General features: G+C 62.3%; 57 protein-coding genes and 1 pseudogene (1 of these 58 running past the window's edge). 23 read left to right on the forward strand and 35 right to left on the reverse strand.

Annotated elements, in window-relative coordinates; genetic code table 11:
* Positions 1-314: 314 nt before the first annotated feature.
* The 4 genes from Q1V57_RS00940 to Q1V57_RS00955 form a co-directional block, all read right to left on the reverse strand.
* Positions 315-1,607, reverse strand: a complete 1,293-nt coding sequence (locus Q1V57_RS00940; protein ID WP_300526946.1) for a dicarboxylate/amino acid:cation symporter — start codon at positions 1,605-1,607, stop codon at positions 315-317.
* Positions 1,608-1,681: 74 nt separating this feature from the next.
* Positions 1,682-1,888, reverse strand: a complete 207-nt coding sequence (locus Q1V57_RS00945) for a hypothetical protein (protein ID WP_300526947.1) — start codon at positions 1,886-1,888, stop codon at positions 1,682-1,684.
* A gap of 199 nt (positions 1,889-2,087) precedes the next feature.
* Positions 2,088-2,609, reverse strand: a complete 522-nt coding sequence (locus Q1V57_RS00950; protein WP_300526948.1) for a carboxymuconolactone decarboxylase family protein — start codon at positions 2,607-2,609, stop codon at positions 2,088-2,090.
* A gap of 144 nt (positions 2,610-2,753) precedes the next feature.
* Positions 2,754-3,299, reverse strand: coding sequence for a peroxiredoxin (locus tag Q1V57_RS00955; RefSeq protein ID WP_300526950.1), 546 nt, complete (start codon positions 3,297-3,299; stop codon positions 2,754-2,756).
* A gap of 126 nt (positions 3,300-3,425) precedes the next feature.
* Here Q1V57_RS00955 and Q1V57_RS00960 point away from each other — a divergent pair, with 126 nt between their 5' ends.
* The gene (locus Q1V57_RS00960) at positions 3,426-4,334 is read left to right on the forward strand and encodes a hydrogen peroxide-inducible genes activator (protein WP_300526951.1); all 909 of its coding nucleotides are present in this window, start codon (positions 3,426-3,428) and stop codon (positions 4,332-4,334) included.
* Here the strand turns inward: Q1V57_RS00960 and Q1V57_RS00965 are convergent.
* From Q1V57_RS00965 to Q1V57_RS00980, 5 genes and pseudogenes are all read right to left on the reverse strand, one after another.
* Positions 4,318-4,671, reverse strand: a complete 354-nt coding sequence (locus Q1V57_RS00965; protein WP_300526952.1) for a hypothetical protein — start codon at positions 4,669-4,671, stop codon at positions 4,318-4,320. The genes Q1V57_RS00960 and Q1V57_RS00965 overlap by 17 nt on opposite strands.
* A gap of 28 nt (positions 4,672-4,699) precedes the next feature.
* The gene (locus Q1V57_RS00970; RefSeq protein WP_366145046.1) at positions 4,700-6,136 is read right to left on the reverse strand and encodes an ATP-binding protein; all 1,437 of its coding nucleotides are present in this window, start codon (positions 6,134-6,136) and stop codon (positions 4,700-4,702) included.
* A gap of 230 nt (positions 6,137-6,366) precedes the next feature.
* Positions 6,367-6,768: pseudogene (locus tag Q1V57_RS15870) on the reverse strand (GAF domain-containing protein); the annotation flags it as partial.
* 91 nt (positions 6,769-6,859) lie between these two features.
* On the reverse strand, positions 6,860-7,210 hold the full coding sequence (gene arsC / locus Q1V57_RS00975) for an arsenate reductase (glutaredoxin) (RefSeq protein ID WP_300526953.1): 351 nt from the start codon (positions 7,208-7,210) through the stop codon (positions 6,860-6,862).
* An 86-nt stretch (positions 7,211-7,296) separates the two neighbouring features.
* Entirely contained in the window at positions 7,297-8,145 is an 849-nt protein-coding gene (locus Q1V57_RS00980) for a CoA ester lyase (RefSeq protein WP_300526954.1), read from the reverse strand.
* A 35-nt stretch (positions 8,146-8,180) separates the two neighbouring features.
* Here Q1V57_RS00980 and Q1V57_RS00985 point away from each other — a divergent pair, with 35 nt between their 5' ends.
* Both Q1V57_RS00985 and Q1V57_RS00990 read left to right on the forward strand, forming a co-directional pair.
* Positions 8,181-9,047, forward strand: coding sequence for a PfkB family carbohydrate kinase (locus Q1V57_RS00985; RefSeq protein WP_300526956.1), 867 nt, complete (start codon positions 8,181-8,183; stop codon positions 9,045-9,047).
* A gap of 39 nt (positions 9,048-9,086) precedes the next feature.
* Entirely contained in the window at positions 9,087-10,226 is a 1,140-nt protein-coding gene (locus Q1V57_RS00990; RefSeq protein WP_300526957.1) for a serine hydrolase domain-containing protein, read from the forward strand.
* Here Q1V57_RS00990 and Q1V57_RS00995 read toward each other — a convergent pair.
* The 6 genes from Q1V57_RS00995 to Q1V57_RS01020 all read right to left on the reverse strand — a co-directional run bounded on the left by Q1V57_RS00995 (position 10,223) and on the right by Q1V57_RS01020 (position 14,659).
* A complete protein-coding gene (locus Q1V57_RS00995) occupies positions 10,223-10,654 on the reverse strand; it encodes a hypothetical protein (RefSeq protein WP_300526958.1) in 432 nt (143 codons plus the stop codon). The two genes, Q1V57_RS00990 and Q1V57_RS00995, sit on opposite strands and share 4 nt — an antisense overlap.
* Positions 10,655-10,732: 78 nt before the next feature.
* A complete protein-coding gene (locus Q1V57_RS01000) occupies positions 10,733-11,695 on the reverse strand; it encodes an alpha/beta hydrolase (RefSeq protein ID WP_300526959.1) in 963 nt (320 codons plus the stop codon).
* A 55-nt stretch (positions 11,696-11,750) separates the two neighbouring features.
* The gene (gene rarD, locus Q1V57_RS01005; RefSeq protein ID WP_300526961.1) at positions 11,751-12,656 is read right to left on the reverse strand and encodes an EamA family transporter RarD; all 906 of its coding nucleotides are present in this window, start codon (positions 12,654-12,656) and stop codon (positions 11,751-11,753) included.
* Positions 12,657-12,679: 23 nt separating this feature from the next.
* Positions 12,680-13,699, reverse strand: coding sequence for an aspartate-semialdehyde dehydrogenase (locus tag Q1V57_RS01010; RefSeq protein WP_300526962.1), 1,020 nt, complete (start codon positions 13,697-13,699; stop codon positions 12,680-12,682).
* Positions 13,700-13,775: 76 nt separating this feature from the next.
* Positions 13,776-14,084, reverse strand: a complete 309-nt coding sequence (locus Q1V57_RS01015) for a hypothetical protein (RefSeq protein ID WP_300526964.1) — start codon at positions 14,082-14,084, stop codon at positions 13,776-13,778.
* Positions 14,081-14,659 (reverse strand): hypothetical protein, encoded by a 579-nt coding sequence (locus Q1V57_RS01020; RefSeq protein WP_300526965.1) that lies wholly within the window; start codon positions 14,657-14,659, stop codon positions 14,081-14,083. The genes Q1V57_RS01015 and Q1V57_RS01020 overlap by 4 nt, the downstream gene beginning before the upstream one ends.
* Before the next feature lie 278 nt (positions 14,660-14,937).
* On the opposite strand from Q1V57_RS01020, the gene Q1V57_RS01025 reads away from it, so the two are divergent.
* Complete coding sequence (locus Q1V57_RS01025) at positions 14,938-15,150, forward strand: cold-shock protein (RefSeq protein ID WP_300526966.1); 213 nt, start codon at positions 14,938-14,940, stop codon at positions 15,148-15,150.
* A 68-nt stretch (positions 15,151-15,218) separates the two neighbouring features.
* Here the strand turns inward: Q1V57_RS01025 and Q1V57_RS01030 are convergent, their stop codons facing one another.
* Positions 15,219-16,217 carry a glycerophosphodiester phosphodiesterase family protein gene (locus Q1V57_RS01030; protein WP_300526967.1) on the reverse strand — a complete coding sequence of 333 codons (999 nt, stop codon included), beginning with the start codon at positions 16,215-16,217 and terminating at the stop codon, positions 15,219-15,221.
* Between the two features lie 69 nt (positions 16,218-16,286).
* Entirely contained in the window at positions 16,287-16,544 is a 258-nt protein-coding gene (locus Q1V57_RS01035; protein WP_300526968.1) for a hypothetical protein, read from the reverse strand.
* 75 nt (positions 16,545-16,619) lie between these two features.
* On the opposite strand from Q1V57_RS01035, the gene Q1V57_RS01040 reads away from it, so the two are divergent.
* Positions 16,620-18,467 carry a sodium:proton antiporter gene (locus Q1V57_RS01040; protein WP_300526969.1) on the forward strand — a complete coding sequence of 616 codons (1,848 nt, stop codon included), beginning with the start codon at positions 16,620-16,622 and terminating at the stop codon, positions 18,465-18,467.
* Here Q1V57_RS01040 and Q1V57_RS01045 read toward each other — a convergent pair.
* Positions 18,464-18,652 (reverse strand): hypothetical protein, encoded by a 189-nt coding sequence (locus Q1V57_RS01045; RefSeq protein ID WP_300526970.1) that lies wholly within the window; start codon positions 18,650-18,652, stop codon positions 18,464-18,466. The genes Q1V57_RS01040 and Q1V57_RS01045 overlap by 4 nt on opposite strands.
* A gap of 129 nt (positions 18,653-18,781) precedes the next feature.
* On the opposite strand from Q1V57_RS01045, the gene Q1V57_RS01050 reads away from it, so the two are divergent.
* A complete protein-coding gene (locus Q1V57_RS01050) occupies positions 18,782-20,764 on the forward strand; it encodes a PBP1A family penicillin-binding protein (RefSeq protein WP_300526971.1) in 1,983 nt (660 codons plus the stop codon).
* Between the two features lie 84 nt (positions 20,765-20,848).
* On the forward strand, positions 20,849-22,462 hold the full coding sequence (locus Q1V57_RS01055; RefSeq protein ID WP_300526972.1) for a hypothetical protein: 1,614 nt from the start codon (positions 20,849-20,851) through the stop codon (positions 22,460-22,462).
* Here the strand turns inward: Q1V57_RS01055 and phaZ are convergent.
* Both phaZ and Q1V57_RS01065 read right to left on the reverse strand, forming a co-directional pair.
* On the reverse strand, positions 22,459-23,727 hold the full coding sequence (gene phaZ / locus Q1V57_RS01060; RefSeq protein ID WP_300526973.1) for a polyhydroxyalkanoate depolymerase: 1,269 nt from the start codon (positions 23,725-23,727) through the stop codon (positions 22,459-22,461). The two genes, Q1V57_RS01055 and phaZ, sit on opposite strands and share 4 nt — an antisense overlap.
* Positions 23,728-23,765: 38 nt before the next feature.
* Positions 23,766-24,455, reverse strand: a complete 690-nt coding sequence (locus Q1V57_RS01065; RefSeq protein WP_300526974.1) for an SCO family protein — start codon at positions 24,453-24,455, stop codon at positions 23,766-23,768.
* Between the two features lie 135 nt (positions 24,456-24,590).
* On the opposite strand from Q1V57_RS01065, the gene Q1V57_RS01070 reads away from it, so the two are divergent.
* Both Q1V57_RS01070 and Q1V57_RS01075 read left to right on the forward strand, forming a co-directional pair.
* The gene (locus tag Q1V57_RS01070) at positions 24,591-25,922 is read left to right on the forward strand and encodes an ActS/PrrB/RegB family redox-sensitive histidine kinase (RefSeq protein WP_300526975.1); all 1,332 of its coding nucleotides are present in this window, start codon (positions 24,591-24,593) and stop codon (positions 25,920-25,922) included.
* A gap of 113 nt (positions 25,923-26,035) precedes the next feature.
* A complete protein-coding gene (locus tag Q1V57_RS01075) occupies positions 26,036-26,545 on the forward strand; it encodes an ActR/PrrA/RegA family redox response regulator transcription factor (RefSeq protein ID WP_366145047.1) in 510 nt (169 codons plus the stop codon).
* On the opposite strand, the gene Q1V57_RS01080 is transcribed toward Q1V57_RS01075, so the two are convergent.
* Together Q1V57_RS01080 and acnA are read right to left on the reverse strand one after the other, a co-directional pair.
* Positions 26,542-27,279, reverse strand: a complete 738-nt coding sequence (locus tag Q1V57_RS01080; RefSeq protein ID WP_300526977.1) for a thioredoxin family protein — start codon at positions 27,277-27,279, stop codon at positions 26,542-26,544. The genes Q1V57_RS01075 and Q1V57_RS01080 overlap by 4 nt on opposite strands.
* Before the next feature lie 84 nt (positions 27,280-27,363).
* Positions 27,364-30,039, reverse strand: coding sequence for an aconitate hydratase AcnA (gene acnA, locus Q1V57_RS01085; RefSeq protein WP_300526978.1), 2,676 nt, complete (start codon positions 30,037-30,039; stop codon positions 27,364-27,366).
* Positions 30,040-30,188: 149 nt separating this feature from the next.
* On the opposite strand from acnA, the gene ccmA reads away from it, so the two are divergent.
* Positions 30,189-30,845, forward strand: a complete 657-nt coding sequence (gene ccmA, locus Q1V57_RS01090) for a heme ABC exporter ATP-binding protein CcmA (RefSeq protein WP_300526979.1) — start codon at positions 30,189-30,191, stop codon at positions 30,843-30,845.
* Complete coding sequence (locus Q1V57_RS01095; protein WP_300526980.1) at positions 30,842-31,513, forward strand: heme exporter protein CcmB; 672 nt, start codon at positions 30,842-30,844, stop codon at positions 31,511-31,513. Before ccmA ends, Q1V57_RS01095 begins: the two co-directional genes overlap by 4 nt.
* On the opposite strand, the gene Q1V57_RS01100 is transcribed toward Q1V57_RS01095, so the two are convergent.
* Entirely contained in the window at positions 31,514-32,575 is a 1,062-nt protein-coding gene (locus Q1V57_RS01100) for a DUF5694 domain-containing protein (RefSeq protein WP_300526981.1), read from the reverse strand. It lies immediately after the preceding gene.
* 110 nt (positions 32,576-32,685) lie between these two features.
* Here Q1V57_RS01100 and Q1V57_RS01105 point away from each other — a divergent pair, with 110 nt between their 5' ends.
* Genes Q1V57_RS01105 through Q1V57_RS01115 form a run of 3 tightly spaced genes read left to right on the forward strand, consistent with a single transcriptional unit; the run spans position 32,686 to position 34,081 of the window.
* Entirely contained in the window at positions 32,686-33,414 is a 729-nt protein-coding gene (locus Q1V57_RS01105; protein WP_300526982.1) for a heme ABC transporter permease, read from the forward strand.
* Positions 33,414-33,569 carry a heme exporter protein CcmD gene (gene ccmD / locus Q1V57_RS01110; protein WP_300526983.1) on the forward strand — a complete coding sequence of 52 codons (156 nt, stop codon included), beginning with the start codon at positions 33,414-33,416 and terminating at the stop codon, positions 33,567-33,569. Before Q1V57_RS01105 ends, ccmD begins: the two co-directional genes overlap by 1 nt.
* Positions 33,569-34,081, forward strand: coding sequence for a hypothetical protein (locus Q1V57_RS01115; protein WP_300526985.1), 513 nt, complete (start codon positions 33,569-33,571; stop codon positions 34,079-34,081). The genes ccmD and Q1V57_RS01115 overlap by 1 nt, the downstream gene beginning before the upstream one ends.
* Here the strand turns inward: Q1V57_RS01115 and Q1V57_RS01120 are convergent.
* The 6 genes from Q1V57_RS01120 to mtaB all read right to left on the reverse strand — a co-directional run bounded on the left by Q1V57_RS01120 (position 34,078) and on the right by mtaB (position 38,689).
* Positions 34,078-34,305 (reverse strand): hypothetical protein, encoded by a 228-nt coding sequence (locus tag Q1V57_RS01120; protein ID WP_300526986.1) that lies wholly within the window; start codon positions 34,303-34,305, stop codon positions 34,078-34,080. The genes Q1V57_RS01115 and Q1V57_RS01120 overlap by 4 nt on opposite strands.
* Positions 34,306-34,914 carry a MarR family transcriptional regulator gene (locus tag Q1V57_RS01125; RefSeq protein ID WP_300526987.1) on the reverse strand — a complete coding sequence of 203 codons (609 nt, stop codon included), beginning with the start codon at positions 34,912-34,914 and terminating at the stop codon, positions 34,306-34,308. It abuts the gene before it with no gap.
* A gap of 89 nt (positions 34,915-35,003) precedes the next feature.
* Positions 35,004-35,645: a septation protein IspZ gene (locus Q1V57_RS01130; RefSeq protein WP_300526988.1), complete on the reverse strand. Its 642-nt coding sequence runs from the start codon at positions 35,643-35,645 to the stop codon at positions 35,004-35,006.
* 12 nt (positions 35,646-35,657) lie between these two features.
* Positions 35,658-36,512 carry a DMT family transporter gene (locus Q1V57_RS01135; RefSeq protein WP_300526989.1) on the reverse strand — a complete coding sequence of 285 codons (855 nt, stop codon included), beginning with the start codon at positions 36,510-36,512 and terminating at the stop codon, positions 35,658-35,660.
* A gap of 3 nt (positions 36,513-36,515) precedes the next feature.
* On the reverse strand, positions 36,516-37,445 hold the full coding sequence (gene ftsY / locus Q1V57_RS01140) for a signal recognition particle-docking protein FtsY (RefSeq protein ID WP_300526990.1): 930 nt from the start codon (positions 37,443-37,445) through the stop codon (positions 36,516-36,518).
* The gene (mtaB, locus tag Q1V57_RS01145) at positions 37,442-38,689 is read right to left on the reverse strand and encodes a tRNA (N(6)-L-threonylcarbamoyladenosine(37)-C(2))-methylthiotransferase MtaB (RefSeq protein WP_366145048.1); all 1,248 of its coding nucleotides are present in this window, start codon (positions 38,687-38,689) and stop codon (positions 37,442-37,444) included. The genes ftsY and mtaB overlap by 4 nt, the downstream gene beginning before the upstream one ends.
* A 339-nt stretch (positions 38,690-39,028) precedes the next feature.
* On the opposite strand from mtaB, the gene Q1V57_RS01150 reads away from it, so the two are divergent.
* Entirely contained in the window at positions 39,029-41,347 is a 2,319-nt protein-coding gene (locus Q1V57_RS01150; RefSeq protein WP_366145049.1) for a TonB-dependent receptor, read from the forward strand.
* A 76-nt stretch (positions 41,348-41,423) separates the two neighbouring features.
* On the opposite strand, the gene Q1V57_RS01155 is transcribed toward Q1V57_RS01150, so the two are convergent.
* The 4 genes from Q1V57_RS01155 to Q1V57_RS01170 form a co-directional block, all read right to left on the reverse strand.
* Entirely contained in the window at positions 41,424-43,274 is a 1,851-nt protein-coding gene (locus Q1V57_RS01155; RefSeq protein WP_300526993.1) for a DUF885 family protein, read from the reverse strand.
* A gap of 77 nt (positions 43,275-43,351) precedes the next feature.
* Positions 43,352-45,052 carry a hypothetical protein gene (locus Q1V57_RS01160; protein WP_300526995.1) on the reverse strand — a complete coding sequence of 567 codons (1,701 nt, stop codon included), beginning with the start codon at positions 45,050-45,052 and terminating at the stop codon, positions 43,352-43,354.
* Between the two features lie 82 nt (positions 45,053-45,134).
* Entirely contained in the window at positions 45,135-46,013 is an 879-nt protein-coding gene (locus Q1V57_RS01165; protein ID WP_300526997.1) for an SDR family oxidoreductase, read from the reverse strand.
* Positions 46,014-46,076: 63 nt separating this feature from the next.
* A complete protein-coding gene (locus Q1V57_RS01170; protein WP_300526998.1) occupies positions 46,077-46,940 on the reverse strand; it encodes an SDR family oxidoreductase in 864 nt (287 codons plus the stop codon).
* A 238-nt stretch (positions 46,941-47,178) separates the two neighbouring features.
* On the opposite strand from Q1V57_RS01170, the gene sdhC reads away from it, so the two are divergent.
* The 4 genes from sdhC to Q1V57_RS01190 are packed head-to-tail and all read left to right on the forward strand — an operon-like array spanning position 47,179 to position 50,542.
* Positions 47,179-47,571, forward strand: coding sequence for a succinate dehydrogenase, cytochrome b556 subunit (gene sdhC / locus Q1V57_RS01175; RefSeq protein WP_300526999.1), 393 nt, complete (start codon positions 47,179-47,181; stop codon positions 47,569-47,571).
* Positions 47,572-47,573: 2 nt separating this feature from the next.
* The gene (gene sdhD, locus Q1V57_RS01180; RefSeq protein WP_300527001.1) at positions 47,574-47,951 is read left to right on the forward strand and encodes a succinate dehydrogenase, hydrophobic membrane anchor protein; all 378 of its coding nucleotides are present in this window, start codon (positions 47,574-47,576) and stop codon (positions 47,949-47,951) included.
* 12 nt (positions 47,952-47,963) lie between these two features.
* Positions 47,964-49,751 (forward strand): succinate dehydrogenase flavoprotein subunit, encoded by a 1,788-nt coding sequence (sdhA, locus tag Q1V57_RS01185; protein ID WP_300527003.1) that lies wholly within the window; start codon positions 47,964-47,966, stop codon positions 49,749-49,751.
* Positions 49,752-49,762: 11 nt separating this feature from the next.
* Positions 49,763-50,542: a succinate dehydrogenase iron-sulfur subunit gene (locus Q1V57_RS01190; protein WP_300527004.1), complete on the forward strand. Its 780-nt coding sequence runs from the start codon at positions 49,763-49,765 to the stop codon at positions 50,540-50,542.
* 97 nt (positions 50,543-50,639) lie between these two features.
* On the opposite strand, the gene Q1V57_RS01195 is transcribed toward Q1V57_RS01190, so the two are convergent.
* The gene (locus Q1V57_RS01195; RefSeq protein WP_300527005.1) at positions 50,640-51,491 is read right to left on the reverse strand and encodes a 1-acyl-sn-glycerol-3-phosphate acyltransferase; all 852 of its coding nucleotides are present in this window, start codon (positions 51,489-51,491) and stop codon (positions 50,640-50,642) included.
* A gap of 146 nt (positions 51,492-51,637) precedes the next feature.
* Here Q1V57_RS01195 and Q1V57_RS01200 point away from each other — a divergent pair, with 146 nt between their 5' ends.
* The 4 genes from Q1V57_RS01200 (at position 51,638) to Q1V57_RS01215 (ending at position 53,922) form a co-directional block, all read left to right on the forward strand.
* Positions 51,638-52,312 (forward strand): hypothetical protein, encoded by a 675-nt coding sequence (locus Q1V57_RS01200; protein ID WP_300527007.1) that lies wholly within the window; start codon positions 51,638-51,640, stop codon positions 52,310-52,312.
* 100 nt (positions 52,313-52,412) lie between these two features.
* Positions 52,413-52,760: a helix-turn-helix transcriptional regulator gene (locus tag Q1V57_RS01205; protein ID WP_300527008.1), complete on the forward strand. Its 348-nt coding sequence runs from the start codon at positions 52,413-52,415 to the stop codon at positions 52,758-52,760.
* Positions 52,757-53,254: an arsenate reductase ArsC gene (locus tag Q1V57_RS01210; RefSeq protein ID WP_300527010.1), complete on the forward strand. Its 498-nt coding sequence runs from the start codon at positions 52,757-52,759 to the stop codon at positions 53,252-53,254. Before Q1V57_RS01205 ends, Q1V57_RS01210 begins: the two co-directional genes overlap by 4 nt.
* A 20-nt stretch (positions 53,255-53,274) precedes the next feature.
* Positions 53,275-53,922, forward strand: coding sequence for an aquaporin (locus tag Q1V57_RS01215; protein ID WP_300527020.1), 648 nt, complete (start codon positions 53,275-53,277; stop codon positions 53,920-53,922).
* A 220-nt stretch (positions 53,923-54,142) separates the two neighbouring features.
* On the opposite strand, the gene Q1V57_RS01220 is transcribed toward Q1V57_RS01215, so the two are convergent.
* A protein-coding gene (locus Q1V57_RS01220) for an autotransporter domain-containing protein (protein WP_300527021.1) crosses the window boundary here: on the reverse strand, positions 54,143-54,746 show its final stretch. The gene runs 2,999 nt beyond the window's last position; the window shows 604 of its 3,603 coding nt (coding positions 3,000-3,603); its start codon lies beyond the right edge, outside the window; its stop codon occupies positions 54,143-54,145.

Below are 54,746 nucleotides of genomic sequence, written 5' to 3' on the forward strand. Positions count from 1 at the left end.
CCAGTCCTGATCGCCCAGGCAATAAGGGCGACCAGGACCAATGAGGGTGCAAGGACGATAAGGCGGATAGTCGGGGGCATACCGCCACTCCTTGCTCGGAACATGACGGTATACGGGGCGGGTTTTCGGCTGGATCACCGGCGCTGCATAATTTTAGTCTGCCGGTCTCAGTGCGGGTCTTGAAAGCACTCACGAAGGGCGAGGCAATCCGAAAGCAATGCGGCGAGCCGGGTGATCCCTCGGCTCGCCGCACAATCAGATATGAAACAGGCTGTAGCCGGCCTTGGCCGCGTCGCCCGTCGGGATGTCGGCCGTCAGATAACCGCCGGCGTCTTGAAAGTTTCCTCGTCCAGCTCGCCTTCCCACTTCGCCACCGCGGTCGCGACAGCGGCGTCACCGGTCACATTCACAGCCGTGCGGGCCATATCCATGATGCGGTCGACCGGGAGGATCAGGCCGAGAATAAGCGCTTGATGCTCTACTGAAACGCCGAAGGTGTTCAGAACCGTAGCGAGCAGGAAGAGCGAGGCTGATGGGATTCCGGCAGCGCCGATCGAGACTGCTGCGGCGGTGACTGCGATCAGAATGTAGTTCGCGAGCGTCAGCTCATAGCCGAAGGCCTGGGCGGTAAACAGTGCCAGGATTCCCAAGTAGAGCGCGGTGCCATCCATATTGATGGTTGCACCGAGCGGCAACACGGAGCCAGCGACAGGCTTCTTGATGCCGAGGTTGTCCGTGGCGTTGGTGATCGTCACCGGCAGCGTCGCGGAAGAAGACGCTGTGGAATATGCGACGGCCTGTGCGTCAAGGATGCCGCGGAAAAAGCGAATGAGCGGCAGATTGAGCACAAAGCGAACCAGGAAACCGTACGTTATGACCATGTGAATGATCAGACCCAAATAGACAGCGCCGATCAGGGTCAGGATAGCTTGAAGTGTTTCGAGTCCCTGCGTGGCGACCGTATGCGACACGAGCGCAAACACCCCGAAAGGCGCGATTTCCATAACCCAGTGAGTGATCTTGAGGAAAACCGACGATCCGGATTCGAAGAAAGCGCCGAAGGACGCCCCTTCGGAGCGAGTTGCCAGAACCGCTGCGCCGATCAGCAGGGCAACAAGAATGATCGCAAGAACATCACCGTCTGCCAGGGCAGCGACGATATTATCCGGAACTATGTTCAGGAATGTTCCGAGTGCGGTGAGGATGGCATCGAAAATGCCCCCCGATGCGTCTGGCACGGGGGCGGGGTCGGTGGTCCCAAAATCAATACCTTCGCCTGGCCGCATAATCGTGCCGACAATCAGCCCAATGATGTTGGCGAAGAATGTCGTCGCTAGATAAAGAATAAGCGTTTTGGCGCCCAGCGAGCCGAGGCGAGCCGGGTCACCCATAGCGATCACGCCAGAAACGAGCGTGAACATGATCAGAGGTACGATCAGCATCCGGATGAGGTCAATGAACAGCGCGCCAACAGGCCGGACCCAGGTCTCTAGCCAGACCGCGCCTGCTTCACCCATTGTGTTGGAAATCAGCAGGCCGAAGACGACCCCTAGGATCAGGGCAACAAGCACTCGCTGCCACAGCTTAATCTTGAACCACCAGCTCATGGAAATCCCCTCTCACGCGGCTTGCGCGCGTCAATCACATTCGGGGTGGCACACTAGTGGGTAGGACCGGAGGGTCAATCTTTGCGGCGCAACTGGCCGGCCAGGCGGGAGCTGAGGCCCCAGGCTGACATCACTAGGCCGACAATGCCGGCGATGCGCAGGAGGATCTGACTGTCGGCGCCCGCCATGAATTCCGCCCATGCCAGCAGCAGCGCTGCAACCAGGGCGGGACTGGCCAGGCGGATCCAGCTGACATCGTCATAGCCTTGGGCGCTGCGCACGGTGTCATTCGAAAACCAACCAAATGCAGAATGCGTTGATCGGCCTTCAAGCTTGGCGCGCCGCGGTAGCGGGTCGAGGGTTCTGTCCAAAAGTGACATGCCCTCATTGTACGGAATAATTATGACATCGCAAGGCGCCCGTTAACTGCCGTTAACGAACGCCTTTATGACAATTTCATGAACCCGTGTATTACCGGGTTTATGCTTCTGCGCGCATGACTGCGGCGACGGCATTGACTACGGCGCCGATACGGACGGCGGCCTGAACCTGGGTCGCGGTGACACCATGCTTGCGCAATTCAGCCTCGTGGGCGTCCATGCACATGCCGCAACCATTGATAGCCGAGACGGCCATGGACCACAGTTCGAAGTCGGCTTTCTCGACACCCGGAGCGCCGATGACGTTCATCCGCAGCTTCGCCGGCAGGGTCGAATATTCCTTGTTCGTCACCAGGTGCGCGAAACGGTAATAGACATTGTTCATGCCCATGATTGCGGACGCGGCCTGGGCCGCCTTGAGCGCTTCCGGGCTCAGCACGGCTTCAGCCTGGGCCTTGATCGCTGCAAGGGTCGTCGGCTCGCCGACAGCGTGGGCGGATGCGAGGAATGTGCCCCACTTTTTCTGATCGTCCAGCTCGGTCTCCCGGGCCAGGGAGGACAGGTTCAGCTTCAGGTCCTTGGCGTATTCAGGAAGCTGGTTCTTCAAATCGTCGAAGCTCATGGCATCGTCCTTTCGCAAGTAACTCGCAATCGCAATAAAGTCAGCCGATAAACCCCGGAACCGTTCCAGCGGGGGTGGCCGTAGGGTTCCGGGGTTTTACGGGACGCTCCGAAGGGGGGAGTGGAGCGCCCATTCTCGGAGCTCTTAGAGCGTGTCGCCGCCAACCGGGCGGTTGCACGGGCACAGCTCGTCCGTCTGCAGCGCATCGAGAACGCGCAGCGTGTCTTCCGGGTTGCGGCCGACATTCAGGTTGGTGACATAGACGTGCTGGATGACATTGTGCGGGTCGACGATGAAGGTCGCGCGGTAGGCAACGCCTTCCTCGGAGCGGATGCCGAGGCTGTCGATCAGGGAGCCGGTGGTGTCAGCGAACTGCCACATGCCGAGCTTGTCCAGGTCCGGATGCTCGCGGCGCCAGGCCAGCTTACAGAATTCATTGTCCGAGGAGCCGCCCATGACGACTGCATCACGATCGGCAAACTCTTCGGCCAGGTTAGCGAAGGCGACGATCTCGGTCGGGCAGACGAAGGTGAAGTCCTTCGGATAGAAGAAGATGACTTTCCACTTGCCTTCAAAGCTGTCCTGGTTGACCGGCTCAAAGGCCGACTCGCCGTTTTCTTCATGAGCGTTGAAGCCCGGCTTTACGCCAACAATTTCAAATTCAGGCAGTTTTTCGCCAATACCCAGCATGACATTCTCCGTTAGAAAAAAGCGGCCCGGAACGGACCGCAATTACGCGATGGCGGCGATATGCTGGGATGTGCGTAATTAATCAAATGGATTGTTTTTTTGATCTCCATAGGTCATGTCTATACCATGATCGCTCTCCCCACTCTGCGCCAATTGCAATTCCTCCTCGCCCTGACCGAGCACGGTAGTTTCAGCCGCGCCGCGCAGGCGGTTCACGTGACCCAGCCGACGCTGAGCGCAGCCATCAAGGAACTCGAGACGATACTGGGGACGACCCTGGTCGAGCGCGGTGCGCGCGGTGCGGTACTGACACCGGCCGGTACAGCTGTGGTCGAGCGGGCCCGGCGTGTCATGGCAGAAGCCGAGGACCTCGTGGTCGCTGCACAGGCCGCCGGCGAGCCGCTGTCCGGCTCGTTCAAGCTGGGTGTGATCCCGACTATTGCGCCCTTCTTGTTACCGCGGGTTCTGCCGCGGCTGCGTGAGCACTATGGCCGTCTCGAACTCTTCCTGCGTGAGGATTTGACCGCCCGGCTCTATGAAGCCTTGCGCGAGCGCCGTCTGGATGCCGCACTGATCGCCCTGCCCTATGACGCGCCGATGATTGAAAGCGTGTCCCTCGGCTCAGACGAGTTCTTGTTTGCCTGCGCGCCTGAACACCCGCTGGCTGACCAGGACAAGCTGGGGGCGGAGGATTTGCGCGGTGAAAGCCTGATGCTGCTCGAGGACGGTCACTGCCTGCGCGATCATGCGCTGTCGGCGTGCTCGGCTGGCGAGGCGCGGTCCGATTTCGCCGCGACCAGCCTGCATACTCTGGTGCAGATGGTGAAGTCCGGTCTCGGTGCGACCTTGTTGCCGAAAATGGCAGTTGATGCCGGCCTGGTCGATCAGATGGGCCTGGTGGTGAAGTCGTTCAATCCGCCGGTCGCCGGCCGCGAGATCGGGATTGCCTGGCGCAAAGGGTCTGCGCGTTCGGAGGAGGCGCGTCAGATCGGTGAGGAAATCCGCAAGCTGCTGACCGTCAGCGAACGGGGCTGACGGCGTCGAGGATCGGACCGAGGGTTTCCGGGTCGAGCAGTTTGAGCTTGTCGATGGGTCCCTGGATGTCGAACGGGTAGTCATCGAACTCGAGGCCGGGGTCATAGGCCGTCATCAGCACCACCCGCCCATTGAAGCCGGCCTCGGTCAGCTGCGGCAGGGTTTCAGAATAGTCGTTATAGGGCGGAATCCGCCGATCCAGAAAAACCAATGGATATTTGGCCGGGCCGGCTTCGATGAAGTCGCGCATGGTGGCGTGGCCAACGAATTCACAGCCGGATGAAACCTCGCTGCCAATCTCCGACAAAAGCACGACTTCGATCGGATCATCGTCCACAACGGCTATCAGTGTTTGGGCCAATAGATCAGACCTGTTCGACTTGGTTGAGTCGCGACTTTAGCCCTTCAATCAAATCGCTCAAGTTCACCGGCTTGGAAAAATGTCCGTCCACTCCGAGCGCGTCGAGACGCAGCCGTGTGGCCTCTGTGGCGTCTGCTGTGACCGCGAAGATCGGCACATTCCGGTCCGCTTTTCTCGACGCGCGGATGGTGCGCACCACTTCATCGCCAGACAGGACAGGCATTTGCAGGTCAACAAGGATGGCGTCGATCCCGCCCGCGCGCCAGATATCCAGCGCCAGTGCACCGTTTTCTGCGGTGACCGCCTTGAAGCCATCGAGCTCCAGCGCTTCGACCAGCAGGTCTCTGTTGTGGGCAATGTCCTCGACGACCAAAATGGTATTGGCCTGCTTGTCGCCTCTTGGGCGCAGGCTGACCAGATCGGCCGGCTTTGCCGGTTTTTTGGGGCGGCAGAAGCTCAGCGGGAGCTCAAACCAGAAGCAGGACCCCTCACCCTGGGTGCTGTCAAACCCGATCTCGCCATCATACAGGTTGATGATTTCCCGTGAGATCGCCAGGCCCAACCCGGCCCCGCCATGCTGCCGCGTGTTTGATGTATCGGCCTGGGTGAAGCGTTCGAACAATATCGCCCGCTTGTCGGCGGGAATGCCGATACCTGTATCGATGACCTCGAAGCGAAGCCGGTTGCTGGACCCTGCCAAGGCGCGGATCGTCACCGAGCCTTGATCGGTGAATTTGACGGCATTTCCGGCGAGATTGACCAGGACTTGCCGAATGCGCTTCTCATCGCCGGACGCGGTCCGGTCGACGGCCTTGTCGATATCGACATGTACAGCCAGACCCTTGGCTTGGGCCTGAGCCCGGATCGTGTCTGTTGCTGCATGCACCAGGTCGCTGATTTTGAACGGCTTGCGCTCCAGATCGACACGGCCCGACTCGATCCGTGATATGTCCAGCACGTCGTCGATCAGGCTGAGCAAGACCTCGCCGGACGAGAGAATGGTCTGGGTGTAGAACTCTTGCCGGTTGGACAGGTCGGACTTGCGCAGCAATTGCGCCATGCCCAGCACCCCATTGAGCGGGGTGCGGATTTCATGGCTGATATTGGCCAGGAATTGAGATTTTGCGGCATTCGCGGCTTCCGCCGCCCCGCGTTCCTCCTGCAATTGCTCGCGGAGCTGAATGTCCTCCGTGATGTCCCAGTTGCAGCCGATCATTTTCACCGGCTGGCCGTCGACCTCCATGACCCGGGCGGCGCCGCGCAGCCAGCGAATTTCGCCGTCCGGCCGGAGGATCCGGAACTCGGCGAAAAAGGGTTTGCGCTCATCCAGGGCTTCCTGGAACGCGGCATTGGAGGCGTCGACATCGTCGGGATGCAGCGTCGCTTCCCAGTCGGCATAGCTGAGGATTTTCCGTCCGGCGGCAGACCGAAGAGCTGGTATTGCCGCTCATCCCAGAACACGATGTCGTTGAGAAGGTCATAGTCCCAAACACCGATCTTCGAGGCCTCAAGGGCGATATCCAGGCGCTTTGATGCGACCTCCAGCTCGTGTCGCAGCGCGTCTTCCCGGCCCTTTGCCCGTTCAACGGCATAGGCGCTTGAAACCAAGCGCGGCTCGACGGTCTGAAAGACTTCGAGAACAGCCTCCGGGTCGCTAGGAGCATCCGACCAAAGTGCTGCAATCAGGCCAAAACATTTGCCATCGGCATGATTGAGGGGCATGCCGACATAGGAGTTGAGGTTGAACTCCCCCAGATCCGGATCGTCAGGGAAAGCCTGCTGCAATCCGCCGATTCGCAGGAATGGGCGATTGCCTTCGAATACTTCTGCGCAAGGAGTGCCGCGGAGCGGGTAGTTATAGGATGTCGCCTGGCCGCTGGAGTCATAGACCGCGTAGGCTTCCACCGGGGCGTCATGGCCGCGGATGCGGCTCACCAGAACCATGTTCGCGCCGGTGATTTCACCGACTGCGGTCACGAACTCCTGCAAATAGACCGATTCCGGCGTGGCAACGAGACGCAATGCGATGTCGCGAAGATAACGCTTGGCGACTCTACTCAGCGACCTGTCCATCGCTCTGCCTCCACAGCCGATTCGACTTGAAGCATAGCGAAATCAGAAGGCGGTAACGATGAATATTTAAACCGCAAGGTGCGGCGAAGTGTCAGAAGAGCTCAAGGACCTGTTCCGGCGGGCGGCCAATCATGGCCTTGTCACCGTGAATAACGACGGGACGCTCAATCAGGCGGGGATATTGCGTCATGGCATTGAGCAAGGCGTCTTCATCCTCAACCGCCTTCAGCCCCAGCTCACGATAATCGGCTTCGTTCTTGCGCAACCATTCATGCGCCGACGTGTAGCCCAGCTTGGCCATGACCTCGCGCAACTCGCCGATATTCGGCATGTCGGTCATGTATTCGCGAACTTCCAGTTCACCGCCGCGCGCTTCCAGCAAAGCCAAAGTCTGGCGCGATTTCGAGCAGCGCGGATTGTGCCAAATAATCGTTTTCGTCATTGTTTTTCCTTCGATCGGCGAGATGAAACCCGATTTCGGGGGCGCAAATCAAGCTTGCGCCTGCGTTTGGTGCGCCTAATCAAGCCTCAGGAATCATTGTCACTGCCATGCGCCAGCAGGGCCCGGGCGGCCTCGAGATGCAGGCGCTCGATCATGTCCCCGTCGAGCGAGATCACGCCCTTCCCGGCGTTTTCCGGTGCGGCGAAGGCGGCAACAATGCGAGCAGCCTGTTCAAGCTCGGCCGAGGTCGGACCAAAATAGAGATGCGACAGGTCGACCTGGTTCGGATGGATCAGGGATTTGCCGTCAAAGCCCAGACGGTGCCCCTGTTCGGCTTCAGCGCGAAAACCCTTCGGGTCCAGAAAATGATTATAGACCCCGTCGAGTGCATAAAGCCCGTTTGCGCGCGCTGCGCAGACAATCTGGACCAGGTGCGGCAGGAGTGCCTGCCGCTCTGCGTCGGTGAGGCAGCGCAGCTCCTTGGACAAGTCATTGGTGCCGGCGATCAGTCCGGCGAGGCCGGTGCCTGTCGCCGAAGCGATGCCGGCCAGATTCAGCAGGGCACGCGGGGTTTCGATCATGGCCCAGATCGGAATTGAAACGCCGTGTGAGTTGAGTGCCTGACGGGCTGAGTGCAAATTGCCGACCTGGTCGACCTTCGGCAGGATAATGGCATCGGCCCGGCAGGCGGCGCGAACATCGTCGGCCCCCCACGGCGTATCGAGATCGTTGATCCGCACGGCACGGATTGCCCCGGATGGCGCCCAGGTGGTCAATGCCTTGTCGACGGCCTCGCGCGCTTCGCTCTTTTCCTCCGGCCCGACGGCATCTTCTAGATCAAGGATCAGCATGTCGGCGCCCAGCCCCGCGGCCTTCTGGATGGCGCGTGGCTTGGAGGCCGGAACGAACAGGGCAGAGCGGATCAGGCGTTTCATGGGGGACTTTCCGGGATTGAGCGAAGCGCTATAGCATGAATTCCATGCCGATGGCGCTTCTGCTTTCCAGTCATGTCGCCGGATCCATGGTCGGTGGCGGCGTGGCCCAACGCGTGCTTAATGCCGCGAAGATCGACACCATGCTGGTGCCGACGGTTCTGTTCGGCCGCCATCCCGGCTGGGGAGACCCCGGCGGCGGGACGGTCGAGGGCGATGTTTTCCAGGGTGTTCTGTCCGGTATTGCCGATCAGGGCCTGTTGAGCCTGACCGATATTGTCCTGACCGGGTATTTCGCTGATGTCGGCCAGGTTTTCGACACTGCGGCGGTTATCGATGCGGTCCGCAAGGCCCCGCGCCAGCATGGCGGGGTTCAGGCCTTCACGCGTGAGCCCCTGACCATTGTCGACCCGATCATGGGCGATGCGCCCGGCGGACTTTATGTTCCGCCAGCCATTGCAGCGGCGATCAAGGATCAATTACTGCCCCGGGCCGACCTGATAACGCCCAATGCATTCGAACTTGGAGAGTTGACCGGTCGCAATCTCTCCGATCTGGCGTCCATGGTGCGGGCCGCTCATTCGCTGGAGCGACCGGTACTGGTCAGCTCGCTGCCGCGCCATGGCGAGATCGGGGTGATGTATGTCGACGCCGAAGAGGGCTGGCTGGTCACTCACCCGCGTTCGCCGAAAGCGCCAAACGGGACCGGTGACTTGCTGACGGCGAGTTTCGCTGCCCGGATACTGGCCGGAGATCCGCCAAAAGCCGCGCTTGAGCAGGCCACTGCCGCTACCGTCAGCGTTGTCATGCGCGCCAATGAATGGAATGCTCCGGAATTGCCCTTGGTCGCTGCGACCGATGTTCTGGCCGCCCCGCTTATCGAACTTGAAGCGCAGGCGTTGTGACCGCTTGAAGCTGCCTGCGGAACAGGCTAGCCCAGAGCCATGAGTACCGACACGCTTCCCGATATCCATGGAACGGTCGCGCCCGGCTTCGAGCATGTGCGTGATGTGTTTGCCAGCAATTGGCGCGAATTTGACGAAATCGGCGCCGGATTTGCCCTGCGCGTCGATGGCGAACGCGTCATCGACATCCACGCCGGCTGGGCCGACCGCAAGAAAACGCGGCCCTGGACAGCGGAAACCCTGATCCCGGTCTATTCTTCCGGCAAGGCGATCGCGGCGCTGGTCATCGCCAAGCTCGTCGATCGCGGCCTGCTGGATTACGAGGCGCCGGTCGCGGATTACTGGCCGGAATTTGCAGCAGGCGGGAAGTCCCGCGTCACAGTCGCCCAGGCGCTCTCGCACCAGGCCGGCCTGTCGGGCATAGCCGATGAAATGGATGCCGGAGACTGGTTCGACGCTGCCCTGATTGAGGACCGGCTGGCACGCCAGGTCCCGCTTTGGCCGCTGGGTGAGGGATCTGGGTATCATCCGGTGACCTTCGGCTTTATCGCTGATGCGCTGGCGCGCCGGACCGATGGCCGTTCCATCGGGGCCATCCTGCGTGAGGATATCTGTGGTCCCAAGGGGATCGATTTCCATGTTGGTCTGCCCGAGGAAGAGCATGCGCGTACAGCCGAGCATGCCATGCCGAAACAATTGCCCGATCTGGGTGAAATGAATCGCGCCACCGAGCTGGCTTTTCTCAAACCCTGGTCCTCGCCGGGCCGCCGCGGTGCCGCGGAATGGCGCAAGGCCGAATTCCCCGCTGCCAATGCCCATGCAACGGCGGGCGCCCTGGCCCGATTGATGTCGGTTTATGCTCTCGACGGCACGCTTGACGGTAAGCGTTTCCTGTCAGAAGCCACGCTGGATGCCTTGATGCGTGAACGGGTTAGCGGACCGGACCGGGTTCTGCCCTTCGACCTGTCCTTGGGCGCCGGTGTGATGCGCAATTCGCATGCCCGTTTATTCGGTCCGACGCCGGAAACCGTCGGCCACTCCGGCTGGGGCGGGTCGTGCACCTTTGCTGATCCGGTGAACCGTATGTCCGGTGCTTATGTGATGAACCGGCAGCAGCATTACCTGGCGGCGGATCCCCGCGCCGTGCGTTTGATCGAGGCAGCCTATAGCTGCCTCTAATCCACGCCTTCAGGATGTGCCTGTTTAGCCGGCAGGGGTTCTGTCAGCCAGGCCAGAGCCTTTTCGCGTGACGACATCACCCGAGTTTCAACCATCCAGTCTTTCGGATTGAGCGCGCTCCACAGGCTGGCAACAAAAAGGGCCAGTGCTGCATGGCAGACGATCGCCGTGCGCGGGTGTGCGCTGACGCGATGCGCCCGGTTCCAGGCCTTGAAAGTATCGCCATAGGCGATCAGCTCGGTTGGCAGGATGGATGTCAGGGCGGTGTCGAAGCCAAAGCTGGCGAGTAATTGCGTATCAGACCGCCAGCGCGGGTCGTTCGGCAGCTCGCTCATTGAATGGTACAATCCAGCGACCGTAATCCGTCCCGCCGTGGTCAGCTCCACCACATTGGCGTCGGGAAGGAAAGTCCACTGATACTGTGCCATACTCACCCCCGGCCGCCCCGAAAAAGCTGAGGCAGTTCTATAGCGTAATGCAACTATGCGTCAGGGCAAGTAAATAACTTAACGTGCAGGGAAGCGTCGTGTCAGCCATTCCAGCATGATGACATTGAGCATGTCGGGTTGCTCCCACATGGTCCAGTGCCCGCAGCCTTCGAGCGTATTGAATTCGACATCGCGGCACAGGGCCGGCATCCAGGCGGCCAGCTTGGGCGGCAGCATGAAATCGGCATCCGCCGACACCATCAGGCAGGGCATGGCCAGGCGGTGATCGACGCCGCCCATTCGTTCCCAATTGCTATCGAAGTTGCGGTACAGGTTGATACCGCCGGCGAAGCCGGATTTTCGATAGGCCTCGGCATAGACTTTCCGGTCCTCCGGCCCGACCACGATGCGGTCCTCGCTGCGGCCGGTGAACTCGCCGAACAGTTTCGGAATATGGGTGATACCGGGATAAAGACCCTCCAGCTCGTCGGCGGTTGGCGGCCGCCCGAACATGAAGGCGAAGAAGTCGTCTTCGCGTCCGGTGAACACGCCCTCGGCATAGCCTTCTTCCTGGAAGCGCAGGATGTAGTGGTCGGGGCCGCCCATCTCCATGAAGGCGGCGGTAGGCGGTTCCGAGCCGCGCGGCAGGTGCGGGGTGTTGACGCCGATCACGCCGGCGACGCGCTCCTTGGCCAGCATGGCGGCGTGCCAGACGATAATGCCGCCCCAGTCATGGCCGACAAACACTGCCGTTTCGTGGCCCAGCGCGTCCAGCAAGCCGGTCAGGTCAGCCACCAGCGTGTCCATGGTGTAGCTGGCGACATCGGTCGGGCAATCCGAGGCGCCGAAACCGCGCAAGTCCGGCACGATCACCCGATAGCCCGCATTGGCCAGCGGTTCGATCTGGTTCTTCCAGGAATAGGCGATCTCCGGCCAGCCATGGGCCAGCAGCAGTGGTTGACCATTCTCCGGTCCGGCAAGATGCACAGACAGGGTCACACCATTGGTCTTGATGCGCGTCGGAGCGGGAAAATCGGTCATAGGGCCTCCATTGGGCTGCGCAGTTGAGCCTTGTTGGCGGTCGCGCGCAAGCGGGTTACTCGCCGCCTGCCGGCCCCGGGCGGAGCTGCCGGCGCACCTGGCTCCAGGTGAACGCCGCGACGCCGGACCAGATCAGCGCAAACGTGATCATGTGTACGGTCGTGAAGGGTTCGCCGCCGATCACGCCGATGATGAATTGCAGGGTCGGCGCCGTGAATTGCATCACGCCCATGGTCGACAGGCGCAGGCCGCGCGCACCAATAATGTAGAACAGCAATGGCACGATGGTGACACCACCGCCGAGAAAGAGCAGGGCAGCCTCCTGCCAGCCATCAAAGAAATGCCCGCCGCCCTGCGCATGCAGCCAGATCAGCCCTATCATGGCGAAGGGCAGGATGAAGACGGTCTCCCAGAACAGGCCGATACGGCCATCAACCGCGACCGTCTTGCGCAGATAGCCATAGGCGGTAAAGGTGCTGGCGAGAAAAAGCGACAGCCAGGGCACCGTGCCCCCGGCAATGATCAGGGTCAGAACTCCCAGAGTCGCCAGGGCAATGGCTGCGATCCGCCAGCGCCCCAAGGGTTCTCTCAGGATCACGACACCCACCGCCACGCTCATCAGCGGGTTGATGTAATAGCCCAGGGAGGCCTGCAGAACCTGCTCATTGGTGACGGCGTAGATGAAGCCCCACCAATTGCACGAGATCAGGGCTGCTGTGAGGATCAGCGTGTAGAGCGCTTTGCGATTGCGGAAGACCTCGAACATCTCCCGCTGCTTGCTGGCGAAAAACAACACGCCGGCCAGGAGCGGCACGGCCCAGATCACCCGGTGCATGACGATTTCCAGCGCTGATGCGAAATCGACGAGCTGGAAGAAGAGCGGTGAAATACCCCAGAGCAGGTAAGCGGACAGGCCCGCCGCCATGGCGGGCCGGATATCCGTTTGTGGTGCTCCGCTCATCCCCGGGATTGCACTCTCAAAGCCTAGGCTTTGAGGTGACCCCGGTTGAGCAGCAGCTCGGCAATCTGCACGGCGTTGAGGGCGGCGCCTTTGCGCAGATTGTCTGCCACCACCCAGAGCGCCAGGCCGTTTTCGACGGTCGGGTCTTCCCGGACACGAGAGACGAAGGTGGCGAATTCGCCGACGCTTTCGACCGGCGTGACATAGCCCTCATCATCCTGCTTATCGACGACCAGCAGGCCCGGGCTGGACCGCAATAGATCGCGGGCCTCATCAGCGCTGAGCTCGTTGTCCAGTTCAAGGTGGGCGGCGATGGAGTGGCCGACAAACACCGGTACGCGCACGCAGGTGGCGAAAAGCTTGATCGATGGGTCGAGGATTTTCTTGGTCTCGACCACCATTTTCCACTCTTCCTTGGTGGCGCCGTCTTCCATGAACACATCAATATGCGGGATGACGTTGAAGGCGATCTGCTTGGTGAAAGCGTCCGGGTCGACGCTGTCATTGACGTAGATGCCCTTGGTCTGCGTCCACAACTCGTCCATCGCTGCCTGGCCGGCGCCCGACACAGACTGGTAAGTGGCACAGGACACGCGCTTGATCCCGGCCCGGTCGTGGATCGGCTTGAGAGCGACCATGAGCTGGATGGTTGAGCAATTCGGGTTGGCGATGATCTTCTTGGCGGCAAAACCGTCGACCGCATCCGGATTGACCTCGGGTACGATCAGCGGGACGTCCGGGTCGGTCCGCCAGGCCGAGGAATTGTCGATGACAATGGCGCCGGCTGCAGCGATTTTCGGAGCCCAGCTCTTGGAGACATCGCCGCCTGCTGACATCAGGACGAGATCGACTTGAGAAAAGTCAAACGTTTCAGCGTCTTTGCATGTCAGGGCCTTCTCGCCATAGGACACTTCAACGCCCATGGATTTACGGCTGGCGAGGGCGAAGACCTCTTCGGCCGGAAACAGGCGTTCGGCGAGAATTTCCAGGATTTCCTTACCCACAGCGCCGGTGGCGCCGAAAACGGCGACTTTCAGTGACATAGATGTGTCCTTCCTTCACGCGGCGATGAGCCGCCGCGTGTTTCACCCCGGAGATAGCGACTTAAGGGCGCTGGGGCTAGCTCCCGCCCTGCATCTTTCGCCAGGCTCGCCAGGCAATCAGTCCGACCAGCAGGAGGGCGATGAGTTCCAGTGCATTGGATCCGAAAATCAGCGGCCGGGTCAGTCGTTCCATCACCCCCCAGGAGCCGCCGAAGGATGTATCGCCCTGGCGATGAAAACCGATATAGACCGCCACGAACACGATCAGCGCCGCACCGAAACCGGCAAGGCGGATCATGGCGGCGGGGTCGAGCCCGCGCCGGTCCTGGTCGCGCTGTTTTTCGCGGGCCCGCAAGGTGCGTTCGAGCAGACGGCGGCGTCTCATGGCGTGTCCCCGGTCTCGCCGGCATCGCCCCCGAAGGCGTCCAGCGCGCGATCTGCGTCGCTTTCCTGCAGGCTGCACTGGGCGACGGGTGTGCGGAAGGAGGTCGTTGCGGAGTTATTCCAGCAGGCGCCATTGATCGCGCAGTAGCAGATGTCGATTTGCAGATCGCGGATCAGCGTCGCCATGCCCGGGCCAATGCCTTCGCCTTCAAAGCGGAAAGCGTTGACGATGTCGCCGACCGACATCACCGATTGGGTCAGCGAGGTGGTGGAGGAGGAGGACATCAGCTCCCGCGTACCGCTCAACTCCATCAGCTCCAAAGGCTCGATTTCGCCATGCTCGGGATGGGACAGGCGGAATTCATGGATGAAAGCCGGCCCCATGCCCTTATTGGCCACATCCAGAGCCATCAAATCTTCCCTCAGAGAGATGGTCAGATCGACATAGGGCCACACACTGGCATCGAACTGCCGGTCAGAGGACCGCATCTCCATGAAGGCAAAGAACATGGCGAGGGCAGACATGCCCAGCGCGGCGGCAGAAAGAAGATACTGATTTCGATCGTGACGCGTCATATTGAGATCCGGTCAATGCGAATGGGCAGCTCTCGTAGCAATATATAATAGTTTCATTTGCCAGTGCGCGAAAAACCTGCGCATATCGCCGGAACGGGCGGCCCTTTGGCCGGACGGAATACTGATTGCCTGCCCCGGGCTGCGCGTGTGCTGTTTGCGCTCCGGTTTGAATGACTTCAGCCTTCCCCGACTTCCACGTCCGTACTGCCCCGCCGGGACGCCGGTGGGTATCGCATATTTCGCCCGGACGCGGCGCACATCAGGGAAGGTATCCCACCATGGCCAACGGTACGGTCAAATTCTTCAACCAGAGCAAAGGCTTTGGCTTTATTACCCCGGACGAGGGCGGCGCTGACGTCTTCGTGCACATCACTGCAGTCCAGGCTTCCGGTCTTCCGGGTCTTGATGACGGCCAGAAAGTCACCTTCGAAACCGAGCCCGATCGTCGTGGCAAGGGCCCGAAGGCCGTCAATCTCCAGCTCGCTGACTAAGCGATAAGCTGATTGACCGACAAGGCGCGCTGCAGGCAACTGCGGCGCGCTTTTTCTTTGCCGGAAGACTAATCGCCGGCCAACGCGTCGCGAACGTCGACGGCAGTGGCCGGGAAATCGGTGAACACACCGTCGGCGCCAAGCCGGTAAATCCATTCCAGTTCCGTCGCCGCATCCACGCCGGGTGCAACCGGTTGGTCATCCCGGAAGGTCCAGGGATGCACACTCAGCCCGAGCGCATGGGCCTCGGCGATAAAGCCGGTATCGCTGCCGTCGGGACCCATCACCAAGGATTTGGCCGGACCGACGCCATCGGCGAAGGCGGCCATGTCGGCGAGAGAAACGGTCGGGACCAGCGGGCCAGCGCTGGGGTCGAGTTCAGCCATCGGAAAAACCAGCATCAGGAGTGGGGTGTCGACCTCCTCGTTGAGGCGGGCCAGGAAACCCGGCTCAAAGCATTGGATACTGGTCGCAGCGCCAACCCCGTCCAGTCCGCGTTGGCGCAGAATGCGCACCAATTCCGGACCGGGATCGAGCCCGATCGAGACGAAATGCCCCGGGGATTTGACCTCCGGCTCGGTTGCCACTCCGGCCTGCGCGGCAAGGTCCAGAACCTCTTCAAACGTCGGGATCAGGAATTGGTCGTTGAAGTCCTGGGGCCGGTCCGCCCGCGGTTGCCGGGCCCGCAGGGTCCGCAGTTCGGCGAGGGTGAAGTCCTCAACCCACCAGTCATCGCGATCGCCCTGCACGCGGCGGCGATCTGCAAATTCCGGCCTGTCGGAGATATTGGTCGTGGTCGAGAGGTAGCGATCGTGCCGGGCGACCAGGACCCCATCTGCCGTCATGACCAGGTCGGGCTCGATAATGTCGGCGCCCTGCTCGATCGCCAGGCTGTAGGCCTCCAGCGTATGCTCTGGAAGGTCGCCGCTGGCTCCGCGATGGGCGATCACCAGTGTGGGATTGCCGGACAGCGTGTTCCACTGAAAAGGCTCAGCTTGTTCAACGGGTTGTGTGCAGGCCGTCAGGATGATTGCGGCTAGTCCGATGCCGATGAGCCGGTGATGCATGCGGTTCCCCTCGCTGATCCGGCGGCAATCTAGACCGTGCCGGTTGTCAGCGGGAGAGGGAAAATGTGATCAGGCGAAAAACCCGGACAAACCGGCGATAAGTGCCTCTCCGGCGCCACCGAAAAGTCCGCCCATCCAGGCCCCGCTTGCACCAGCCGCGCTCAGACCGAGAGCCGTGATCATGCGGTGACGCATCACCCAGCTCGTGACCGAACGCGCGGTGTTGAACACGGCCGGCGCGCCGAACATGCTGACGCTGCCGCCGATAACGAGTGCAGTCGCCAATGACACCAATGCGGTTTGTACTTCATGCGGAAGTGTGTCCATCTTAGCCTCCCCACGCCGCGCCGTTTCCTGCGCCGCGGCTTTGTCCAAACTGAAAAGACGCGGCGACACTAATTCATGCAGGCTGACCTTACCCTGACCATCGCGGTCATCGCCGGTTCAGGCATCGCCGCGCAATGGCTCGCCTGGCGTCTGCGTTGGCCTTCCATCGTCCTGATGATGGGGGCGGGGCTGTTGCTCGGCCCCTATGCCAGCCTCGTTCTGGGGCAGCCGCTGCTCGATCCCGCTGCCAGTTTTGGTGAGTATCTGCGCCCGATGATCGCCCTGGCCGTCGCGGTGATCCTGTTCGAGGGCGGTATCACACTGAATTTTCGCGAGTTGCGGGATGTTTCGGCTCCGGTCCGTCGGATGGTCTTCCTGGGTTTCCCGCTCGGTTGGGGGCTGACCACTGCGGCCCTGCACCTGGTCGGCGGAATGGCGCTCGACCTTGCTGCCATGATCGGGGCCTTGCTGACGACGACAGGGCCTACCGTCGTTCTTCCCCTTTTGCGTCAGGCCAAACTCCCCCCGCGCATTGCCGCGGTTTTGAAATGGGAGGGCATCGTCAACGACCCGATCGGGGCCCTGGCGGCGGTCTTCATTTTTGAAGCCGTGCGCCAGACTGCGCTGGGCCATGACTGGGCCGTCGCGGCCGGATTCCTGGCCCTGGGCGCCCTTATCGGGGCCATTCTTGGCTTTGCCTCCGGTTTTTCGCTCTCCCAGGCCTTCCGCCGTGGCTGGGTGCCTGAGCCCATGAAGGCGCCGATGGTGCTGGCTGCGGTCCTGGTCTGTTACGCCGCCGCAGAGACCTTGGCGGATGAAACCGGACTCGCGGCCGTGGCCATTTTCGGCTTGGTCGTCGCCAATTCACGCTTGGCCTCGATCGAGGAAATGCGACGTTTCAAGGAAGGCATTGCGGCCATTCTCGTGGCCAGTGTCTTTGTCGTGCTTGCAGCCAGTCTCGCGCCTTCTGACCTACTCGCCCTGAATTGGCAACATGCTGCCTTTATTGCAGTATTCATGCTGATTGTCAGGCCTTTGTCAGTATTATTGGCGACTGTTGGATCGGGGCTGGACTGGCGCGAGACCGCCTTTGTCGGCCTGATCGGACCGCGCGGCGTGGTCGCCGCCGCAGCAGCCGGTCACCTCGCAGCCACGCTGGTCGATGCCGGCCGGACGGACGCCGCCATCCTCGCACCGCTCGTGTTTGCGACCATTTTCGCCAGCGTTCTCGGATGCGGTTTCGCTGTGCAGCCCTTGGCCAAGGCCCTGAAACTTTCCACTGACGGACCTGACCGCCTGCTCATTGTCGGCGCCAATCCTTGGACATTAGGCCTGGCCGATGCCCTCAAAAGCGCCGATGTCCCCGTCACCATTGCCGATACCGGCTGGCGCCGCCTGCGCTCGGCACGTCTGGCCGGTCATGATGTCTATTACGGCGAGGTCCTGTCAGAGACCGCTGATTGGCGGCTCGAACCGGCGCGTTTCTCGGCTCTGCTCGCCGCTAGCCCGAATGATGCCTATAACGCGCTGGTTTGCGTGGAGTACTCGCCGGAGCTGGGCCGTAGCCACGTTTTCCAGCTCTCCGGTGTGGATGCGGAAGACAGCGATAATCGTGAGAGCGAGGATCCACGGGCCATTGTCTACACGGCACGCGGACGCACGCTGATCCGTCGCGGACGCGGTTATGAAAGCCTGACGCGGGACTGGTGGGGCGGCTGGCGCTTCAAGGCGACCAAGCTCAGCGAAACCTACACCATGGAAGACTGCCTGGCTGACGCCAACGGAGCCGGCGATCTCATCCTCGCGCGCATGCCCAATGGCCGTTTTGCCATGCTTGGGCCGGGCAAGGAGCCGCCGGCCGGGCCCGGTACCGTCATTATCCGGTTCGCACCGCCCGAGGCGGCTGAGGCGGTCGAGGCTTAATAGACCGGGTCGTCTCCGGGCTGGCTGCCGCCCGGCGCCGCTGCGCCGCAATAGGGCCAATTGCCAGCATTCGGATCGCCATTCGGGCAAACCGCGTCGGTGCCGTCGTAGATCGCCATGCAGCCGGTCAGGCTTGCCGCACCGATCAGGGCGGCGAGGACCAGAAATGAACGCTTGATGGTCATGATGATGTCCCTCTCTGTGTCCATGGTGGCGCCGGATGGTCGAGAGGGCAAGCGCGAAAGCGCGTGATTCATGGCGAATTAACCCCGATTGGCCAGTTTGAAACCTTCGGTTTTCGTCGGGGACTACGCATGCCGCGCTCAGCCAATACCGCCCGTCCGCAACGGCGCCGCCCGGTGACGCCGCGCCGGCGCAAGCCGCGCCGGTCAAAGGGTGGATTCGGCTGGTTCAAGGCGTTTTTTGTCCTCGGTGCTGCGGCTGGCCTCGTCCTGGCGGTCTGGCTTGTTCTGATCGCCCGCGACCTGCCGGACACGTCCGGTCTCGCCGATGTCGAGCGCACCGCCGCAATCAGCTTCTATGATCAGACCGGTCGCTTGATTGCCCGCCGGGGGTCAGCCCATGGCCGGGCCGCGACGATTGATGAAATCCCGCCAGCTCTGGTCGATGCCGTTCTCGCCGTCGAAGACCGGCGTTTCTATGGCCATTTCGGTGTTGATGTGATCGGCACCGGGCGCGCGCTGCTGGCCAATTTGCGGGCCGGCCGCGTGGTCCAGGGCGGATCAACCCTGACCCAGCAATTGGCCAAGAATCTGTTCTTGACGCCGGAACGCACCCTGCGCCGCAAAGTGCAGGAGGTCCTGCTCGCATTCTGGCTCGAGAGCCGTTTCAGCAAGGATGAAATTCTCGAGCTATACCTCAACCGGGTCTATTTCGGCGGCGGCGCCTGGGGCGTCGAAGCGGCTTCTGCGCGTTACTTCGGCAAGACCGTATCCGAGCTCAATCTCGGCGAGTCGGCGCTGCTTGCCGGTCTGCTCAAAGCCCCGTCCCGCTATAGCCCCGTCAATGATGCTGATCGGGCCGCCGCCCGTGCCACCGTGGTGCTCGACCTGATGGAGCAAACCGGGCGTATCACACCGCAGGAACGTATCGATGCGGCCTCAACGCCGATCCGAGTATCGCGCGGTGCCTCGAGCCCTGGGGCTCAGTACTTCATTGACTGGATTGCGCCGCAGGTGCGGGAGCTGGCGGGGCCGGATCATGGTGATTTGCGGGTGACCACCACGTTGGACATCGTAGCCCAGCGGGCCGCCGAACAATCCCTGGCCCGCACCATGGCAAATCCGGACACCGCCCGCGGGGCAAGCGAGGCGGCACTGGTCTCCCTGGCCCATGACGGCGCGGTCCGAGCGATGGTCGGTGGGCGCAGCTATACGGCATCGCAGTTCAATCGCGCCGTGTTGGCGCAACGTCAGCCCGGTTCGGCCTTCAAAGCTTTCGTTTATGCGTCCGCCTTCGAAGCCGGTTTGACACCGGACGATATCCGGTCGGATACGCCGGTCGCTGTCGGCGACTGGGCTCCGGCCAATTACAATGGCGAATACCGCGGGGATATCACGCTGCGCGAGGCCTTTGCCCGCTCCTCCAACGCAGTCGCTGTGCGTATCGCTGAGGAAACCGGTCGCGGGCATATTGCACGCCTGGCCACCCGCCTGGGCATCGAAAGCCGCTTGCGCGTTGACCGCTCGCTGGCGCTGGGTGCCTACGAGGTCAATCCGCTGGAGATGGCCGGGGCTTATGCAGCTTTTGCCAACGGGGGTTATCGCGCTGAACCGCATGGTATCTTGCTGATCGAGGACCGGAGTGGCGCAGTTGTTTATGAGGCCCAGCCGGTCGGCCATGAGCGGGTGCTCGATGACCGGACCTACGCCCGCATGCGCCAGCTCTTCAGCTCGGTTGTGAGTTGGGGTACCGGCCGGAACGCCCAGGCCGGGGGGCTGACCGAGGGTGGCAAGACAGGCACGACCAACGAGTTCAGGGATGCCTGGTTCGCCGGTTTTGGCGGCGAGCTGGTCACGGTTGTCTGGGTCGGTAATGATGATAATGCGCCAACCGAGCGCGCCACCGGTGGCGGGCCGCCGGCCTCGATCTATGCCGGTTTCGTCACGGCCGCACCGCAATACGGGCTCGCATCCGACCCGGCCGGTGCGCCGCTTGCCCTGATGCCGGAGGCGGTCGAACCGGACCAGCCGGTATCCGAGATCGTCGCAGAACCACCGGAAGCGGAGGAGCGTGACCCGATCGCTGCTTTCCTGGCCGGGCTCGGCGGGGATTAAACCAGGCTCAAGCGTTTTCGTGTCTGGCCTTACTGTTTTGAAGCCGTTAGTTATTTCGCCAACGATTTCAACAGGGGGTTGCTTGTGCGCGTATTCGATCAGTTTCTCATGGCCGGTTCGGCCTGCCTTGTTCTGGCGTCTGCAGGATGGACTCAAACAGAACCGTCTCGCAGCGAGGCCCTGGCCGCCATGGCTGCGATCGAACTCGATCAATCCCGTCCAGGCGTTCTGAGTTTTGAAGGCTCACGTTTCGAGAGCGGCAGCGTCATCCTCTCCGGCGTGGTGATCCATAATACCGGTTTTGATGAAGCGGAGCGCGATGCCAAGGGGCAGCCGGTCAATGACAACCCCTATCTCGGCGCCGACATGCATATCGAGGAATTGCGCTTCGACAGCCCTCGCTTGGGTGCTGGCGACAGCTTCTTGCTCGATGGCCTGACCCTGTCCGGTTTTGCCCTGTCAGGGCATGACAGTGATGCCGTCCTCAGCCTCGAGACCCTGCGTATTGATGCTCCGAACCCGGCACTGGCCGCTGCGATCGGTGAAGTCCTGCGTACGCCGCGCGTTGGCGGAGGCGGTGATGATCTCGAGCTCGACGGGATTTCTGCCGGCGAGGTGGTGTTTTCCGGCTTCGAAATGGCGGGCGTAGACCCCGACGGAACCGATGTGCGCATGAGCATCGAGGATGTGCGCTGGTCCTATGATGCGGATGCCGCATCGAGCCGCTTCGTGCTGCGCGACTGGAGTGTCGACACGGTCACGGCGAACAGCGCCACACTGGATTTCAATGCCGGCGAAGTCCGTCTCGAGGGCATCGATATCGATACCCTCACCTCCTGGGGTGATTTTGCGCAGGAAGATGACCAGTCCGGCTTTGTTGAAGCCTATTTCCAGACCATGATGCTGCAGCCGGGTGAGCTCTACCAGCTGCTCAATATCCGCGATGTCGCGATGACGATGAGTGGTGTCGAGCTGGCGCTGGACGCGTTGACCGTCAGCAATGAAGTCAATGGCAATATCACCCGGTCGCGGACCCGTATGAACGGTCTCAGCCTTGTGCCGGATGCGGCGAACAAGCAGGGCGCGGAGGTCGCCACGGGCCTTGCCCAGATGGGCTATGAACAGATCTCTCTGCAGGCCGAGTTCAACACCTATTTCGACGCCGAGAACGGGCGCATCTGGACCGAGGGCGATAACTACTACCGGCTCGAGGACGGTTTCCGCCTCGATATCGTGTCCGACACGTCCGGCTATGACCAGTTGTCACAAATCATGGCGATTGCCGCCGAGGCTGACCGGGACGATCCCGCGGTCAGCCAAGCGATCGGCCAGGACGTGCTCAGTGCGCTCCGTATCCAGGAACTGGCGGTGACCTTGAGCGATGAAAGCCTGCTGGCGCGGGTCGTTGCCCGTATGAGCGAGGACCAGCAAATGCCCGAGGCGGATGCACGGGCCCAGCTTGCCGGGGCTGCCGGGCTGATGGCGCTGGGCATGACCCAGTCGCTGGGACCGGAATTCGGCATGCAGGCCAATCGCGCCTTGATGGGCTTTATCCAGCAGGGCGGGTCGCTGACTGTGCGCGTTGCACCTGAGGGCGAGCCCAGCATCATGGACATGCTGGTTCCGGACGCGAAGACAGGCGGTCTCAATGCGGATGCGATGGGCCTGTCAGTGACCCATACGCCTCCGTCGAATTAGGACTTGCGGCCGGCCAGGGCCTGTGCGCCCTGCTCGTCCCAGAAACCGCGCATTTTCGGCGCGATATGCTCGCGGAAACGACGCCCGTTGAAGACGCCATAGTGACCGACTGAGGGCTGAATCCAGTCCATTTGCAGCGCGTCCGGCAGGCTCGAGCACAAATCGTGTGCCGCCTGGGTCTGGCCGATACCGGAGATGTCGTCCTTCTCGCCTTCCACGGTCAGCAGGGCCACGTCCTTGATGGCCGCGGTGTCGACCCGGCGGCCGTGGACTTCCTGCTCGCCCTTGGCCAGCTTATGGTCCTGGAAGACGTCCTTGATGGTCTGCAGGTAGAATTCCTCCGACAAATCCATCACGGCGAGATACTCATCGTAGAAAGTGCGGTGTTTTTCCGCGCTGTCGCCATCACCTTCAACGAGGTGATTGTAGAAATTCCAGTGCGCATCGACATGGCGGTCGAGATTCATATTCATGAAGCCCGCCAGCTGCAGGAAGCCCGGATAGACCCGGCGCAGCGCGCCCGGATTGGGCGCCGGCACGGTATGGATCAGGTTTTTGGCAAACCAGTCATAGGGTTTTTCTTCCGCCAGCTTGTTCGGCACGGTCGGCGATTTTCGCGTATCGATCGGCGAGCCCATGAAGGTCATCGAGGCCGGCCGGTTCGGATCATTGTCTTCCGACATCAGGGCAATGGCGGCGAGGGTCGGCGGGCCGGGCTGGCAGACGGCAACCACGTGCACATCCGGCCCCAGAAGGGCGATCATCTTGCGCACATAGCTGGTGAAATCATCGAGATCGAAACGACCATCGGCCAGCGACACCATGCGGGCATCCTGCCAGTCGGTGATATAGACCTCGCTATCCGGCAGGAAGGTCTCGACCGTACCGCGCAGAAGCGTGGCGTAGTGGCCGGACATCGGTGCAACGAAGAGGACTTTGCGGTCCTTTTTCGGACCGCGAATGGCATCCAGCATTTCGTGGTCGCGGCGGAAGTGCAGCAGGTCACACCAGGGTTCCGACCATACCACTTCTTCACGGACCGGGACGCGGTGACCTTCCACGACGGTATGGTCCAGCATCCATTCCGGCTTGCCGTAACGGCGGGTGACGCTCTCGAACAGTTCAGCGGCTGCGGCCATGGTCCGCCCGGCGACGGTATCGCCCATCGGGTTCCACGGTGCCCGGATCATGCGGCGGGTCGCATTGGCAGCGGCACGCCACGGCGTCATCGCCATCCGGTTCATTTCATACATGCTGTAGAGCATAAAGCCTCCAGGGCGCAGCCGGCGGAATTATCGGTCCGTCAGGATGCACCTTCTTCCTCAAGGAAGTCTTTCAACCCTTGCGCCACGGTTTCAGGGTCGGTGCCGTGGGCGAAGATGTTGTAGAACTTACCTTCAAAATCCATGAAATAGATGATGGACGAATGATCCATCAGATAGTCGTCGCCTTCGCCGGAGCGGCGATAGGCCACACGATATTCTCCGGCCGCGGCAGCGACCTGTTCTTCCGTGCCGGTCAGCCCGACGAGATTATCCGGAAAGGCCGGCGAGGCGACATATTGTGCCATCTGCTCAACCGTATCCCGCTCCGGGTCGATCGAGATCAGCATGGGCTGGAAATGGGACCGCTCTTCCTCGGTCAGCCGGTCCAGGGCCAGATCCATGATCTGAAGAGAGAACGGGCAGACGTCAGGGCAATAGGTGAAGCCGAAATAGATCAGCATCGCCTTGCCGCGGAAATCCTCGTCGGTCACCGTCTCGCCGAGATGGTTGACCAGGGTGAATGGACCGCCGATATCGGCTTCGCCCGAGACCCGGACCGGAGCGGGCCGGTCGACCCGGTCGCCACCCTCCATGGCCATCAGGGTGAAGAAGGTCAGCATCATGACCATCGGGGCGGCGAGGACCAGCCAAACCCAGGCGCGCTCGCGGACCATACCGCTGAGAAATCGGCCAAAAGCCGACCCCTGCTTGTCACCATTGTCGGACATTGAAACTCCATGAACTGTTCGCCCGCCGGCGAAGCATGATATGCGAGGTCCCCGCGCACGCATGCTGCGGGTGCGAAACTATGGTCGGCGAGTTGATATGTCCATCAAGTATGACGGATTTGTGCAGGGTTTCTTATGAGTGATGCGGACTGGGACCCCTATGGCGGGGACGCACATCTGACACCGGTCTTTGGCCGTTTGCGCTTGCGCACGCTGGTCATGTTGCGCTGGCTGGCCGTGACCGGACAGACGCTGACCGTGCTCAGCGTGCATTTCATTCTCGGCTTTGAATTGCCGCTCGGCTTCTGCCTCGGCGTCATTATTGCCAGTGCCTGGATCAATACCTGGCTGACCCTTTCGGTGCGGCCGCAGCAATTTGCCAAGGACTGGCAGGCCTTCGCCCAGCTCGTCTATGACGTGGTCCAGCTCTGTGCCCTGCTGATGCTGACCGGGGGGCTGCAGAACCCGTTCGTGGTCATGCTCGCCGCCCCCGTGACGATTGCCGTCGCCGCCCTGCCGCCGCGCTGGTCCCTGGCGATCGCCCTTATCGCCATGCTGGGAACCGGAGCGATGTGGCTGTGGAGCCTGCCGCTGCCCTGGATCGACGGCGAACCGCTAAACCTGCCGGCTTTCTATATTGTCGGTCTTTGGTCGGCGATCTTCATCGCCGTGGCCTTCACCGCGGTTTACTCCTGGCGTGTGAGCCGCGAAGGGCGCTCCATGGCGACGGCCCTGGCCGCGACCCAGAGCGTATTGTCGCGGGAACAGCGGCTGTCTGCCCTCGGAGCGCTCGCCGCGGCAGCTGCCCATGAGCTGGGTACGCCCCTGGCCACCATCCAGCTGACCGCCAAGGAAATGCTGCGCGAGCTGCAGGATAACGACCTTCTGCGCGAGGATGCGGAATTGCTCGTCACCCAGGCCCGCCGCTGCCGGGACATTCTCAAGCGATTGAGCCAGGAGCGTACCGCCTCCGACCAGCGCCATGATCGCGTCGAGTTCCTGGCCGCACTTGAAGAAGCGGCAGCCCCCCTGCGCGGGCTTGGGCCCATGGTCGATGTTCACCTGGCTCAGCCGGGCAGCGCCTCGGCGACATCTGAGCCGGTTCTGCGGCGCATGCCGGAGCTTCTCTATGGCGTTGGCAATTTCATCGAGAATGCCGTCGATTTTGCCGAAACCCGTGTCGTGGTGGAGGGCAGCTGGGATGATGATTACATCATGATCGGGATCGAGGACGATGGAGCGGGCTTTTCGCTCGAAATTCTTTCCAAGATCGGAGAGCCCTATGTCACCTCCCGGTCCGGTACGCCGGGTCAGGGCGGCCTCGGCCTGGGTGTGTTTATTGCCAAGACCATGATTGAAAAAACCGGCGGTGAGGTCAGTTTCGACAATGCGGGCAGCCAGGGCGGCGCTGTTGTGCGTGTGCGTTGGCCGCGCAAACAGGTAGAGGCGGCGCCGATTGTTCGCTAGGAGAGAAGCGCACAAGCCGCCGTCATCGGACGGTCGTTGTTGCAAGTGCGATTGAAAACGAGGGTTTGAGTGTGAGCGATATCGAATTCGAGCTTCCCGAAGACAAGACTCTGATGATCCTGGACGATGATGCGCCGTTCCGGACGCGCCTCGGCCGGGCCATGACAGGCCGTGGCTTTGTCGTTTCAGCAGTCGGAACCGTCGATGAAGCCCGTGAGATCGCGCGCTCCAACCCGCCGGCCTTTGCTGTTCTCGACCTTCGCCTGGAAGACGGTGACGGGCTGGAAGTCGTCAAAGCCCTGCATGCTTCTCGCCCGGACTGCCGTGTCGTTATGCTGACCGGTTACGGCAATATCGCCACCGCGGTTGCGGCGGTGAAGGCTGGTGCGGTGGATTACATGTCCAAGCCTGCCGACGCAGACGATATTATCAAAGCCTTGCTGGCCCATCCGGATGACAAGCCGGAGCCGCCGGAAAACCCGATGTCGGCCGATCGCGTCCGCTGGGAACATATCCAGCGGGTGTTCGAATTATGCGATCATAACGTCTCGGAGACGGCACGCCGTCTCAACATGCACCGCCGTACGCTGCAGCGTATCCTGGCCAAGCGGGCACCGCGCTAATTCGTTTCCGCGTCCTCGGCAAAGGCAAACCCGTATACCGGCCCGCCATCGGCGCCCTGGACGATGGCCATGGTCTTCAGGCTGCGATAGCTCTCGCCGGCGAATTCCGCGGATCCGCCGTCCCAGCGGCCGATATGGGTCAGGCTTTTGACCATGTTGTAGTGAAGCATCTCGGTTCCGGCATTTTCGCCGGCTTCGATGTCGACGGTCGCCCAGCCGGGGGCGTATGAGACCAGCCAGACGTCCAGCGGCTCTTCTGGCGCCTCGCCGTCAATATTGACCACGAAGGAGCCGAACGGGCCGTCGCTGATCGATATCTCCGGCGTGTAGGGCATAGCGGTCAGGCGCTGCTCGACGGCATCGGCGACCTTGTCCTCATTCCAGCCCGGCGCATTGATGGCGCCATCGACAACGAATTGCGGCGTATAGAGCCGGTTGATGCCCAGGCGCGGCAGATAGGCGCGTTGGCGGGTCACATATTCCGGCCGGGCATAGGTGTCGGTCCAGCCATACATGTCCCAGTAGGACACGCCGAAGGCCAGGACAAAGACATTCTCACGCTGGTCGAGTTCGCCGAGATAGCGATTGGCATCCGGGCACAGGCCGCATCCCTGGCTGGTGAACAGTTCGACCAGGACCGGGCGCGTTTCGGTGGGCTCGTCACAGGACGCCGTACCGGCGGTGGCGGCGGACGGCATGACCAGCATGAGGGCAAGGACTAAGGCGGCATACATACGCATGCCGCCTAGATAAGCATCCCAGCCCGTGTCGGCCAATCACTTGGCTGTGACACGGGCGGGAGGAATGTGTCCTGTGCGTTAGTCCCGGGCAAGATTGCGCAGGACATAGTGCAGGATCCCGCCGTGGCGGAAGTATTCCAGCTCATTATCGGTATCGATGCGGGCCCGGGCCGGAGCGGACTTCCGGGTGCCATCCGGGAAGGTGATTTCCACGGTCATCGAGCAACGCGGTTCCAGTTCCGAGACGCCCTTGATGGTCACGGTCTCATCGCCCTTCATGCCGAGGCCTTCCCAGGATACGCCGTCCTCGAACTGTAGCGGCAATACGCCCATCCCGATCAGGTTGGAGCGGTGAATACGCTCAAAGCTCTCGGCGATAACCGCCTTGACCCCCAGAAGGCGCGATCCTTTGGCCGCCCAGTCACGCGATGAACCGGTGCCGTATTCCTTGCCGCCGAAAACGACGAGCGGCGTTCCTTCCGCCTTGTAGGCCATGCAGGCATCAAAAATATCGACCTGCTTGCCGTCCTTGAGCGTGTAGCCCCCCTCGACGCCATCGAGCATTTTGTTCTTGATGCGAATATTGGCGAAGGTGCCGCGCATCATCACCTCGTGATTGCCGCGGCGCGATCCGTAGGAGTTGAACTCCAGAACGGGCACCTGGCGCTCCTGAAGATAACGGCCGGCCGGGCTGTCTGCCTTGATCGAACCAGCTGGGGAAATGTGGTCGGTGGTGATGGAGTCACCGAACAGACCCATGATCTTGGCATCGATGACATCGCCGGGCGCTTCCGGGTCCATCGTCATGCCCTCGAAGTAAGGCGGGTTCTGAACATAGGTGGAGGTGTGATCCCAGGCGTAGGTGAGGCCGCCATCGACCTGGATGGAACCCCAGGCCTCATCGCCCTTGAACACGTCGGCATAGCGTGTCGCGAACATGTCCGGCGTCACCGCTGTGCGCGTAGCCTCGGTGATCTCCTCCGAGGAGGGCCAGATATCCTTGAGGAAAACGTCATTGCCGTCCTGGTCCTGACCGATCGGATCCTTGGTGATGTCGATGGTCATGGAGCCGGCGATCGCGTAGGCGACGACCAGCGGCGGCGAGGCGAGATAATTGGCCCGGACATCCGGGCTGATCCGGCCTTCGAAGTTGCGATTTCCCGAGAGCACCGAGGTCGCGACCAGATCATTCTGGTTGATGGTCTTGGAAATCGCCGGCGGTAGCGGGCCGGAATTGCCGATACAGGTGGTGCAGCCATACCCTACCAGGTTGAAGCCCAGAGCATCGAGGTCGTCCTGCAAGCCGGCGCGCTCGAGATAATCGGTGACGACCTGTGAGCCGGGAGCCAGGGAGGTCTTCACCCAGGGCTGGACCTTCAGGCCCTTGGCGACGGCATTGCGGGCCAGCAGGCCGGCGCCCAGCATGACCGACGGGTTGGAGGTGTTGGTGCATGAGGTGATGGCAGCGATGGCGACATCGCCATGGGTGAATTCAAACGCCTCGCCCTCGACCGGGGCGGATTTGCCCATTTCATCGCCCTTGCCGTATTCGCGCTCCATCGCTTCGGTAAAGGCCGGTGCCGCTTCGGTCAGCACGACAAGGTCTTGCGGGCGTTTCGGGCCCGAGATCGCCGGAACTACAGTGGCCATGTCCAGGTGCAGCGTATCGGTGAAGACCGGGTCGCCGTCATATTCCGGACGGAACAGGCCTTGGGCTTTGGAATAAGCCTCGACCAGGGCCACGCGTTTATCATCGCGGCCGGTGGCGCGCATATAGGCGAGCGTTTCATGATCGACCGGGAAGAAGCCGCATGTTGCACCATATTCCGGCGCCATATTGGCGATGGTGGCTTCGTCCTCGAGCGACAAGTGATCGAGCCCGGAGCCGTAGAATTCGACGAACTTGCCGACCACGCCGCGGGCGCGCAGCATTTCCACCACGCGCAGCACCAGATCGGTCGCGGTGGCCCCTTCCGGCAGTTTGCCGGTCAGCTCAAAGCCGATGACTTCCGGGATCAGCATCGAGACAGGCTGGCCGAGCATGGCGGCTTCCGCCTCGATACCGCCGACACCCCAGCCCAGAACGGCGATGCCGTTGATCATGGTGGTGTGGCTGTCTGTACCGACGCAAGTGTCCGGATAGGCGACGGTTTCGCCGTTTTCTTCCCGTGTCCAGACGGTCTGGGCGAGGTTTTCCAGATTGACCTGGTGGATAATCCCCGTGCCCGGCGGGACAACGCGGAAATTATCAAACGCCTTGGCACCCCATTTGAGGAATTTATAGCGCTCGCCATTGCGCTGGTACTCGCGTTCGACATTCTTGCCGAAGCTGTTCTCACCGCCGAAATAATCGACCATTACCGAGTGGTCGATGACCAGATCGACGGGCACTTGCGGGTTGATCCGCTTGGGATCGGCGCCGAGCTTGCCGGCGGCATCGCGCATGGCGGCGAGATCGACAACGGCGGGGACGCCGGTGAAGTCTTGCATTACCACTCGTGCCGGGCGATAGGCGATTTCATGCGTGGAGCTGCGGGTGGTGAGCCATGCTGCCATGGCTTCGATATCATCCTTGGTGACCGTCTTACCGTCTTCAAACCGAAGCAGATTTTCCAGTAGAACCTTGAGAGAGGCCGGCAGTTTGGAAATACCCGCCAGGCCGTTTTCTTCTGCCGCCTTGAGATCGTAATAGGTGTAGGTTTCGCCCGCTGCGGTCAGCGTGCGCTTGCAGGAAAAACTGTCGAGAGAGGCCATTGATATCATCCTCGGCTGGGTAGGGCGCGGACGCGCCGGGGGAGGAGGGAAACCTATATAAGGTTTTGTGCTGCGTGCGTTTTAGCCGCACACATAGTGCCGTGCAATGCGGCCCCTACGCGTTGACGCCAGCGTGGCAATTGGGCGACATGCGGACGATGAACCAGATCGCCGAAGTTTTGCCGAATCTTGCGCCCTTTGAATCCTTGGCGCTCAGCGTCGCGGGATTGACCCTGTCTCGGGGTGATTTGTGTTTGATCTCGGACCTGGATCTGCGTCTTTCCGGCGGCGATGCGGTGTTCCTGATGGGCGCAAACGGTTCCGGCAAGACCACCTTCCTGCACGCGCTGGCGGGTTTGGTGCGCCCGGATCAGGGCACGATCATGCTCGGCGATCGGCCGCTTGATCTGGAGGCCTCGGAGTGGATCGGCTGGCTCGGCCATGTCGACGGGTTGAAGCCGAATGAAACGGTGCGCGAAACCCTGCGTTTCTGGGCCGGGCTGCAGGGTGAGCGCAAGCCGCCGATCATGGCTGTGCTCAAGGCGCTCGATATCGGTCACCTGATCGACAGGCCGACCGGGCGGTTATCGCGTGGACAGCAGCGCCGGGTCGCCTTTGCCCGGGTGGCCGTGGCCAATCGTCCGCTCTGGCTGCTTGATGAGCCGGCCGGCCCGCTGGACCAGCGTGGACGCGACCGTCTCGCCGAGCTTGTCGCCTGGCATCGCGACCGTGGCGGCATCGTTATTGCCGCCACACACCAGATTCTCGACTGGCCGGGCGCTGAGACGCTGGAGTTGAGCCGATGAACGCCCTGAGCCGTGTTTTCGCCCGCGAGGCGCGCCTGGCCTGGGCCGGCGGCGGCGGTGCAGCCGGGCCGGCAGCCTTTTTCCTGGCCTGTATCTCGATTGTTCCGCTGGCCGTGGGGCCGCAGGCTGAACGCCTGTTGGCCATGGGGCCGGGGATTGCTGCTATCGCCGCCCTTCTCGCCGTGGTCCAGACCGCCGAACGCCTGTTCGCCGACGATGCCTCCGACGGCACGCTGGAGCTCTATGTCCTGATGCCGGTCAGCCCGGCCCTGCTGGCTCTGGCCAAGGTGCTCGGCCAGGCCGCCGCCACCCTGGCGCCTCTGCCGGTCATCGCGGTGATCGGCGGTATCATGTTCGGGCTGGATTTTGCCCAGTCGGCCCTCGTGGGTTTGGCCCTGCTCTGTGCTCTTCCGGCCCTGGCCCTGATTGCCGGCTTTGCCGGTGCTCTGGCGGCGGGTGTGAAACGTGGCGGCTTGCTGATCGCCCTGATCGCCATTCCGATGATGGTGCCGGCGCTGATCTTCTCGTCCGGGGCCGGAAGGGCGGCACTTGAGGGCGAATGGGACCGGGCCTGGGCCACGCTCTTGCTGACCCTGGCGGTATCGCTGGGGACGATGGCCCTGATGCCCTTCGGCATTGCTGCCGCGATGCGTGCCCGGACCGGCTGATCAATCGAGCAGATTCAATGTGTCGACAATTTCGACATCCATCGACCGGCTCAACGCATCATCCAGGAAGGGTTTGTGGGCCGCCCCGACGATAATCAGGACCCGGCCGCCAGGCCGCTGGGCCATGATTTCGCGGGCATGGGCGGCCATGCGCAGATTGCGCGCTTCCCAATAGGCCAGACGCGCCCGTCCGATGCCATCCATGTCGGCCCGGGCGAAGGACACCCAATGCACTCCCATGTCGAGTTCAGCGTATGGCGCGCTATTCATGTGCCGCAAGGCGGCGAGCAAGTCCTCGGCACTGGCGACCGAAGCCGTTGCCGATTGAAGCTCCGCCATCGCGTCGCCCGACATGACCTGTGTCATCACTTCGCTGGCCTGAAATGACGCGGCGAAGGCCTCGTACCCGCCAAGAAAGGCGCGTTTGTCGGAGTGGCTGTCGAAGGCGAAAATCCGGTCATGTCCGAGCCGCGCGGCCAGCGGCACGGCGAATTGCTGGACCTCGTTGCTGCGCTCCAGATCGCTGTTCAGCGTCTCGGCAAGCGCCTCGGATATGCCGTCACCGGCGCGGCGCTCGGCTGCGGCCAGGCCGTGCCAATGGATCAGGGCCGAAGCGGGATCAAGATTGGCCAGATGAAGTGCGGCGAGCCGGCGACGCTCGGCGGCTGAGGCGTTCGCCGTGGCTTGTTCGACAGCCTGGCGTGCCTGGTGCCGCGTCAGACCCAGTTCCTGCTGGGCCTGCTGCGCCAGGTCGATGATCCGGCCGGCAAACTGGTCAGTCACTTCCTGATAGGCCGGATCGGCTTGCATCATCTCGATTTCGCGGGCCGGGAGCTGTTCGATCAAGATCAGGTCCGGAGCCCAGTCGGCGAGCTGGTCGACAACGGGGTTGGCCCAATCCGGCTCGAACGCGCTCAATTGCCGAAGATGCATGGTGGCAAGCACCGCCACCTCTGTGGCCGGTCCGTCCAGCGTCTCGACCATGTCTCGCGGCGCCGGAGCGGGCTCGGTATTGGCCTGTACAAAGCCGAACAGGACGGCGGTAATCATCGCAAGCATCATATCTGTCTCCCTGGCGCCGTTATGATGCGTGCCAGGGGGCAAATGGATGCAGGGCCCGCGAGCGCTTTGACGCAGTTGCCGATTTTGGTCCGGCGAAGTAAGCAGCGTGCATGCTGTCTTACTTTTCCAACCCGCAGCGTTTCGATCAGCTCGCCCGCATTGCGATCCCGGTGTGCGGTATCGGCGGTTTGCTGCTCGCGGCGATCGGTGTCTACGTCTCCTTCTTCGCGTCGCCGCCGGACTACCAGCAGGGCGATACGGTCCGGATCATGTATGTGCATGTGCCCGCGGCCTATATGGCCTCAGCCATCTATGCCGGCATGGCGGTTGCCAGCTTTATCTATTTTGTCTGGCGGCACTCCCTGGCAGATGCGGCGGCAGACGTCATGGCGCCGATTGGCGCGACTTTTACCGCCCTGGCGCTGGCAACAGGCTCGCTGTGGGGCAAGCCGATGTGGGGTACTTGGTGGGAATGGGATGCGCGGATGACCTCGGTGCTGGTCATGCTGCTGATCTATCTCGGCTATATCGCCCTGCGCGGGGCCATCGAGGACCGCCAGCTCGCGGCTCGCATGGCCGCGATCCTGGCCATGATCGGGGTCATCAACCTCGTCATCGTCCGGTTTTCAGTGGAATGGTGGTCGAGCCTGCACCAGCCGGCCTCGATCATCCGCATGGATGGGCCGACCATTGATGGCAGCCAGCTCACCCCGCTCTTCCTGATGATGGGCGCCTATACGCTGTTGGCGGCCTGGCTGGTCTTCTACCGCCTGCGTTCGCGGGCCTTGGTGCAGCGCGCCCGTAGCATTCAGAGCCGGCGCGAGCGGGAGGGTATGTGATGCAGGATTTCCTCAATATGGGCGGTTACGCCTTCTACGTCTGGGGCTCCTGGGGTGTCTCTGCTCTTGCCATTATCGCTTTGATCGTTTTCGCTCTTCTGGAACGCGCCGGGGCCCAGGCCCGCCTGCGCGAACTGGAAGAGGATGAGGGTTGATGCGCGTATTTCAGGTATTGGCGCTGGTGGCGATAGTCGCCCTGGCAGGGCTGCTCGGCTGGCGTGAATACCAGCTCAATTACGCGCCGCGTCCAGCCTTGCCTGAGCTCGCCCTGGCGGAGCTGGACGGGCGTACCGGTTTCGATCCGGCCGGGCAGAGCCAGGCCTATCTGATCAATGTACTCTCTGCGGATTGCCTCGATTGCAGCAGTGAAATGCCGGTCCTGAGCGCTCTCTCGGCGGAAGGGATCACGCTCTACGCGCTCTTCCACGGAGATGATGCCGGCGAAGTGACCCGGTTTCTTGATGAGTTCGGCGATCCGTTCGCTGGCGTGATGCTGAGCAATAGTGCGGCCTTGCTCGAAGACTTCGGCATGGCCGGACTGCCTTTCACCGTGATCGTATCGAATGAGGGTGAAATCATCGCTCGCGTTGAAGGAGCGATCGATGTGCCGGTGCTGCAATCGACAATCTATCCGGCGCTTGAGCGTGAAGCGCGGCGGTCGCGCTAGGCCGCGGTTGCGACCAGGTAAATCACCAGCCGGAATACCGCAGTCGCCAGTATCGTGACCCAGAGGCGTTTGCCCGCCAGCCAGCCGGCGAGCAGGCCTGCCGCTGCCGCAGCCAGCGACATCACGACAAAGCCGGGCATGACGAACACGCCCCAGACCAGCCAGAAGCCGGCCGACAGTGAAAAGCTGACGGTCAGGGCGGCGAGGGCGTGACGCAGGAGCATTTATTCTGCGGCGACTGGGCTGCCGGGCTTTTGCAGCTTCTTGGCGGCTTTTTTTGCGGCTTTCTTGGCCTTGGCCTTGGCTTTTTCCTTGGCCTTCTTCTTGGCCTTCTTCTTCTTCTCTTTTTCTTTATCGCGCGCCTTCTTGGCCGCTTCCTCGCCCTTTTCCAGGGTAATCGCGATGCGGCGCAGGGTTTCCAGGAAGCTGGCCCGCTTGTTTTTGGGCAGAGAAGAGAGGATGGCCTCGTCCGCTTCCATGGCGCCGAGGGTGGCGACTTCGAGCAGGGTGCGGCCTTCGGTCGACAAATGCACCGCATTGGCGCGGGCATCGCCTTCCAGTTTTTCACGCTCGAGCAGGCCGTTCTTGACCATGCGGGCGACCAGCTCCGCCAGGGTCGAGCGGTCAATGCCGGTGGCCTTGACCAGATCGGTCTGGGTCAAGCCTTCCTTTTGAGCGGTCGCGTGCAATACCGCGAACTGGCGCTGGGTCAGACGCGCACCGGCCATCGCCTTGGTAAAGCGTTCCGCCGCGAATTGCTGTGCGCGATGGAGAAGGTGACCGGGCGACTCGGCGAGATTAAATCCCGACGGATCAGGCAGTTCTCTCGACATGGTCCACTCCGCGTATGCCTTCAGTCACCATAGGACCGATTTATAACGCGAAAATGACGTTTGTCCGAGCACGGATTTTCACCCGCCGGTCAGGCCTCTTCTGCCTCGGCTTTTTGGTATTTGAACAGCAGCGGCAATTGCGCAGCGGCGAACAGCATTGAGGCGACCAGAACCCCCAGCTTGGCGTTCGACCAGAAGGCTTCGGTCAGGTTGAGCTCGGCAAACCAGCGCGCGCCTTCCGGTACGACACTGTCGGTGATGTGACGCCACATTACTTCATTGGCCAGGGCCAGGACCTGGAACCACAGCGCCCAGCGCACGGCCAGAAGCGTCCAGGCTTCGTCGGGCAGATCGAAAATATGCTGGAAGAAGATCTTCCAGACATTGTGGCCGGCGGCGATCGAGCCGAGCACCAGGAAAGACAGGAAGATATTGATGATGGTCGGTTTGACGTAGATGAAGATCGGGTCCTGCAGCCAGATGCCCATGGCGCCAAAGCCGAGTACGATGATGGTGGTGAAGACCAGCATCGGCGGGATGCGGTTCTCGATCCGGATCGAGGCGATCAGGGCGATGGTGACCGCGACCATATAGGCGCCGGTGCCGATATAGAGCGCCTGATCCGGCACATAAAATCGACAGACATTATAGACGAGGATCCAGACCGCGATCGGGCCTGCATCAATCATCAGGCGGGAGGATTGCTCCGTGGTGGACTGGGACTGGCTCACATTTTTCTCCCGTCAGGTCGACATCATACGCATTACTACGAGCCCGAAGGCCAAAAGGATTGCCAGGGCGATGCGTCTCAGGCCGAAGGGTTCTTTCAGGACCCAGGCCGCGAGTAAAGCGCCAAACACGACCGAGGTTTCACGCAGGGCCGACATCGGGCCGACCGGAGCGTTGGAAAGCGCATACATGGCAAAGCCATAGGACCCGCTGCCGAAGACCGCCGCGACGGCTCCCCAGCGCAATTCCTGGCGCATCAGGCCGGGCAGGGCGCGGCCGCGCCGGATGGCTGCCGTGGCCAGTATTGGCACCGAGGCGACGATCAGGGACCAGCCGACATAGAGCAATGGATCACCGGCCTGCCGCGCACCGGCTGTATCATTGACCGTATAGAGCGCGGTCATCACCGCGGCGATGGCGGCAAAGCCCAGCGCGGCCAGTTTCGGTGCGCCGCCCTTTTCAGGCCAGCCAAACCCCAGAACGGCAGTCGAGGCGATGGCCAGTCCGGCGACCTCCCACAGCGACAGGCTTTCGCCGAGAAAGGCCAGCGCGGCAATCGCCGCCATCGCCGGTGCAGCGCCGCGCATGACCGGATAGACCAGCCCCATATCACCGCGCTCAAAAGCCGCGATCATGGCCATCTGGAAGGTCCAGTGCAAAACCGCACCCAGAAGCAGGAAACGCCAGACGTCCCAACCGGGGAACGGGTTGCTGAGGACAAAGGGCAGATAGAAAACCGCTCCTGCCAACATCATGACAGCGCGGAAGGTCAGCCGGTCGCCGGCGCGCTTGGTCAGAAGGCCCATCACCGCATGCAGCGATGCCGAGGCCAGCATGGCGAGTGATGCGAGGTGAAGGGCCTCGCTCAAGCGCTAGGCCTCCAGCCCGGCCAGGGCGCGGGAAAAGCCCTCGGCGCTGAAGGGCTGCAAGTCCTCTTCGCCTTCCCCAATACCGATATAGTGGATCGGCAACTGGAATTTCTCGGCCACCTGGACCAGAGCGCCGCCCTTGGCGGTCCCGTCCAGCTTGGTCATGATCACGCCGGAGACGTCCGAGGCTTCCATGAAGGCCTGGGCCTGGGAAACGGCATTGGAGCCGACCGTTCCGTCGAGCACCAGCAGGACCTCGTGCGGCGCATCGGGGATTTTCTTGCGGATGACGCGGACGATTTTCTTGAGCTCTTCCATCAGCTCGGACTTATTCTGCAGCCGTCCTGCCGTGTCGATCAGTACCACATCGCGGCCTTCGGCCTGCGCCTGTTCCAGGGCGTCAAAGGCCAGTCCGGCAGCATCGGCGCCGATCTCGCGCTTGACCACTGGCGCCTTGGCGCGGTCGGCCCAGACCGAGACCTGCTCGATCGCGGCGGCGCGGAACGTGTCGCCGGCCACCAGAAGCGGGTCGCGGCCCTCGCGTTTGAGCTTGACGGCAATCTTGCCCAGCGTCGTGGTCTTGCCCGAGCCATTGACGCCGACAAACAGCACGACACGCGGCTGATCGCCATCAAGCGCCAGCGGGCGTTCGAGCGGTTCCAAGGTCTCCGCCACCACCTCGGCCAGCGCTTCGCGGACCTCCTCGTCGGAGACTTCCTTGTCGAAGCGGTCCTTGGCGAGACGTTCGGTGACCCGCATGGCCGCCTGGGCGCCCAGATCGGCGGCGATCAGCGTATCTTCCAGCTCTTCAAGCGCTTCGGCATCCAGCTTGCGCTTGGTGAAGATCGCGGTGACGCTTTCGCCGAGCTTGGAGGAGGTGCGTTTGAGCCCGGCGGCCAGTCGGGAAAAGAAACCCGGCTTCTTCTCGCTCATTGCGACAAAATCCCATGCAGTTCCCGCCCGTCATGGCGTGAAACCTCAATATTCACAAGAGCTCCCGGTCGTGGAGCCGTGTTTTCGTCAAACCGGATGGCGGCGAAATTGGCAGCGCGGGCAAAGCCCGGCCGTTCGACCAGGGCCCCTTCAATGCGTCCGATCATGCCGTCGAGATGACGGTGCAGGGCGGCATCCGCCTTGCTGCGCAGCTGCTGGGCCCGTGCCTTGACCAGCGCCCGGTCAAGCTGCGGCATGCGCGCAGCCGGGGTGCCCGGGCGCGGCGAAAACGGGAAGACGTGCAGATAGGCCAGATCGCATTCATCGACGAGGGCCAGCGAGTTGGCGAACATGTCGTCGGTCTCGGTCGGAAAGCCGGCGATGATATCCGCGCCAAAGGCGATCTCCGGCCGTTTGGCCTTAAGCCCCTGGCACAGATTGACCGCATCTTCGCGGGAATGGCGCCGTTTCATGCGCTTGAGGATCATATTGTCCCCGGCCTGCAGGGAGAGATGCAGATAGGGCGCGATCCGGTCCTCGCCGGTGATGGCGTCGAACAGGGCGTCATCAATCTCGATGGCATCAATGGAGGACAGGCGCAGGCGCGGCAGATCCGGCACCTGGGTCAGGATGGCCTGCACCAGCCGGCCCAGTTGCGGCTCACCGGGCAGATCCCCGCCCCAGGAGGTCAGGTCGACCCCGGTCAGCACCACCTCGCTATGGCCGTTATCGACCAGTGTCTTGATCTGGTCGACGACCTCGCCGGCGGGAACCGAGCGGGAATTGCCGCGGCCATAGGGGATGATGCAGAAGGTGCAGCGATGATCGCAGCCGTTTTGCACCTGAACATAGGCGCGGGCGCGGTTATCCATGCCATCGACGAGATGGCCGGCGGTTTCACGCACGCTCATGATGTCGTTGACGCGCACCTTCTCGCTGCCGCCCAGAAGCGTCGCCGGCTCGAAGGTCTCGGCCTTGAGCTTGTCGTCATTGCCGATGACGCGGTCGACCTCGTCCATCTTGGCGAACATGTCCGGATCAACCTGGGCGGCGCAGCCGGTGACGATGATCTTCGCCTCCGGGTTTTCGCGCCGGGCGCGGCGGATCTGCTGCCGCGCCTGGCGCACGGCTTCATTGGTGACGGCGCAGGTATTGACCAGAATGGCGTTGGTCAGGCCCTTGTCGCGCGCATGCTGGCGCATGACTTCGCTCTCCCAGCCATTGAGGCGGCAGCCGAAGGTCATGATGTCGAGGCCGGGCTCCCCGGGCGCTTGCGCCTTGGACGGCGTGTCGGCCCCGGACGCGGCAGGGTTGTCGTCACGCGCTTGGGTCATGGCCGCTGGATAAGGGGGTTGGCGGGTTGATTGTCAAGCAGGATGACTGAGTCCACAGGTGTGGCTCGAATGCTGCGCTTGCAATTTAAAACCGCTTGGCCCGGCCAATTTCGAATTATTTCCCTTTACGCGCGAGCGCGACGCTACGTTAATGAACTGTCACAAACGGTTTTCCAGGGGAGTGTACGCATCATGAAACAAACCCGTATCCTGTCATCGACCGCGATGGCGCTGGTTCTCGGAGCCACCATGTCGGTTCCGGCTCTTGCCCAAAGCGATGAGACTGAAGTGATTGTCGTGACCGCGACCAAACGCGAACAGGCCATCCAGGACGTTCCCTTCTCGCTCAATGCCCAGACCGAGGATGATATCCAACGCACCGGTGCGGACAGCATTGAGGATATTGCCCGCAATGTAGCCAGCCTCTCGATCCAGAACCTTGGACCGGGTCAGAGCCAGGTCTCGATCCGCGGTGTTTCCGCCGGTCAGATCGTGCGCGACCAGCCGGGTGTGAAGGAGCAGGTCGGTGTCTATCTCGATGAAAGCGTGATCTCGCTGTCCCTCTTCACCCCGGATTTCGACCTCTACGACCTCAACCGGGTTGAAACGCTGCGCGGCCCGCAGGGGACGCTGTTCGGCTCCGGCTCGATCGGCGGTACGGTGCGTTACATCACCAATCAGCCGGCGATCGGCGAGCATTCCGCCAGCGCTGAGGCCGAGCTCAACACCGTTGCCGATGGCGGCGAAGGCGGTCACCTCAAAGGCATGGTCAATGTGCCTATGAGCGATGCTGCGGCCCTGCGCCTGGTCGGCTATCACACCAATTATGCCGGCTATATCGATGCGCTGGGCGAAGGCGGCAGCCGTGACGAGGATGTCAATTCGGGCAGCCGCACCGGTTTCCGCGCCGCTCTCGGCCTTGAGCTGAGCGACACGGTCCGGATCACGCCGCGTATCATTTATCAGGAAACCGAAGCCGACGGCTTTAACCGCCAGGAACGCTTCAACCTGTTCGCCAATCCCTTCACCACGACGCGTCCGGCAATCCAGCTGGAAGAGCGCGAGCAGTATCTTCTGCTGGGCGAGGAATTCAGCGACGAAACCATGCTGGCCGACGTCACCGCCGAGTTCAGCTTTGACGGTGTTGACCTGACCTCGGTCACCTCCTTCACCGATCGCGAAATCCTGGTCAGCCGGGATGCATCGGCCCTGACCGGTTCGGTTTCCGTTGATCTGGGTTATCCCGACGCCGCGGTGACCCTGCCGTCCAACCTGCGCGACACCACGGATGTGAGCCAGTTCACCCAGGAGATCCGCCTCGCCTCGACCACGGATGGCGATGTCGACTGGATCGTCGGTGCCTTCTATTCCGACGTTGACCGTGAATATGCCCAGCGTCTTCCGACACCGGGCTATGACGCCTTCACCGATGCGACGCTCGGTGCGGGTACGGCTGCAGCGACCAATGGCAGCTTCCCGGCCGACTCGCCCTACTCCGCTGACCTCGATTATTCGATCGAGCAGATTGCGATCTTCGGTGAAGCGACCTGGTATGCCACCGACCGGTTCAACCTGACCTTTGGCGGCCGCTGGTATGACTTTGACGAGGTTCGCACCATCTCCCAGGGTGGTTTGTTCTCGTCCGGCTTTGACAATGTCGAGGACACCACCTCCTCCGACGGTTTCAATGCCCGCCTCATTGGTAGCTATGAGCTGAACGATACGGTGACGCTGAACGCGCAGGCCTCCCAGGGCTTCCGTCTCGGCGGCGTCAACGACCCGCTCAACTCGACCCTGTGTACGACCGAGGATGAAGCCATCTTCGGCGGCTTCCAGGACTATGATGACGAGACGCTGTGGAACTATGAGGCCGGTATCAAGGCCCAGCGTAATGGCTGGACCTTCAATGCGGCGGTCTTCCACAATGAGATCGACGATCTGCAGGTCACGCTCGATGCCGGCTCCTGTTCCTCGCGCATCACCTTCAACGTGCCTGAGGCGCATTCCACCGGTGTGGAGTTCGAATACTCCTACCAGATGACGGACAATCTCTTCGTCGCCTTTGCCGGTACCATTCTCGAGGCCGAGTTCGACACCACTGTGGTCGATGGCACGGGTGCGGTCCTGGCCGGTATCGAGTCGGGCAACCGCCTGGCCTCCACCCCGGAAGTCATGCTGTCCGCCTCCATGGCCTACACGTTTGACGCCTCCTGGGCCGGTAGCGGCGCTGAAGGCTTCTTCACCGCGTCCTACCAGCATGTCGGCGGCCAGTTCACTCAGCCGAGCGATCAGGTTGATGGCGCAGGCACCTTTGTCTCCGGATTGCCCTTCGGCGGTGCGTCCGGCGCGGACGGCACCTGGGTCGATCTCGAGCTCGACCCCTATGGCCTGGGCTTCCTTTCGGCCGGTCTGGATTGGGGTGACACCCAGCTGACGCTCTTCGTCGACAATGTCATGGACGAGAACGTCAATACGTCCTTCGACCGCGAACGCGGCGGCCGTGCCCGCCTTGGTTTCCGCACCAATCAGCCGCGCACGATCGGCATCAATATCCGCAAGCAGTACTGAGCCTTACGGATAAGTGGAAATGAGAACGGGCGGCTCAAAGAGCCGCCCGTTTTTTGTTGCGTTGAAGTTGGAGCGTTTACTCCGCCGCGGCGGTTTCCTGCTCGTCGATCCAGCGCCGCACCTTGGCTTCCAGTGAGGAGAGCGGCATGGCGCCATCTTCCAGCAAGGTGTCGTGGAAGTCGCGGATGTCGAAATTCTCGCCCAGGCGTTCCTCGGCTTCGGCCCGCAGATCGCGCATCAGCAGCTCACCGGTCTTGTAGGCCAGCGCCTGGCCCGGCCAAGCGATATAGCGCAGCACTTCAGTGCGCACATTGTGCGGCGCCAGGGCAGAGTTTTCCAGCAGGCAGGCTTCCGCCTCTTCACGCGTCCAGCCCATATAGTGCATGCCGGTATCCACCACGAGGCGGCAGGCGCGCCACATCTCATAGGTCAAACGGCCGAAATGCTCATACGGGGTCCGGTACAGGCCCATATCGATGGCGAGGTTCTCGGTATAAAGGCCCCAGCCCTCACCGAAGGCGGTGATATAGGTCTGCTGGCGGAAGGCGGGCACATTCTCCAGCTCACGGGCAATGGCGATCTGGTGGTGGTGGCCCGGCACGGCCTCATGCACGGTCAGGGCCGGCAGCACATAGAGAGGCCGCTGATCCAGAGCATAGGTATTGACCATATAGCCCCCGGCAATCCCGCGCTCGGCATCGCCCGGCCAGTAACGGCCGGTGGTATAGGTCGGCGCCATGGTCGCCGGCACAGCCCGCACGCCATAGGGCAGGCGTGGCAGATTGCCGAAGAAGCGCGGCATGGCGTCGTCAGCCAGCTTGGACAGGTAGGAGGCGTGCATCAGCAGCTCCTCTTCCGTCTCGGCATAGAATTGCGGGTCGGTGCGCAGGAAGTTGAGGAAGTCGGCAAAGGAGCCCTCAAAGCCGGTTTCGGCGATGACCTCTTCCATCTCCGCGCGGATGCGAGCGACTTCGGCCAGACCGCGCTGGTGTACCTCTTCCGGGGAGGTGTCCAGCGTCGTGTGGTAGCGCGTCAGCGATTGATAGTATTCGCGGCCGCCCGGCACTTCGGAAATCCCGATCGTGTCACGCGACCCCTCATAATACTCGCCCTGGAAGAAGTTGAGCAGGTTGTCATAAGCCGGCAGGACCGTGTCGTTGATGGCCGCCATGGCCTCGTCGCGCAGACGCGTGCGCTCCGCCTCGTCGAGGGTTTCGGGCAGGGCGTCGATCGGGGCGATCAGCATGTCGCGCAGCGTGTCGGGATCGTTCAGGCTCTGCATCTGCGAAATGACGCCATCGACGATGATGCGCGGCTGGGTGAAGCCGGTCTCGATGCCTTCACGCATCCAGGCAATATTCTGGTCGAATACGCCGGGAATACCGTTGAGGCGCTGGACCCAGGCCTCGCCCTCTTCAATCGTCCGCGGCCGCGTCGAGGAGGCGGCATAGGTCGGCCCGGTGAAGAAGCCGCTATCAGACATGAAGGGTGTGCGCGAGGTGTCGTACTGCGACAACTCGACGGAGAATTTGAGCAGATAGTCGAGGACGGCATAGGAGACTTGCTCGCTTTCCGTCAGCGCCTCTGCGTCAATGGCGTCCAGCCGGTCCAGGAATTCCGTCTGGCGCGCGGTGGTTTCAGCCTGGGCTTCGCGGGAGATATCATCCCACTGGCCCATCGCCTCGACATCGCCGCGGCGGGCGCGGGCATTGGTGCTGTTCTCAACCCGGTAGGCCTCGAATTCCTCGATCAGCGCGTTGAAGGCCACCGAGGCCTCACTCGACGCTGCCGTCGCGGCAGGCGTTTCAGCAGCGGCCGTTGCCGGTGTCGCTGCAGCCGGAGTCTCCGAGGACGGAGCCGGGGCTTCGGTGGCGGGCTGGCAGGCCGCGACCAGCAGGCTGGCCGCGGCGATTGGAACAAGACGCATAAGCTCTCCCCTTATTACCTGTCTCGGCAATTCCCGTTTCGGCGCGCAGTCTGTCGCCGGGCGAGACGGGGTGCAAGCTAGTTCAGCGGACGTCCGGCGATAAGGGTGGCGCAGCCATTGGTCTGTAGGTCGCCCTCAGCCGGAATAATGTGCTGGCCGCGCTCGATCGTGCCATCGGTCGGCCGGTAGGACATGTCCGTCACCGTTCCATCTTCCAGGCGCACGCGGAAAACACTGTCGACACTGGCATCGCCATAGGTGCCGCCAATGCGGCCCTCAAAGGTCATGCCCGGTTCGAACCCGGCCTGTCCCGCCGGGCCGTCCGGATCGACGGCAACGAGGACGAACTCGCCGGCCTCATTGCGTACACCTTCCATGCCGTAGACAAAGCGCGGGCGTTCAAACTGTTCGACCACACCACAGGCCCCAAAAGTCCCGGCCGGCAGAGCAATCTGCTCGCCCTGCATGATGTGGCGTTCGATCAGATCGCTGATGTCGAGCCCGGTCACGTCGCGGGTGACGGTGGCCAGCCGGCGCGCTGGCGCGCCGTCGGCGACTGTCTCGCGCAGCGCGAACATGACGTCGTCGAGATCCTGCGCACCCTCGCTATGCTCACGGATCATGTGATCGAGCAGGCCGGCGAAAACCATGCCGCGGTGATAGGCGAGGCGCTGATACTGGGCGCTGGACCAGAACCCGCCGACAATGCCGCTATTGGGCGAGCCGCGGACCGGCGAAAAGCTGTCCTCGAGCAGGGAGTCATTCCAGTTCTGGATGGCCGTGGCCGCATCCCATACCCCGCCGAGCACACCGGCGCGCTGGGTCAGGAAATCGGTGAAGCCTTCGGAGAACCAGTAATCGGCAATCTGGGCTTCCACACCGTCATTGAATCCGCCCAGACGGACCGGGTTCCAGGTGTGCACATGTTCATGCTGCAGAATGCGTAACAGGGTCATGGCTTCGCCGTTACTGGTGGCGAAGAAGGCGAAGCTGTCAGCCAGGTTGGTGCCGCCAAGGCTGGAATGCCCGGGCTGATTGGTCAGCGGCAGGGCGGTGACCAGGAAGGGTTCGCCCTGCGTACCCCAATAGCGCTGATTGGCGCGGAGCACCTCTTCAACGCCCTCGAAAAATTCTTCATCGGAGAAACCGATATCGCCGCGCATGGCGACGCGCAGGGGCGCCCCGGCAACGTCGGCTTCGGTAACCCGGAAATCACCGGCGACGATGATCGAGGTGAGGAATTCCTCCGCTGTCGGCTCGCCCTCATGCTGCAGATCGGTGATCAGCGCCCAGCTCTCGGCATTATCGCTCTGCCAGAGGCCATAGCGGTAATCATTGAGATTTTGCGGATAGGCGAACACCGTGTGACCGATCATATGGACATAGTCCTCGGTGATCACCGGACGGTAATAGTCATGGCTCTCGGCGGCCGGGTGGCCCGGGCGATCCGGCACGATGCGCCATTCCAGCGCGATACGCGCGCCCGGTTCGTGCCGAATGAGTTTCAGGCTGTCGCTCTCGCCGTCTGTCAGCTCGCCTTCGGTCAGCAGCGTCAGACCCGAGACGTTATTCCACAATTCCGGCTCGCCGCCCCATTCATTGGGCATGATGATGGCGGTCTCGCCATCCTCTTCGCCGGTGAACACCAGGCGGATGCGCACATCGGCCATCTCGCCAGCACGCGGTGTCACGTCGACGGTGTAGAGCGCCATGTCCGATGGAGCCGCCATCGGGCTGGTATGCGCTGCCAGGGCAGCCGCCAAAGCGGTGAGTATCATTGTCGTCCCCGATTGTTATCGCTTTTCGATAAATGCCTTCTCGCAGAGAAAGCCGACCGGGGCCAATTAAGCTTTGGCAAGCTTATGGTTTGGTTCGAAATCTCTGAGTTAAACCAAGACGTTTGGTGACAATCTCATCGACTTTGCGAGCCGGGAGCAGCTTCGGCAGCGTCCAATTGGTGAAGCGCTGGGGCACGATGGCGTAACGGAAGCGCGGCTTGGCGTCGGTGAAAGCGCGATAGACCCGATCGGCGATCTTGGACGGGGGAAAGCCTTTCTCGCCCATGCTCGACATGTAATTGCGAAGGCCCACCAGGGCGTCATAAAAGACCGAGTTTTCATAGCCGGAGACATCAACCTCATCCGACTTGGCCCAGATCGGGGTCGACACCGCGCCCGGACCGATGACGATGACCTGGATGCCGAAGACATTGAGTTCGCGGCGCAGCGATTTCGACAGGCCTTCCAGGCCATGTTTGGAAGCGGCATAGGGGGCGAGGAAGGGGGCACCCATTTCGCCGGCCATGGACGACATCATGACGATCCGGCCCGGCGGGCCTTCCAGCTCGAGATCAGCGCCGAGCAGCGGCCCGAAGGCCTGGGTTACGCGCAACTGGCCGGTCAGATTGATCGCGATCTGGCGTTCGAAATCCTCGATCGGGAGTTCCAGGATCGGCCCGGCGACGGCGACACCGGCATTATTGACCAGACCATTGAGGGTGCGTCCGCCCAGCGCTTCGCGGACCTGGGCGGCCGCCTTGTCGATGGCGGGCTGATCGGTGACATCCATGAAAAGCGGGGTGACGCTGTCGCCAAATGCGTCGGTCAGCCGCTTGGCATCTTCCTCTTTGCGTACGGCGGCGAAGACGTGCCATTTCTTGGCTACGAGTTTCTCGACACAGCCATAGCCGATACCGGTGGAGGCGCCGGTGACGACGGCGGTTTTCTGGGTCTTGCTCACTTGGATCTCCCTCTTTGACCGGGAAGTTAGCGCCTTTTGCCGCTTTGGCCATGGCCGCCCGGACTAGTCCTCAACAATTCCGGCACGGCGGGCGATAATCCGGTCGAGCATGCGCGCCGGCATCAGCTTGGGCAGGGTCCAGTTGTTGAACCGGTCCGGCACCACGGCATAGGCCAGGCGCGGTTCGGGCTCGGTCAGGGCGCGGAAGATGCGATCGGCGATAATCTCGGGCTTGAGACCCTTCGGGCCCATGGCGGTCAGGAAATCGCGGAATCGTGTCATCGCCGGATAAAGCGGAGAATTGTGATAGGGCGTGGCGTCAACCTCGCCGGCCTTTTCCCAGATAGGCGTCGCCACCATGCCCGGTTCGATCATGATGACCTTGATACCGTAATGCTGCAGCTCGATGCGCAGGCATTTCGACAGGCCCTCAACGGCGTGCTTGGAGGCAACATAGGGCGCCATAAAGGGTGAGCCGAGCTGTCCCGCGACCGAAGACAGCATGACGATCCGGCCCGGATCACCGGTCCGCGCCTTGTCGGTCCCCAGCAGCGGACCAAAGGCCTGGGTGACCCGCAGGACGCCGGTGACATTGATGTCCATCTGCTGCTGGAATTCCTCGATCGGCAATTCCATCGCCGGCCCGCCCATGGCGACGCCGGCATTATTGACCAGACCGTCCAGGCGTCTGCCGTCCAGGGCGTCATCGACCTGGCTTGCGGCCCGGGCAATGGAGGCGGCGTCGGTGACATCGACGATCAGCGTGGTCACGGCGTCGCCGAAGGCCGTGCTGACCTGCTCGGCCTCTGCGGCCGTCATCACCGTGGCGAAGACATGCCAGCCCTCGCTGACCAGACGCTGGGTCGTCGCCCGCCCGATACCGGATACGGTGCCGGTGATGAGCGCTGATTTCTGGTTTTCATTCATGAGCCAAGCCCTCCCGGTCCGGCACGCTAGAGTGCTGCGCAGCCATGGCCAATCCTTAAGACGGTATGAAAAGTGTCGGCAAGTTGTCAGCGGGGTGCGCCGGGGCGCGTTGACCCTGACATTTCCCGGCCTATTGTGCCACCCCGATACTTATTCTTGTTGCGTGGCGGGGCTTCACGCGACATTCCGCCGAACAAGAGACCGGCCCTCCCGGCCGATCAGAAGGAAGGGGCACCGCATGTCTTCCGAGTGGTCTGACCCGCGTCCGATGTCACCGCACCTGCAGGTGTGGCGCTGGCATGCGACGATGGCGTCTTCAATCCTGCACCGCGCGACCGGCGTGGCCAATTATGTCGGCGCTGTCGCCATCGCTGTCTGGATCATCCTGCTGGCGGTTGGCGCCGAGGCGAGCATCGGCTTCCTGTTTGAAGGCTGGATGGCCTGGGTGACCCGTTTCGGGCTGATCGCCCTGACCTATTCGGTCGCCTATCACTGGCTTAACGGCCTGCGCCACCTGGTCTGGGATTTCGGCAAGGGTTACGACGCCAAGGGCTCGAACCAGCGTTCCATCCTGATCATGATCGGCGCCGTCATTCCGACGGCACTGCTCTGGCTCAATCTGGGGAATTGATCATGTCCGATTATCGCACCCCCACTGCAAAAGTCCGCGGCCTTGGCGCCTCCGGCCATGGTGCCGGTCACTGGATCGCGCATCGCGTCTCCGCCATCGCCATGTTCCTCCTGGCCCCGGTCTTCGTCTGGATGCTGGCGACCTCGGGCGCGCCCGATCCGGATGCGACCCGCGCCTTCCTCGCCTCGCCGGCCGGCTCCATCGTCACCCTGCTGACGCTGACTGCGGCGTTGTATCACATGCGTCTGGGTATGCAGGTGATCATCGAGGACTACATCCACAAGACGGGCACGAAGGTGTTGCTTCTGGTCGGCAATACGCTGCTGACCATGGGCCTGTGGCTGGTCACCGCCTTCTTCCTGGTCAAATTCGCGCTGTAACGGACGTTTCTCATGGCTGAATACAACTGGATCGATCACACTTATGACGTGGTCGTCGTCGGCGCCGGCGGTTCCGGCCTGCGCGCCGCCCTTGGGGCCTCCCAGGCTGGTCTGAAGACCGCCTGCATCTCCAAGGTCTTCCCCACCCGCTCGCACACGGTCGCGGCCCAGGGCGGTATCTCTGCTTCGCTCGGCAATATGGGCGAGGACGACTGGCGCTGGCATATGTACGACACCGTCAAGGGCTCCGACTGGCTCGGTGACCAGGACGCGATCGAATATCTCTGCCGCAATGCGCCGGAAGCGGTGTACGAGCTCGAGCACTGGGGCGTGCCTTTCTCGCGTACCGAAGACGGCAAGATCTATCAGCGCGCCTTTGGCGGCATGACCCGCAATTTCGGTGAAGGCCCGGTGCAGCGCACCTGCGCCGCCGCCGACCGCACCGGTCACGCCATCCTGCACACGCTGTATGGTCAGTCGGTCCGCAATGAGACCGAGTTCTTCATCGAGTATTTCGCGCTCGATCTGATCATGGACGAAGACGGCGCCTGCCGCGGTATCACGGCCTGGAAGCTGGACGATGGTACGCTGCACCGTTTCCGCGCCCAGAAAGTCATCCTGGCGACCGGCGGCTATGGCCGGGCCTATTTCTCCGCCACCTCGGCCCACACCTGTACCGGTGACGGCAATGCCATGGTGCTGCGCGCGGGCCTGCCGCTGCAGGACATGGAGTTTGTCCAGTTCCACCCGACCGGCATTTACGGCGCCGGCGTTCTCATCACCGAGGGCGCGCGCGGTGAGGGCGGTTATCTGACCAACTCGGAAGGCGAGCGCTTCATGGAGCGCTATGCGCCATCGGCCAAGGACCTCGCCTCGCGCGATGTGGTCTCGCGCTCGATGACGATCGAGATCCGTGAGGGTCGCGGTGTGGGCGCCAATGGCGATCATATCCACCTCCATCTCGACCACCTCGACCCGGCCGTTCTGGCCGAGCGCCTGCCGGGCATTTCCGAAAGCGCCAAAGTCTTTGCCGGTGTCGATGTGACCAAGGCGCCGATCCCGGTCCTGCCGACGGTCCACTACAATATGGGCGGCATCCCGACCAATTATCACGGCGAGGTCCTGACCAAGACCGGCGATAATGAAGATACGATCGTGCCGGGCCTGATGGCTGTCGGCGAAGCGGCCTGTGTCTCGGTGCACGGTGCCAACCGCCTCGGTTCCAACTCCCTGATCGACCTGGTGGTCTTCGGCCGCGCGGCCGGTCTGCGCGTCGGCGAGACGGTGGAAGCCGGTGCAACGCAGAAAGAGCTCACGGCCAAGGATGGCCAGCTCTCGCTCGACCGCCTCGACAAGTTCCGCCACGCCAAGGGCGGCACGCCGACCGCGAAACTGCGCCTGGAAATGCAGCGGGCGATGCAGGAAAACTGCGCCGTCTTCCGCACCGGCGAAGTGCTCGACGAGGGCGTAGAGAAGATCAAGACGGTCTATTCCGGCCTGCCGGACGTCGCCGTCACCGACCGCACCATGGTCTGGAATACCGACCTCATGGAAACGCTGGAATTCGACAACCTCATCGCCCAGGCGGCGGTGACGGTGAATTCCGCGGCCAACCGCGAGGAAAGCCGCGGCGCGCATGCCCGCGAGGACTATCCGGATCGCAATGACGAGACGTGGATGAAGCACACCCTGGCCTGGGCCAGCGAAACGGGCGAGGTCAACATCGACTATCGCTCGGTGCATACCTACACCATGTCCAACGACATCGCTTACATCGAGCCTAAGGCCCGGGTTTACTAAGGACGAAACGCATGGTTCAGCTCACACTTCCCCGCGGTTCGCAGCCCAAGAAGGGCAAGACCTGGCCCAAGCCGGACGGCGCCAAGAATACGCGGACGTTCCGCGTCTACCGCTATGACCCGGAAGGCGAAGAGGGTCCGCGCTGGGACACTTACAAGGTCGATATGGATGATTGCGGGCCGATGGTGCTCGACGCTGTCCTGTGGATCAAAAACAATATCGACAGTTCGCTGGCTTTCCGCCGCTCCTGTCGTGAGGGCGTGTGCGGGTCCTGTTCGATGAATATCGGCGGCCGCAACACCATCGCCTGTACGTCGGGCATCGAGGACTATCAGGGCACGATCACGATCGCGCCGCTGCCGCATCAGCCGGTGGTCAAGGACCTGATTCCGGATCTGACGACCTTCTACGCCCAGCATGCGGCGGTGAAGCCCTATCTCAAGACCGATACGCCGGCTCCTGAGAAAGAGTGGCGCCAGTCGCCGGAAGAGCGCGAAGAGCTTGATGGCCTCTATGAGTGCATCATGTGCGCCTCCTGTTCGACTGCCTGCCCGTCCTATTGGTGGAATGGCGACAAATACATGGGCCCGGCGGCCCTGCTGCAGGCCTATCGCTGGCTCGCGGACAGTCGCGACGAAGCCAAGGGCGAACGCCTGGAAGAGCTCAACGACCCGTTCAAGCTCTATCGTTGCCACACCATCATGAACTGTACGCAGGTCTGCCCGAAGGGACTCAACCCGGCCAAGGCGATCGGCGAGATCAAGAAAATGATGGTCGAGCGCGAAGGCTAGAGCGCCGCGCCATACCTGACAGGAAAAGCCCCGCCGGTGAGCCGGCGGGGCTTTTTCGTATCCACCCGTATCCGCGATCCAGCGCGTTGCGCGCGGCTCAGGGGTGCCCGTTTTCCCAAGGCGCGATCTCGCACAGATCGCGCAGGCGGGCGGTCAGTTCGACATCGCTGCCCGGTTCATTGGCGGCATCAAGCGCGCGGCCGTAATGCAGCCGGTAGCGCGACCCGGCCTTGCCCATCAGCCCGTGAAAAATAGTCATGTCCTTGAGCTCTTCATTGATCTGGGCGAGGGCGTAGTAGAGCACAGGCATGCGCTGGCGGACTGAGAGCGGAATGATCGGTGCCTTGAACTTGCGAGCCAGGCTGGCTGCAGTCGGGTGCCAGACCTTGTCCTTCAGACGCCAGCCTTTCCAATGCCATTCCGACATCCGGCCGGACGGGAAGACGACAATACACTTGCCGGCTTTGAATTCGGCAAAGGCGCGCTTGAGCAATTCCCGCGACTGGCTGCGATTGCGCTCATCCTCGCGCCACTCCACCGGGATAATGCGTTCTTCCAGGCCCGGGCAGACCTTGAGCGCGTCGCGGTTGGCGAAGAAGACCGTGTCGGGGCGTTTGGCCTTGATGGAGTCCCACAGGGCCAGACCATCGGCGATGCCGCCGGGATGATTGGCCACGATGACGCAGGCCCCTTCCGCCGGCACCCGGTCCAGCCCCAGGGTCTCGACATTGAGATGCAGGTAATCGGCGGTCCAGTTCAGGCAATCGGTGCCGGAGAGCTCGGCGATCTGGTCGACCATCCACACCGCTTTCTTATAGCCCAGCAGCGGATAGCCGATCGTCTTGATCAGCGGCCAGAACGGCGTGTGGATCAGTTTCGGGGCGCGGTCCTCGATCAGCTCATCGACGATATGCTTGGATCGGACGGCGACGGAATCAGTCTCAGTCATGCGTTGAGAGAACTCCCAAGCGGCGCCCGAGGCAATCGCGAAAAGCTTGCTGCAGGCGCGAAGGGTTAACGGGCCTTTACCACTTGGCCCGCCGTTTGCGATGCGGTGGTCAGGTATTAACCGACTGTTCATGATCGGGACGCGCCATGACCCTGACTGACACTGCCCCAGCCGGCACCTTGCGTAAGCTGCCCAATAAACGCGCCAGCCTGGTCGATGACCTGGCCGCTGATTTTCTTGGCCTGGTGGTCAAGCCGGGAGATCGAAGCCTGCAACTGGGTCAGTCCGTTCTGGGAACCACCTGTCTGAAAAACGGCGCCTTCCATGAGTGTGTGGGGGATAAGGCTGCGGTCTCAGCCCTGCGGTCCGATTGCCACAGCCGCAAGGTCGACACCCCGCGTCTGAGCCTGCCCAGCCGGGCCGGGGAAAGTGCAACAGCGCAGGATCTCGATCTGGCCATTGTCGGCGGCGGGACCGGTTTTGCGCTGCTGGCCTCGAACTGGCGCGATATCTCGCAGCGTCTCAAGCTGGGCGGTGTTCTGATGCTGAGCGAGTGCAGCCGCGGTGCTGTCGCACGCCTTGCGGATGCCCTTTACACGGACCCGGCCTGGGCGTTTCAGGACATGATCGGGGGCGATATTGCTGTCTACCGCAAGGTCAGGCTGATCGCCGATGACGTGCCGGAAGAGCGGATGAACCCCGCCGTTGAACCGGCAGTGTCCGAGGTTCCGCAGGAGCAGCCGGGGCTGCTTTCCGGTGTGCTTCGTACCTTGTTCCGGGCCTCGCCGCGGCCGCGCAGCGTGCGCTCCGGGCGCGGATAATGACCGCAATCGGAGCTGCGGCTGTCCCCACTGTGTGATGTCGCAAAATTTTCATGAATTTAGTACGTGACGGTCATGGTTACGACGTAACCGGATCGCCATGACGACGCGTCTTGCCCTGTCCGGATTTTCGGCCCTGTCGCACCCGGTCCGTCTGGCCTTGTTCCAGGCCCTGTGCCGGCGTGCGCCTGAACGCGTCCCTGCCGGAGAGCTGGCGGAGGGGTTTGATGTGCCGCCCTCAACCATGACCGGGCATCTTCGTGCCCTCGAGCGGGCCGGTTTGATCCGCTCTGAGCGCCGGTCGCGCTTCATGCTCTACTCGCTCGATAGCGAGGGATCGCAGCGTTTCATCCGCTATCTTATCGAGGATTGCTGCGCCAACCGGACCGATATTTGCGGCGGTCTGCCGGCTCCATCTGATTCAACCGATCTGCAGCACGCCTCATGAGAGATACACCCTATTCGGTGCTGTTTTTATGCACCGCCAATTCTGCCCGCTCGATCCTTGCGGAAGCCATTCTGGCGCGCCAGGCCGGCTCGCGCTTCATGTCTCTCTCGGCCGGTTCCCAGCCGAGGGGTCAGATCCACCCGCTTGCGCTCAACCTGTTGCAGCAGAAGGGCTACGACATTTCCGGTTTTCGTTCGAAAAGCTGGGACGAGTTCGATGAAAGCCAGATGGCCAACGGGGTCGACTTTGTCTTCACCGTCTGTGACAGCGCCGCAGCGGAGGTTTGCCCGGTCTGGCCGGGGCATCCGCTGACCGCGCATTGGGGCATTGCGGACCCGGCCGCGGCCTCCGGGTCCGAGGCCGAGCAGCGTCTGGCCTTTGTAACCGCCTATAACCAGCTCAAGGCCCGGATCGACGCCTTCATCGCCCTGCCCGATCTCGGTATCGACCGGCTGGCCCTGAAGGCCAAGTTGCAGGATATCGGCCGTCTCTGACGCGCCCGGGGGGAAATGGCATGATCAAGAAACTGGCGGCTGAGGCCATCGGCACGGCCTTCTTGCTGGTTGCTGTGGTGGGAAGCGGCATCATGGCCGAGACCCTGACCGGGGATGACGCCCTTGCCCTGCTGGCTAATGCCATTGCGACGGGTGCGGCCCTTTATGTGCTGATTACCACGCTCGGCCCGGTGTCCGGTGCGCATTTCAATCCGGCGGTGACGCTCGCCATGGCAATCTGCCGGCGTATCCCGGCTGGCGAGGGCCTCGCTTATGTGGCCGTGCAGATCATTGCGGGCGTGCTCGGCGTCTGGTTGACGCATTTCATGTTCGAGGCCGACATTGTCCAACTGTCGATGAAGGCCCGTGCCGGCTGGCCCCAGCTGGGGTCCGAGGTGTTGGCGACGTTCGGCCTGGTCTTCTTCATCTTCATGGCGGTGCGCTATCGCGGCGAGGCGGTCGCGGCGACCGTGGCGCTGTACATCACGGGCGCCTATTGGTTCACCGCCTCGACGAGTTTTGCCAATCCGGCGGTGACCATCGCCCGCTCCCTGACGGACACATTCTCCGGTATCGCCCCGGGAGACGCGCCTGGCTTCATCGCCGCCCAACTGGCCGGCGCCGTGATTGCGGCTGGTGTGGCCAGCTGGCTGATCCGGGAAAACTAGATCAATTGCATTGATGTGCTGCCGGCGCGGGGCCGTGTCGGCGGGCGGGTGAGCGAGGACGTAAGTCCCGCGCGCCGTGGATCGTGCCGGCAGCACAGCAACAACGCAGGCGGGTCCGTGCATCCGTCGCCCGGCAAGATGAAAGCTTGGTAGGGCTTCGCACAAAAGAAAACGCCCGGCCGCGATGGCCGGGCGTTTCCCTGAAATGTGCTGCCGTGGATTAGAACGGCAGGGAGAAGGAAACGGAGACCGTGTCGCCTTCGGCGTAGTCACGATCGCTCGTTGCTTCATAGGTGAAGGCCAGCGAACCGCCATTCTCGAGCGGCACCGACATGGAGCCGGCGAACTCGAGCCAGTTGGTGTCCAGCTTGCCGTCGCCATTGGCGAAGACGGCAACACCCGGAGCGGCGCTGAAGGATGCGCTGAAGAGCTCGGTGCTGTCGCCCAGCTCCTTGGCGTAACCGGCATACATGCCCAGCATCACACCGCTACCGGCGTCGAAGGAGTAGGCACCGCCGACGCGGGTGATCAGGCTTTCATAGGACCGGCCGTCAATGTCCAGACCGCCCACGAGAGAGGTGGTGCTGGTGGCATCGAATTCCGTCTCGCTATAGCTCAGGCCTGCGATGGCAGCGAGGTTGTAATTCGCTTCCGGCAGGATGTCGTAGCGGAAGGAACCGTCGATGCCGAAGCCGTCCGCATCGTAACGTGCAGCGCTGGTGGTCGTTGCGCCGACATTGACGAGGCGGGTGCTTTCGCTTTCGTGCTGGCTGGCGTGCAGGGCGACAGAGGCGTGCACACGATCCTGATCGTAGGACAGGAAG

The organism is Maricaulis sp. (assembly GCF_030149425.1).
In the GTDB taxonomy this organism is placed as follows: Bacteria; Pseudomonadota; Alphaproteobacteria; order Caulobacterales; family Maricaulaceae; genus Maricaulis.

What these genes read in the sequence shown, in the direction of transcription:
- Q1V57_RS00940 (WP_300526946.1), bottom strand. Translation starts at nt 1,607, where the DNA reads ATGAGCTGGTGGTTCAAGATTAAGCTGTGGCAGCGAGTGCTTGTTGCC.
- Q1V57_RS00950 (WP_300526948.1), bottom strand. Translation starts at nt 2,609, where the DNA reads ATGAGCTTCGACGATTTGAAGAACCAGCTTCCTGAATACGCCAAGGAC.
- Q1V57_RS00955 (WP_300526950.1), bottom strand. Translation starts at nt 3,299, where the DNA reads ATGCTGGGTATTGGCGAAAAACTGCCTGAATTTGAAATTGTTGGCGTA.
- Q1V57_RS00960 (WP_300526951.1), top strand. Translation starts at nt 3,426, where the DNA reads ATGATCGCTCTCCCCACTCTGCGCCAATTGCAATTCCTCCTCGCCCTG.
- arsC (WP_300526953.1), bottom strand. Translation starts at nt 7,210, where the DNA reads ATGACGAAAACGATTATTTGGCACAATCCGCGCTGCTCGAAATCGCGC.
- Q1V57_RS00980 (WP_300526954.1), bottom strand. Translation starts at nt 8,145, where the DNA reads ATGAAACGCCTGATCCGCTCTGCCCTGTTCGTTCCGGCCTCCAAGCCA.
- Q1V57_RS00985 (WP_300526956.1), top strand. Translation starts at nt 8,181, where the DNA reads ATGAATTCCATGCCGATGGCGCTTCTGCTTTCCAGTCATGTCGCCGGA.
- Q1V57_RS00990 (WP_300526957.1), top strand. Translation starts at nt 9,087, where the DNA reads ATGAGTACCGACACGCTTCCCGATATCCATGGAACGGTCGCGCCCGGC.
- Q1V57_RS00995 (WP_300526958.1), bottom strand. Translation starts at nt 10,654, where the DNA reads ATGGCACAGTATCAGTGGACTTTCCTTCCCGACGCCAATGTGGTGGAG.
- Q1V57_RS01000 (WP_300526959.1), bottom strand. Translation starts at nt 11,695, where the DNA reads ATGACCGATTTTCCCGCTCCGACGCGCATCAAGACCAATGGTGTGACC.
- rarD (WP_300526961.1), bottom strand. Translation starts at nt 12,656, where the DNA reads ATGAGCGGAGCACCACAAACGGATATCCGGCCCGCCATGGCGGCGGGC.
- Q1V57_RS01010 (WP_300526962.1), bottom strand. Translation starts at nt 13,699, where the DNA reads ATGTCACTGAAAGTCGCCGTTTTCGGCGCCACCGGCGCTGTGGGTAAG.
- Q1V57_RS01015 (WP_300526964.1), bottom strand. Translation starts at nt 14,084, where the DNA reads ATGAGACGCCGCCGTCTGCTCGAACGCACCTTGCGGGCCCGCGAAAAA.
- Q1V57_RS01020 (WP_300526965.1), bottom strand. Translation starts at nt 14,659, where the DNA reads ATGACGCGTCACGATCGAAATCAGTATCTTCTTTCTGCCGCCGCGCTG.
- Q1V57_RS01025 (WP_300526966.1), top strand. Translation starts at nt 14,938, where the DNA reads ATGGCCAACGGTACGGTCAAATTCTTCAACCAGAGCAAAGGCTTTGGC.
- Q1V57_RS01030 (WP_300526967.1), bottom strand. Translation starts at nt 16,217, where the DNA reads ATGCATCACCGGCTCATCGGCATCGGACTAGCCGCAATCATCCTGACG.
- Q1V57_RS01035 (WP_300526968.1), bottom strand. Translation starts at nt 16,544, where the DNA reads ATGGACACACTTCCGCATGAAGTACAAACCGCATTGGTGTCATTGGCG.
- Q1V57_RS01040 (WP_300526969.1), top strand. Translation starts at nt 16,620, where the DNA reads ATGCAGGCTGACCTTACCCTGACCATCGCGGTCATCGCCGGTTCAGGC.
- Q1V57_RS01045 (WP_300526970.1), bottom strand. Translation starts at nt 18,652, where the DNA reads ATGACCATCAAGCGTTCATTTCTGGTCCTCGCCGCCCTGATCGGTGCG.
- Q1V57_RS01050 (WP_300526971.1), top strand. Translation starts at nt 18,782, where the DNA reads ATGCCGCGCTCAGCCAATACCGCCCGTCCGCAACGGCGCCGCCCGGTG.
- phaZ (WP_300526973.1), bottom strand. Translation starts at nt 23,727, where the DNA reads ATGCTCTACAGCATGTATGAAATGAACCGGATGGCGATGACGCCGTGG.
- Q1V57_RS01065 (WP_300526974.1), bottom strand. Translation starts at nt 24,455, where the DNA reads ATGTCCGACAATGGTGACAAGCAGGGGTCGGCTTTTGGCCGATTTCTC.
- Q1V57_RS01070 (WP_300526975.1), top strand. Translation starts at nt 24,591, where the DNA reads ATGAGTGATGCGGACTGGGACCCCTATGGCGGGGACGCACATCTGACA.
- Q1V57_RS01075 (WP_366145047.1), top strand. Translation starts at nt 26,036, where the DNA reads ATGATCCTGGACGATGATGCGCCGTTCCGGACGCGCCTCGGCCGGGCC.
- Q1V57_RS01080 (WP_300526977.1), bottom strand. Translation starts at nt 27,279, where the DNA reads ATGTATGCCGCCTTAGTCCTTGCCCTCATGCTGGTCATGCCGTCCGCC.
- acnA (WP_300526978.1), bottom strand. Translation starts at nt 30,039, where the DNA reads ATGGCCTCTCTCGACAGTTTTTCCTGCAAGCGCACGCTGACCGCAGCG.
- ccmA (WP_300526979.1), top strand. Translation starts at nt 30,189, where the DNA reads ATGCGGACGATGAACCAGATCGCCGAAGTTTTGCCGAATCTTGCGCCC.
- Q1V57_RS01095 (WP_300526980.1), top strand. Translation starts at nt 30,842, where the DNA reads ATGAACGCCCTGAGCCGTGTTTTCGCCCGCGAGGCGCGCCTGGCCTGG.
- Q1V57_RS01100 (WP_300526981.1), bottom strand. Translation starts at nt 32,575, where the DNA reads ATGATGCTTGCGATGATTACCGCCGTCCTGTTCGGCTTTGTACAGGCC.
- Q1V57_RS01105 (WP_300526982.1), top strand. Translation starts at nt 32,686, where the DNA reads ATGCTGTCTTACTTTTCCAACCCGCAGCGTTTCGATCAGCTCGCCCGC.
- ccmD (WP_300526983.1), top strand. Translation starts at nt 33,414, where the DNA reads ATGCAGGATTTCCTCAATATGGGCGGTTACGCCTTCTACGTCTGGGGC.
- Q1V57_RS01115 (WP_300526985.1), top strand. Translation starts at nt 33,569, where the DNA reads ATGCGCGTATTTCAGGTATTGGCGCTGGTGGCGATAGTCGCCCTGGCA.
- Q1V57_RS01120 (WP_300526986.1), bottom strand. Translation starts at nt 34,305, where the DNA reads ATGCTCCTGCGTCACGCCCTCGCCGCCCTGACCGTCAGCTTTTCACTG.
- Q1V57_RS01125 (WP_300526987.1), bottom strand. Translation starts at nt 34,914, where the DNA reads ATGTCGAGAGAACTGCCTGATCCGTCGGGATTTAATCTCGCCGAGTCG.
- ftsY (WP_300526990.1), bottom strand. Translation starts at nt 37,445, where the DNA reads ATGAGCGAGAAGAAGCCGGGTTTCTTTTCCCGACTGGCCGCCGGGCTC.
- mtaB (WP_366145048.1), bottom strand. Translation starts at nt 38,689, where the DNA reads ATGACCTTCGGCTGCCGCCTCAATGGCTGGGAGAGCGAAGTCATGCGC.
- Q1V57_RS01150 (WP_366145049.1), top strand. Translation starts at nt 39,029, where the DNA reads ATGTCGGTTCCGGCTCTTGCCCAAAGCGATGAGACTGAAGTGATTGTC.
- Q1V57_RS01155 (WP_300526993.1), bottom strand. Translation starts at nt 43,274, where the DNA reads ATGCGTCTTGTTCCAATCGCCGCGGCCAGCCTGCTGGTCGCGGCCTGC.
- Q1V57_RS01160 (WP_300526995.1), bottom strand. Translation starts at nt 45,052, where the DNA reads ATGATACTCACCGCTTTGGCGGCTGCCCTGGCAGCGCATACCAGCCCG.
- Q1V57_RS01170 (WP_300526998.1), bottom strand. Translation starts at nt 46,940, where the DNA reads ATGAATGAAAACCAGAAATCAGCGCTCATCACCGGCACCGTATCCGGT.
- sdhC (WP_300526999.1), top strand. Translation starts at nt 47,179, where the DNA reads ATGTCTTCCGAGTGGTCTGACCCGCGTCCGATGTCACCGCACCTGCAG.
- sdhD (WP_300527001.1), top strand. Translation starts at nt 47,574, where the DNA reads ATGTCCGATTATCGCACCCCCACTGCAAAAGTCCGCGGCCTTGGCGCC.
- sdhA (WP_300527003.1), top strand. Translation starts at nt 47,964, where the DNA reads ATGGCTGAATACAACTGGATCGATCACACTTATGACGTGGTCGTCGTC.
- Q1V57_RS01190 (WP_300527004.1), top strand. Translation starts at nt 49,763, where the DNA reads ATGGTTCAGCTCACACTTCCCCGCGGTTCGCAGCCCAAGAAGGGCAAG.
- Q1V57_RS01195 (WP_300527005.1), bottom strand. Translation starts at nt 51,491, where the DNA reads ATGACTGAGACTGATTCCGTCGCCGTCCGATCCAAGCATATCGTCGAT.
- Q1V57_RS01200 (WP_300527007.1), top strand. Translation starts at nt 51,638, where the DNA reads ATGACCCTGACTGACACTGCCCCAGCCGGCACCTTGCGTAAGCTGCCC.
- Q1V57_RS01205 (WP_300527008.1), top strand. Translation starts at nt 52,413, where the DNA reads ATGACGACGCGTCTTGCCCTGTCCGGATTTTCGGCCCTGTCGCACCCG.
- Q1V57_RS01210 (WP_300527010.1), top strand. Translation starts at nt 52,757, where the DNA reads ATGAGAGATACACCCTATTCGGTGCTGTTTTTATGCACCGCCAATTCT.
- Q1V57_RS01215 (WP_300527020.1), top strand. Translation starts at nt 53,275, where the DNA reads ATGATCAAGAAACTGGCGGCTGAGGCCATCGGCACGGCCTTCTTGCTG.